This window comes from Cryobacterium suzukii (assembly GCF_004403185.1).
Lineage (GTDB): Bacteria > Actinomycetota > Actinomycetes > Actinomycetales > Microbacteriaceae > Cryobacterium > Cryobacterium suzukii.
The window spans coordinates 113,749-170,474 of the sequence record NZ_SOHJ01000011.1; the positions used below are offsets into that span (position 1 = coordinate 113,749).

General features: G+C 65.3%; 55 protein-coding genes (1 of these 55 running past the window's edge). 12 read left to right on the forward strand and 43 right to left on the reverse strand.

Features of this window, described 5'->3' with window-relative positions:
- Positions 1-304, forward strand: the 3' portion of a protein-coding gene (locus tag E3T39_RS10300; RefSeq protein WP_134515002.1) for a pyridoxamine 5'-phosphate oxidase family protein. Its footprint begins 140 nt before the window's first position; only the last 304 of its 444 coding nucleotides appear in the window; its start codon lies off the left edge, out of view; the stop codon is at positions 302-304.
- A gap of 81 nt (positions 305-385) precedes the next feature.
- On the opposite strand, the gene E3T39_RS10305 is transcribed toward E3T39_RS10300, so the two are convergent.
- From E3T39_RS10305 to E3T39_RS10315, 3 genes are all read right to left on the reverse strand, one after another.
- Positions 386-757 (reverse strand): FKBP-type peptidyl-prolyl cis-trans isomerase, encoded by a 372-nt coding sequence (locus E3T39_RS10305; RefSeq protein ID WP_134515004.1) that lies wholly within the window; start codon positions 755-757, stop codon positions 386-388.
- 214 nt (positions 758-971) lie between these two features.
- The gene (locus E3T39_RS10310; protein WP_134515006.1) at positions 972-2,183 is read right to left on the reverse strand and encodes a PrsW family intramembrane metalloprotease; all 1,212 of its coding nucleotides are present in this window, start codon (positions 2,181-2,183) and stop codon (positions 972-974) included.
- A 37-nt stretch (positions 2,184-2,220) separates the two neighbouring features.
- The gene (locus E3T39_RS10315; protein ID WP_134515008.1) at positions 2,221-3,612 is read right to left on the reverse strand and encodes an FAD-binding oxidoreductase; all 1,392 of its coding nucleotides are present in this window, start codon (positions 3,610-3,612) and stop codon (positions 2,221-2,223) included.
- A gap of 74 nt (positions 3,613-3,686) precedes the next feature.
- Between E3T39_RS10315 and E3T39_RS10320 the strand changes: the two genes are divergently transcribed.
- Together E3T39_RS10320 and E3T39_RS10325 are read left to right on the forward strand one after the other, a co-directional pair.
- Positions 3,687-5,201 (forward strand): AlkA N-terminal domain-containing protein, encoded by a 1,515-nt coding sequence (locus tag E3T39_RS10320; RefSeq protein ID WP_255455925.1) that lies wholly within the window; start codon positions 3,687-3,689, stop codon positions 5,199-5,201.
- A gap of 53 nt (positions 5,202-5,254) precedes the next feature.
- Positions 5,255-6,130 carry a fumarylacetoacetate hydrolase family protein gene (locus E3T39_RS10325; protein WP_166784101.1) on the forward strand — a complete coding sequence of 292 codons (876 nt, stop codon included), beginning with the start codon at positions 5,255-5,257 and terminating at the stop codon, positions 6,128-6,130.
- 261 nt (positions 6,131-6,391) lie between these two features.
- On the opposite strand, the gene E3T39_RS10330 is transcribed toward E3T39_RS10325, so the two are convergent.
- From E3T39_RS10330 to E3T39_RS10380, 11 genes are read right to left on the reverse strand one after another with little or no spacing between them, the layout of a single operon-like run.
- Entirely contained in the window at positions 6,392-7,540 is a 1,149-nt protein-coding gene (locus tag E3T39_RS10330) for an acyl-CoA dehydrogenase family protein (protein ID WP_134515010.1), read from the reverse strand.
- The gene (locus tag E3T39_RS10335; RefSeq protein WP_241979649.1) at positions 7,537-8,775 is read right to left on the reverse strand and encodes an acyl-CoA dehydrogenase family protein; all 1,239 of its coding nucleotides are present in this window, start codon (positions 8,773-8,775) and stop codon (positions 7,537-7,539) included. The genes E3T39_RS10330 and E3T39_RS10335 overlap by 4 nt, the downstream gene beginning before the upstream one ends.
- Entirely contained in the window at positions 8,757-10,004 is a 1,248-nt protein-coding gene (locus E3T39_RS10340; RefSeq protein WP_134515012.1) for an acyl-CoA dehydrogenase family protein, read from the reverse strand. Before E3T39_RS10340 ends, E3T39_RS10335 begins: the two co-directional genes overlap by 19 nt.
- Complete coding sequence (locus E3T39_RS10345; protein ID WP_241979650.1) at positions 10,004-11,074, reverse strand: phosphotransferase family protein; 1,071 nt, start codon at positions 11,072-11,074, stop codon at positions 10,004-10,006. Before E3T39_RS10345 ends, E3T39_RS10340 begins: the two co-directional genes overlap by 1 nt.
- Before the next feature lies 1 nt (position 11,075).
- Positions 11,076-11,528, reverse strand: a complete 453-nt coding sequence (locus E3T39_RS10350) for a MaoC family dehydratase (protein ID WP_134515014.1) — start codon at positions 11,526-11,528, stop codon at positions 11,076-11,078.
- 27 nt (positions 11,529-11,555) lie between these two features.
- The gene (fabG, locus tag E3T39_RS10355; RefSeq protein ID WP_134515016.1) at positions 11,556-12,332 is read right to left on the reverse strand and encodes a 3-oxoacyl-ACP reductase FabG; all 777 of its coding nucleotides are present in this window, start codon (positions 12,330-12,332) and stop codon (positions 11,556-11,558) included.
- Complete coding sequence (locus tag E3T39_RS10360; protein ID WP_198416117.1) at positions 12,329-13,057, reverse strand: HAD family hydrolase; 729 nt, start codon at positions 13,055-13,057, stop codon at positions 12,329-12,331. Before E3T39_RS10360 ends, fabG begins: the two co-directional genes overlap by 4 nt.
- A complete protein-coding gene (locus tag E3T39_RS10365) occupies positions 13,047-14,030 on the reverse strand; it encodes an NADPH:quinone oxidoreductase family protein (RefSeq protein ID WP_134515018.1) in 984 nt (327 codons plus the stop codon). The genes E3T39_RS10360 and E3T39_RS10365 overlap by 11 nt, the downstream gene beginning before the upstream one ends.
- On the reverse strand, positions 14,027-14,809 hold the full coding sequence (locus E3T39_RS10370) for an SDR family oxidoreductase (RefSeq protein WP_134515020.1): 783 nt from the start codon (positions 14,807-14,809) through the stop codon (positions 14,027-14,029). The genes E3T39_RS10365 and E3T39_RS10370 overlap by 4 nt, the downstream gene beginning before the upstream one ends.
- 1 nt (position 14,810) lies before the next feature.
- Positions 14,811-15,566: an SDR family oxidoreductase gene (locus tag E3T39_RS10375; protein WP_134515021.1), complete on the reverse strand. Its 756-nt coding sequence runs from the start codon at positions 15,564-15,566 to the stop codon at positions 14,811-14,813.
- Positions 15,566-16,792, reverse strand: coding sequence for an acetyl-CoA C-acetyltransferase (locus tag E3T39_RS10380; protein WP_134515023.1), 1,227 nt, complete (start codon positions 16,790-16,792; stop codon positions 15,566-15,568). The genes E3T39_RS10375 and E3T39_RS10380 overlap by 1 nt, the downstream gene beginning before the upstream one ends.
- Positions 16,793-16,953: 161 nt before the next feature.
- Between E3T39_RS10380 and E3T39_RS10385 the strand changes: the two genes are divergently transcribed.
- The 3 genes from E3T39_RS10385 (at position 16,954) to E3T39_RS10395 (ending at position 19,510) form a co-directional block, all read left to right on the forward strand.
- Positions 16,954-17,643: a TetR/AcrR family transcriptional regulator gene (locus tag E3T39_RS10385; protein WP_134515025.1), complete on the forward strand. Its 690-nt coding sequence runs from the start codon at positions 16,954-16,956 to the stop codon at positions 17,641-17,643.
- Positions 17,644-17,750: 107 nt separating this feature from the next.
- On the forward strand, positions 17,751-18,527 hold the full coding sequence (locus E3T39_RS10390) for an electron transfer flavoprotein subunit beta/FixA family protein (RefSeq protein ID WP_134515027.1): 777 nt from the start codon (positions 17,751-17,753) through the stop codon (positions 18,525-18,527).
- Between the two features lie 14 nt (positions 18,528-18,541).
- Complete coding sequence (locus E3T39_RS10395; protein WP_134515029.1) at positions 18,542-19,510, forward strand: electron transfer flavoprotein subunit alpha/FixB family protein; 969 nt, start codon at positions 18,542-18,544, stop codon at positions 19,508-19,510.
- 216 nt (positions 19,511-19,726) lie between these two features.
- Here the strand turns inward: E3T39_RS10395 and E3T39_RS10400 are convergent, their stop codons facing one another.
- The 7 genes from E3T39_RS10400 to E3T39_RS10430 are packed head-to-tail and all read right to left on the reverse strand — an operon-like array spanning position 19,727 to position 27,355.
- Positions 19,727-20,896 carry an acyl-CoA dehydrogenase family protein gene (locus E3T39_RS10400; RefSeq protein WP_134515031.1) on the reverse strand — a complete coding sequence of 390 codons (1,170 nt, stop codon included), beginning with the start codon at positions 20,894-20,896 and terminating at the stop codon, positions 19,727-19,729.
- Positions 20,897-20,900: 4 nt separating this feature from the next.
- Positions 20,901-22,409, reverse strand: a complete 1,509-nt coding sequence (locus E3T39_RS10405; RefSeq protein ID WP_134515033.1) for a long-chain-fatty-acid--CoA ligase — start codon at positions 22,407-22,409, stop codon at positions 20,901-20,903.
- A gap of 59 nt (positions 22,410-22,468) precedes the next feature.
- Positions 22,469-23,806 (reverse strand): ABC transporter substrate-binding protein, encoded by a 1,338-nt coding sequence (locus E3T39_RS10410; protein ID WP_134515035.1) that lies wholly within the window; start codon positions 23,804-23,806, stop codon positions 22,469-22,471.
- Positions 23,803-24,909, reverse strand: a complete 1,107-nt coding sequence (locus E3T39_RS10415; RefSeq protein WP_134515037.1) for a branched-chain amino acid ABC transporter permease — start codon at positions 24,907-24,909, stop codon at positions 23,803-23,805. The genes E3T39_RS10410 and E3T39_RS10415 overlap by 4 nt, the downstream gene beginning before the upstream one ends.
- A gap of 1 nt (position 24,910) precedes the next feature.
- Positions 24,911-25,789 carry a branched-chain amino acid ABC transporter permease gene (locus tag E3T39_RS10420; RefSeq protein WP_134515039.1) on the reverse strand — a complete coding sequence of 293 codons (879 nt, stop codon included), beginning with the start codon at positions 25,787-25,789 and terminating at the stop codon, positions 24,911-24,913.
- A 22-nt stretch (positions 25,790-25,811) separates the two neighbouring features.
- Entirely contained in the window at positions 25,812-26,516 is a 705-nt protein-coding gene (locus E3T39_RS10425; RefSeq protein WP_134515041.1) for an ABC transporter ATP-binding protein, read from the reverse strand.
- Between the two features lie 2 nt (positions 26,517-26,518).
- On the reverse strand, positions 26,519-27,355 hold the full coding sequence (locus E3T39_RS10430; protein ID WP_241979651.1) for an ABC transporter ATP-binding protein: 837 nt from the start codon (positions 27,353-27,355) through the stop codon (positions 26,519-26,521).
- 161 nt (positions 27,356-27,516) lie between these two features.
- On the opposite strand from E3T39_RS10430, the gene E3T39_RS10435 reads away from it, so the two are divergent.
- Positions 27,517-28,764 carry a PucR family transcriptional regulator gene (locus tag E3T39_RS10435; RefSeq protein WP_166784102.1) on the forward strand — a complete coding sequence of 416 codons (1,248 nt, stop codon included), beginning with the start codon at positions 27,517-27,519 and terminating at the stop codon, positions 28,762-28,764.
- An 86-nt stretch (positions 28,765-28,850) separates the two neighbouring features.
- On the opposite strand, the gene E3T39_RS10440 is transcribed toward E3T39_RS10435, so the two are convergent.
- Positions 28,851-30,278: an NCS2 family permease gene (locus tag E3T39_RS10440; protein WP_420898159.1), complete on the reverse strand. Its 1,428-nt coding sequence runs from the start codon at positions 30,276-30,278 to the stop codon at positions 28,851-28,853.
- A gap of 123 nt (positions 30,279-30,401) precedes the next feature.
- Complete coding sequence (locus tag E3T39_RS10445) at positions 30,402-31,985, reverse strand: carboxylesterase/lipase family protein (RefSeq protein WP_134515045.1); 1,584 nt, start codon at positions 31,983-31,985, stop codon at positions 30,402-30,404.
- 81 nt (positions 31,986-32,066) lie between these two features.
- Between E3T39_RS10445 and E3T39_RS10450 the strand changes: the two genes are divergently transcribed.
- Positions 32,067-33,344: a uracil-xanthine permease family protein gene (locus E3T39_RS10450; protein WP_134515047.1), complete on the forward strand. Its 1,278-nt coding sequence runs from the start codon at positions 32,067-32,069 to the stop codon at positions 33,342-33,344.
- 121 nt (positions 33,345-33,465) lie between these two features.
- On the opposite strand, the gene E3T39_RS10455 is transcribed toward E3T39_RS10450, so the two are convergent.
- Genes E3T39_RS10455 through E3T39_RS10465 form a run of 3 tightly spaced genes read right to left on the reverse strand, consistent with a single transcriptional unit; the run spans position 33,466 to position 35,466 of the window.
- Positions 33,466-33,798: a peptidase gene (locus tag E3T39_RS10455; RefSeq protein ID WP_134515049.1), complete on the reverse strand. Its 333-nt coding sequence runs from the start codon at positions 33,796-33,798 to the stop codon at positions 33,466-33,468.
- Positions 33,795-35,000: an inorganic phosphate transporter gene (locus E3T39_RS10460; protein ID WP_241979652.1), complete on the reverse strand. Its 1,206-nt coding sequence runs from the start codon at positions 34,998-35,000 to the stop codon at positions 33,795-33,797. Before E3T39_RS10460 ends, E3T39_RS10455 begins: the two co-directional genes overlap by 4 nt.
- A complete protein-coding gene (locus E3T39_RS10465; RefSeq protein ID WP_134515053.1) occupies positions 34,993-35,466 on the reverse strand; it encodes an 8-oxo-dGTP diphosphatase in 474 nt (157 codons plus the stop codon). Before E3T39_RS10465 ends, E3T39_RS10460 begins: the two co-directional genes overlap by 8 nt.
- Before the next feature lie 73 nt (positions 35,467-35,539).
- Here E3T39_RS10465 and E3T39_RS10470 point away from each other — a divergent pair, with 73 nt between their 5' ends.
- Positions 35,540-35,794, forward strand: a complete 255-nt coding sequence (locus E3T39_RS10470; RefSeq protein ID WP_134515055.1) for a mycoredoxin — start codon at positions 35,540-35,542, stop codon at positions 35,792-35,794.
- A gap of 24 nt (positions 35,795-35,818) precedes the next feature.
- Here E3T39_RS10470 and E3T39_RS10475 read toward each other — a convergent pair whose 3' ends face one another.
- The 10 genes from E3T39_RS10475 to E3T39_RS10520 form a co-directional block, all read right to left on the reverse strand.
- Positions 35,819-36,847 (reverse strand): 6-phosphofructokinase, encoded by a 1,029-nt coding sequence (locus E3T39_RS10475; RefSeq protein ID WP_134515057.1) that lies wholly within the window; start codon positions 36,845-36,847, stop codon positions 35,819-35,821.
- A 5-nt stretch (positions 36,848-36,852) separates the two neighbouring features.
- Positions 36,853-39,039 (reverse strand): DEAD/DEAH box helicase, encoded by a 2,187-nt coding sequence (locus E3T39_RS10480; RefSeq protein WP_134515059.1) that lies wholly within the window; start codon positions 39,037-39,039, stop codon positions 36,853-36,855.
- A 320-nt stretch (positions 39,040-39,359) separates the two neighbouring features.
- Positions 39,360-39,695, reverse strand: a complete 336-nt coding sequence (locus E3T39_RS10485; protein WP_241979653.1) for a DUF6804 family protein — start codon at positions 39,693-39,695, stop codon at positions 39,360-39,362.
- Entirely contained in the window at positions 39,695-41,617 is a 1,923-nt protein-coding gene (locus tag E3T39_RS10490) for a DUF2207 family protein (protein ID WP_134515061.1), read from the reverse strand. Before E3T39_RS10490 ends, E3T39_RS10485 begins: the two co-directional genes overlap by 1 nt.
- A 45-nt stretch (positions 41,618-41,662) precedes the next feature.
- Complete coding sequence (locus tag E3T39_RS10495) at positions 41,663-42,223, reverse strand: GDSL-type esterase/lipase family protein (protein WP_241979654.1); 561 nt, start codon at positions 42,221-42,223, stop codon at positions 41,663-41,665.
- 86 nt (positions 42,224-42,309) lie between these two features.
- The gene (locus E3T39_RS10500; protein ID WP_134515063.1) at positions 42,310-43,830 is read right to left on the reverse strand and encodes an SDR family oxidoreductase; all 1,521 of its coding nucleotides are present in this window, start codon (positions 43,828-43,830) and stop codon (positions 42,310-42,312) included.
- Between the two features lie 57 nt (positions 43,831-43,887).
- On the reverse strand, positions 43,888-44,751 hold the full coding sequence (locus E3T39_RS10505; protein ID WP_134515065.1) for an aldehyde dehydrogenase family protein: 864 nt from the start codon (positions 44,749-44,751) through the stop codon (positions 43,888-43,890).
- Positions 44,748-46,298 (reverse strand): aldehyde dehydrogenase family protein, encoded by a 1,551-nt coding sequence (locus tag E3T39_RS10510; RefSeq protein WP_134515067.1) that lies wholly within the window; start codon positions 46,296-46,298, stop codon positions 44,748-44,750. Before E3T39_RS10510 ends, E3T39_RS10505 begins: the two co-directional genes overlap by 4 nt.
- A gap of 9 nt (positions 46,299-46,307) precedes the next feature.
- Complete coding sequence (gene deoC, locus E3T39_RS10515) at positions 46,308-47,321, reverse strand: deoxyribose-phosphate aldolase (protein ID WP_134515068.1); 1,014 nt, start codon at positions 47,319-47,321, stop codon at positions 46,308-46,310.
- Entirely contained in the window at positions 47,318-48,274 is a 957-nt protein-coding gene (locus E3T39_RS10520; RefSeq protein ID WP_134515070.1) for a sugar-binding transcriptional regulator, read from the reverse strand. Before E3T39_RS10520 ends, deoC begins: the two co-directional genes overlap by 4 nt.
- Positions 48,275-48,411: 137 nt before the next feature.
- Between E3T39_RS10520 and E3T39_RS10525 the strand changes: the two genes are divergently transcribed.
- Entirely contained in the window at positions 48,412-49,356 is a 945-nt protein-coding gene (locus E3T39_RS10525) for an ROK family protein (RefSeq protein ID WP_134515072.1), read from the forward strand.
- Between the two features lie 6 nt (positions 49,357-49,362).
- Here the strand turns inward: E3T39_RS10525 and E3T39_RS10530 are convergent, their stop codons facing one another.
- The 6 genes from E3T39_RS10530 to truB all read right to left on the reverse strand — a co-directional run bounded on the left by E3T39_RS10530 (position 49,363) and on the right by truB (position 54,097).
- Positions 49,363-50,583 carry an MFS transporter gene (locus tag E3T39_RS10530; protein ID WP_134515074.1) on the reverse strand — a complete coding sequence of 407 codons (1,221 nt, stop codon included), beginning with the start codon at positions 50,581-50,583 and terminating at the stop codon, positions 49,363-49,365.
- A gap of 9 nt (positions 50,584-50,592) precedes the next feature.
- The gene (locus E3T39_RS10535; RefSeq protein ID WP_134515076.1) at positions 50,593-51,246 is read right to left on the reverse strand and encodes a ScbR family autoregulator-binding transcription factor; all 654 of its coding nucleotides are present in this window, start codon (positions 51,244-51,246) and stop codon (positions 50,593-50,595) included.
- 96 nt (positions 51,247-51,342) lie between these two features.
- On the reverse strand, positions 51,343-52,290 hold the full coding sequence (locus E3T39_RS10540) for a bifunctional riboflavin kinase/FAD synthetase (protein WP_134515077.1): 948 nt from the start codon (positions 52,288-52,290) through the stop codon (positions 51,343-51,345).
- Complete coding sequence (locus tag E3T39_RS10545) at positions 52,287-52,742, reverse strand: hypothetical protein (RefSeq protein ID WP_134515079.1); 456 nt, start codon at positions 52,740-52,742, stop codon at positions 52,287-52,289. The genes E3T39_RS10540 and E3T39_RS10545 overlap by 4 nt, the downstream gene beginning before the upstream one ends.
- A 60-nt stretch (positions 52,743-52,802) precedes the next feature.
- Complete coding sequence (locus tag E3T39_RS10550) at positions 52,803-53,171, reverse strand: hypothetical protein (RefSeq protein ID WP_134515081.1); 369 nt, start codon at positions 53,169-53,171, stop codon at positions 52,803-52,805.
- A complete protein-coding gene (truB, locus tag E3T39_RS10555; protein ID WP_134515083.1) occupies positions 53,168-54,097 on the reverse strand; it encodes a tRNA pseudouridine(55) synthase TruB in 930 nt (309 codons plus the stop codon). The genes E3T39_RS10550 and truB overlap by 4 nt, the downstream gene beginning before the upstream one ends.
- Before the next feature lie 76 nt (positions 54,098-54,173).
- On the opposite strand from truB, the gene E3T39_RS10560 reads away from it, so the two are divergent.
- Positions 54,174-55,166 carry a ketopantoate reductase family protein gene (locus E3T39_RS10560; protein ID WP_134515085.1) on the forward strand — a complete coding sequence of 331 codons (993 nt, stop codon included), beginning with the start codon at positions 54,174-54,176 and terminating at the stop codon, positions 55,164-55,166.
- 18 nt (positions 55,167-55,184) lie between these two features.
- Here E3T39_RS10560 and E3T39_RS10565 read toward each other — a convergent pair whose 3' ends face one another.
- Positions 55,185-55,787 (reverse strand): nucleoside/nucleotide kinase family protein, encoded by a 603-nt coding sequence (locus tag E3T39_RS10565; RefSeq protein WP_134515087.1) that lies wholly within the window; start codon positions 55,785-55,787, stop codon positions 55,185-55,187.
- Between the two features lie 23 nt (positions 55,788-55,810).
- On the opposite strand from E3T39_RS10565, the gene E3T39_RS10570 reads away from it, so the two are divergent.
- Positions 55,811-56,707 (forward strand): HhH-GPD family protein, encoded by an 897-nt coding sequence (locus tag E3T39_RS10570; protein WP_134515089.1) that lies wholly within the window; start codon positions 55,811-55,813, stop codon positions 56,705-56,707.
- The last annotated feature ends 19 nt before the right edge of the window (positions 56,708-56,726 follow it).

Here is a 56,726-nt window from a genome sequence, read left to right on the forward strand (position 1 = left end):
TTTTGTGGCCGCCGACCGGCGCCTGCTGTTCCGCACCGCATCGGGCACCAAACTGATCGAACTCACGGTCAACAACCGGGTCGCTTTTGAAACGGATGGCGTGGGTCGCGATGACGCGTGGAGTGTCGTCGTGCATGGAACGGCCCGGGCACTCGATACCCAGCGTGAGATCGATGACGCCGCAGAGTTGCCGTTGCATCCGTTGATTCCCACGGTCAAGCCGGTCTTCGTTGAGATCGTGCCGGAGTCGATCACCGGGCGGCGGTTCACACTCGGCCCGGAACCAACGGCGACCCTGATCTAATCGTCGCTGATCAGGTCCGCGTGCAGACAAAACGGGATACAGCTGCAGCCGTATCCCGTTCAGTGTATTTCTGCGCCGGGGTTAGCTCACGCCGAGCAGGTCGATCACGAAAATCAGGGTCTGGCCGGAGAGTCGGTGGCCAGAGCCGGCCGGTCCGTAGGCGAGGTGCGGGGGCACAACGAGCTTACGACGGCCGCCGACCTTCATGCCGGGGATGCCTTCCTGCCAGCCCGCGATGAGTGAGCGCAGCGGAAAGTTAATCGACTGGCCGCGGTTCCAGGACGAGTCGAACTCGTCACCGGAATCGAACTCGACGCCGAGGTAGTGCACGTCGACGGTCGCTCCTGCGGTCGCCTCGTCGCCGTCGCCGACGACGACATCGGTGATCTCGAGCTGTTCGGGCGCAGCGCCCTCTGGAAAGTCAATTTCGGGCTTGGAATTCAAATCAGTCATAGTCCCATCAAACCGGATTCCGTGCCGGAATGCACGCCGAGCGTGCCTCAGAAAATAATGCTTGCGTCCGGCCGCGAGTGGGTGCACTCTAGGTACACACCAACTCGTCGCATCGGGAGAGTCGTCGGCACTGCCACACCACCGAGGCGGCGAGTTTCTGTTGCCGCTGCCCGGTCGCGCAGCCCCGGCGCTCGTGCTGTGCCGCTGGCGCCGATCACGGCAGCGCCTGCCCGAGCACATCGGCCCGATGGCGCATCAGCCGGTTTAGCAGTTCCGCCTCACGGTCGTTCACTGCCGGGGACCTCTGGCCGCGCACGAGCTGATCGCGCACGAAGGCGAGGCGCGTTGCATCCGCTATGAAAAGTCGCATGGCGAGCTGCTTCGAACGCGGTTGACGCGCGCCCCAGGCCAGGGCCTGCCGGCGTCCGGAATCGGTACCGAGCATGGAGACCTCGGCCGCGGTGAACCAGCCGGCCATGGAGTATTCGTGCAGCCGCCGCAGGGTCATTCGGGCCTCCTGGCGGCGCAGGAACACGACTACGAGAATCGCGACGATGAACAGCGGCACCTGCACGACGACGTAGTAAAAGAGAACGGACGCGTCCCCGGCCAGCAGAAAAGTGGCGCCGTTCCACAGCGCGTGCAGTCCGATCGCCGGCACGAGGCCGAGCAGGAAGAAGGCGACCGCGCCGCTCCTGGTAACGCTGCGCCGGGCGGCCAGGCCGAGGGCGAGTCCGGTGCAGATCGTGAAGGTCACGTGCGCGAACGGTGAGAAGACCCCGCGCAGGAGAAAGGTGATGCCGAGGGTCTGGGCGTTGCCCTCGGTCATGGCCAGGCCGAAATACTGAATGTTCTCGGAGAACGCGAATCCGGCCGCGATCGTTGCGGCGTAGACGACGCCGTCGAGTGGGCCGTGGAAGTGCCGGCGTACCGCCCAGAACAGCACCAGCACGCCGAAGCCCTTGGCGACTTCTTCGACGATGGGGGCCTGGACGACAGCGGACGCGAAATCGCTTCCGGCCAGCGCGCCCGAGCTGGCCGCAATCGTGATCTGTACCCCGAGGTCGACGATGAGGGCGCTGACGATGGAGATCCCGGCACCCCAGAGCAATGCGAAGATGAGCGCCGGGCGCGGCTCCGGATCCCAGCGATCGATCCAGCGCACCGACAGCAGTACGACCGCGAGCGGCAACAGGGCCAGGAGCAGCCCGACCAGCAATGCCCCCGTGCCGAGAAAAGTCGCCAGGTAGACAAACACGGCGAGCAAGGCCAGCCCGGCGAGCACGATTCCGACAATACCGAGCATGATCGGGCCGGTGCGGGAGGGGCGCACCTGGCCGCTCCAGACCGGTTCCACTGCGGTGGGGCTCGCCTGCACGGGCAACTGCTGATGCGGCGGCTGGCCTGACGGCTGGTCGAGACTCATTCCTCGAGAATACCGGCCGGTACCGGGAGCGTTTGTCTCAGGCAGCGAACATGATGCCCGGGTTCAGGATGCCCAGCGGATCGAACACCGCCTTGAGTTGGCGTTGCAGGTCGAGGCTGGTGTCGCCGATCTCATCCCGCAACCAGCGGCGCTTGAGCACGCCGACGCCGTGCTCGCCGGTGAGGGTGCCACCGAGAGCAAGGGCTGCCCGGAACATTTCGTCCGCCGCCGCCCAGATGTTGTCTGGTACCGGCGCATCCGCTGCCTCACCGCGCCGGCGGGCGATCACGAAGTTGGGATGCAGGTTGCCGTCGCCGGCGTGGGCGACGGTGGGAATGGGAATTCCGGTTCGCGCACTGATCTCGGCGATCGCTGCGAACATCTCGGCCATGCGCGAGCGCGGCACCGACACGTCTTCGATGAGCACCTGGCCCAGCTGCTCGAGGGCCGGGTGCATGGCCCGGCGGATGGCCAGCAGACGGTCGCCGGAGGCGGCATCCGTCGAGAGGGTGGCTTCACCGCCCGCCGCACGCAGCACGATGAGGGCGGCCTCGGCCTCGGCGAGGGCGGCCGGACCGTCGGTCTGCACGAGCAGGAACGCGCCGCCGCGAAGGGGCAGCCCGGCCGACCCCTCAGGGCCGAGGTAGGTCGCAACATGGCCAAGGGCGATCGGGTCGATCAGTTCCATGACGGCGGGACGGATGCGGGCGGCCGTGATGGCAGCGCTGGCTCGGGCCGCTGCCGTGACCGTGTCAAAAACCGCACCAATCGTGGCGACCGTACCGGGGGTCAGTGCGCGGACCCGCACCGTGGCCTCGACAATGACGCCGAGCGTGCCCTCTGACCCGGTCAGCAGGGCGGTGAGGTCGTACCCGGTGACCCCCTTGACCGTGCGATGGCCGGTGCGCAGCAGGCTGCCGTCGGCGAGAACGACGCTCAGACCGAGGACGGCCTCACGGGTGACACCGTACTTGGCACAGAGCAGACCGCCAGCGTTAGTGGCAATATTGCCGCCGATCGTCGAGATGGCTTTGCTTGCCGGATCGGGCGCAAACCACAGGTTGTGGTCGACGAGCGCGTCATTGAGGTGTTGGTTGATCACTCCGGCTTCGACGACGGCGAGTTCGTCGTCGGGGTTGATTTCGATAATGCGGGACAGTCCAGCCACGCTCAGCACGATGGATCCGTCGGTGCCGCAGGCTCCGCCCGACAGGCCGGTTCCCGCGCCACGCGTGACCACCGGTACCCGAAATTCGGTGGCAATGCGCAGCGTCGCTTGAACGTGATCTACCGTCGTAGCGCGCACGATGGCCAGCGGCGTGCCGCCTGCTACCCAGCCGGATTTGTCAGTGCGGTTGGCCGCAAGGTCGAGGGGGTCGACGGTGACGATTGCGCCGAGCTCGGACTGGAGGCGCAGCAGTGCGTTCATCGACCCAGCCTATCGAGCCGCTCCAGGTCTGATTTCCGCTACCGGCTCGTTGCGAGCCGTGACAGGCTGAAGGGGTGACCACTTCGCAATCCACCGACCCGGATTTCGCCGAGCGCTATCGCATCATGTGCTCGCGGGACACCCGCTTCGACGGGCAGTTCATCACCGGCGTGCACACCACCGGCATTTACTGCCGTCCGAGCTGTCCGGCTACAACCCCCCGGCCAGGCAACGTCTCGTTCTATCTTACCGCCGCAGCCGCGCACGAGGCCGGGCTGCGTGCGTGCAAACGCTGCCTGCCCGATGCTGTGCCAGGCTCTCCCGCCTGGAACATGCGTGACGACCTCGCCGCCCGGGCCATGCGCCTGATCGGTGACGGCGTCGTCGAACGCGACGGCGTGCAGGGGCTGGCCGCCAGACTCGGCTACACCCCGCGCCACCTGTCCCGTGTGCTCGTCGCCGAGCTCGGCGCCGGGCCGCTCGCCCTGGCGCGGGCACACCGCGCGCAGACGGCCCGCCTGCTGCTGTTGAACACCGAGCTGCCGATCACCGATGTGGCCTTCGCTGCGGGCTTTGGAAGCGTGCGGCAGTTCAACGACACCGTGGCGGCCGTCTACGAGCGCACCCCCTCGGAGGTGCGCAGCGCCCGGCGCACACCGCCAGCGCACCCACACCCGAGCCTCGATCTCGCCGAGACCAGGATCACTCTGCAGCTGCCGGCGCGGGCGCCGTTCGACGGCATCGGAGTGCTGCGCTTTCTCGGCACCAGGGCGCTGCCCGGCGTCGAAACGGCCACCGATACGAGCTACGAGCGCACCGTGCGACTGCCGCACGGCACGGCGACGGTGCTGGTGACCCTGTCGGGGACGGATGCTGCCCCGTCCCTGGCCTGCAGCATTCGTCTCGCGCAGCTCACAGACCTGGCACCGCTGGTCGGCCGAATCCGTCGATTATTTGATCTCGATGCGGATGCCCAGGCCATCGACCGCCACCTGGCCGCGGACCCGGCGCTGGCCGCCTCGGTCGCGCAGACCCCCGGCATCCGCGTACCGGGCAGCATGGACGCCGAAGAAACGCTGTTTCGGGCCCTGATCGGGCAGCAGATCTCGGTCGCCGCAGCCCGCACCGCGCTGACCAGGCTGGCCGACGCGCTCGGCGACCGCCTGCCGGGCCGCGAGCTGCGGCTGCTCTTTCCCACCCCGGCGCAGATTGCTGCGGGCGGTCGCGCAGTCTTGCGGGGGCCGGGCGCGCGCATCGAGACCATTCTGCGGGTGGCGCAGGCGCTGGCATCGGGCGATCTGGCGCCGTCTTTCGGGCAGACGCGGGCCGAGCTGGAGGCGAGCCTGGTGGCGCTGCCGGGAATCGGGCCGTGGACGGCCGGGTACGTGGCCATGCGGGTGCTCGGCAGCCCGGACATTTTACTCACGAGCGACTTAGCTCTTCGGCAGGGTGCCGGCCGCCTTGGGCTTTCGGTCGAACCCCGCGCACTCGCTGCCCGCGGAGCTGACTGGGCTCCGTGGCGCAGCTACGCCGGAATGCATCTGTGGCGAGCTGCTGCTTGCCCGGTATCCTCCAAGCGGACAGCTTGAGGGTTGGAGTACCCCACAGGGCCACCCAAGCCACGGCCAGCTAGCCTAGAAGAGTGAAATTTGCGCATCTGAGAGTTGACGGCTCCTCCGTTCCCCGATTGGCCGTGGTCTTCGACGATGCGGCGTTGTTCCTGGACGACGTCATGGATGACGCCCCCCGCGACCTGCAAGACCTGCTCGAACAGGGCGACTCCGGGTACGAACGCATCCGCGCGATCAGTCTCGACGCCGTCTCCAACGGCGCCGTACTGACCCCGGTCGACGAACTGCGGCACTCGTCCGCGGTGCTCCGACCGCCGCAGATCATCGCGATCGGCGCCAATTACGCGGCCCATTCCTCCGAGCTGAGCCTGCGCCTCGAAACCTCGGCGACCGTGTTCTCCCTCTGGCCAAACTCGCTCACCGGGCACGGCTCCACCATCACCTGGCCGCGTGACCTCACCACACAGGTCGACTACGAGGCGGAACTCGGCGTCATCATCGGCCGCCCGGCCCGCAACGTGTCGGTCGCCAACGCCCTGGACTATGTCTTCGGTTACACGGTCGTCAACGACATCACCGCTCGCGACCTGCAGTTCTCCGAGGCCCAGTGGTCTCGCTGCAAGTCCTTTGACGGTTTCACTCCGACCGGCCCCCTTGTGGTCACCGCCGATGAGATTGGCGACCCACAGGACCTGTGGCTGACCACCCACGTTGACGGTCGCATTCTGCAGGATGCTTCGAGCGGCGACATGGTGCGCACGGTGGCCGAGATCATCTCCTACCTGTCGAAGACGTCGACGCTGCTACCCGGCACCCTCATTTCCACTGGGAGCCCGGGCGGCGCCGGCTACAGCCGCAAGCCTCCGATCTTTCTGGGCGACGGGTCGACCGTGACCATTTCGATCGACAAGATCGGCATGCTCACCACGCACTGCCGCGAAATCTAGCTGGTAGATTCATTCAGGTAGGAGCACTCATGACCGACGGTGCACAACGGACGTCTGCGCAGGGCGTCCCCTCCTGGATCGACACGGTATAGCCCGATCCCGTCGCGGTCAGCTAGTTCTACGGTGCACTCTCGGCTGGACCTTTGCGAACGCGGTACCGGCTCAAGACCGTGGACTCCCCCGTGCCGCGATGGCGCGCATCCGCGACCCCGGGGCGCCGAGTTCACCGGGAGCGAGTTCCGGCCGCCGGCCTATCCCTGGCTAGTCGTGCCGCAGGCCGATCTGCGTTGCCGGGTTCAGAGCTACCAGCTCCCCCAATCGCTGCCGGTGCGCTCCCGCGGTGCCGAAGGCGATCTGGTCAGCCTTGGCGCGCTTCAGATAGAGATGTGCCGGGTATTCCCAGGTCATCCCGATGCCGCCGTGCAGCTGCACGCACTCCTCGGCGGCCTTCACCGCGACCTCTGAGCAGAAGGCCTGCGCCAGCGACGCCGCCACCTCCCGATCCGGGTCGCCGTCGGCCGCCGTCGCCGCGGCATAGCGCGCCGCCGCACGCGCCGACTCGACCAGGACGTACAGGTCGGCCAATCGGTGCTTTATCGCCTGGAGCCCGCCAACCGGGCGTCCGAACTGCTTGCGGTCAACCAGATACGAAACGAGGCGGTCCAGGCACCACTGCGCGACGCCCAACTGCTCAGAGGCCAGCAGCGCAGCCCCAACCTCGAGGGCCTCGCGAACCGCCGCGTCACCGGCATCCGCACCCACCACGAGGGTCGAGTCGGCCCCGGTGAAAACAATGTCGGCGAGCTGTCTGGTCATGTCCAGGGACGTGACCGTCTCGACAGTGACCCCCACCCCATCGACGTCAACCAGATGCAGCTCGACGCCCGCGCCGCTTCGAACCGGCACCACGAGCACGTCGGCGTCCAAGGCGCCAGCCACGCTTGTCACCGCACCGTGGAGCCTCCCCTCGCCGTCCATCCGAACGGCAGCCCGAAAGCCGAATGCGCTGAGGTGGAGCGGCACCGTCAGCGCTGCGGTGCGCTGCCCCGCGCCAAGGCCGTCCAGAATCTCGTGGTTGGTGCCGCGGAGCGCGGTCGTTGCGACCACGGCGCTGGTCAGGAACGAGACTGGCGCGACAAATCGGCCCAGCTCCTCCATGACGACCGCGGCCTCTCGGGCGGAAGCGCCGGCTCCACCGCGCTCCTCGGGCACCAGCAGCCCGGCCAGGCCGAGGTCCACGGAGAGCTCGCGCCACAGACTGGGCTGGAGGTCCCCCTCGCCGTCATACATGGCGATGACTCTGGCGGGGGTACATCGCACGGTGAGCAGATCGCGGAGATTCTGCCGCAGCGAGTCCTCGACCTCGCTATACAGCAGGTTGACACCCGTGCTGGTTGATGGAGGGGTCATCGGGGCAGGTCCTTCCAGGCGAGGTGCTTGTCGGTTCTCGGTTCGCTCGGCAGCCCGAGTACGCGCTCGGCCACAATGTTGCGCAGGATCTCCGACGTCCCGCCCTCGATCGAGTTACCTTTGGCCCGCAGGTAGCGGTAGCCGGCGTCACGGCCGGTGAACTCGACGATGTCCGGTCTGACCATCGTCCAACTGCTGTAACGCAGACCGTCCTCACCGAGCAGCTCGATCTCGAGACCGCTGAGCTGCTGGGCGAGCCGTGCAAAGCTCAGCTTCATCGCCGAGCCCTCCGGTCCTGGCTGACCGTGTATGACCTTCTGGCTAAGCCGCTGACCGGTGAGCCTGGCGACCTCAGCTTCCACCCACAAGGTCATCAGTCGGTCGTGAAGTTCCGGCGTGCGCAGCTCGGGTCGATTGCGCCAGGTCTCGGCCACGACGCCGACCATGCCGCTCTCGCGGGGTGCCGCCTGACCGCCGATGGCGACACGCTCGTTCATCAAGGTCGCGTTGGCGACCTGCCAGCCCGCGCCTTCGTCGCCGAGCCGGTAGGAGTCGGGGATGCGTACCTCGGAGAGGAAGACTTCATTAAACTCTGCCTCCCCGGTCAGCTGGCGAAGCGGCCGCACGTCGACCCCTGGATCGGTCATGTCACACAAGAAATAGCTCAGGCCGGCGTGTTTGGGGACATCCGGATCGGTGCGAGCCAGCAGGATCGCGAACCTGGCCGTATGCGCACTCGACGTCCACACCTTCTGCCCGTTGACCACCCAGGTGTCACCGTCCCGCACCGCGCGAGTGGCGACCGCGGCGAGGTCTGAGCCGGCGCCGGGTTCGCTGAACAACTGGCACCACACCTCCTCGCCGGTCCACAACGGTTTGAGGAAGCGCCGCTTCTGTTCCTCGGTCCCGAACGCGAGGATGGTGGGTGCGGCCATTCCAAGGCCGATCCCGTTGCGACGTGGGTCGTTGTCCGGCGCTCCGGCGGCCTCGAGAAGATCGTCGACGAACGGCTGAAAGTCGCGGGGCAGGTCCCTTCCGCCGAGCCCTTCGGGAAAGTGCACCCACGCCAGACCAGCATCGAAGCGGGCACGCAGGAAGTCGAGCCGGTCCGTGGTTGCCGGGTCGTGTGCGTCGAGCAGCCTCTCGACTCGTCGGCTCAGCTTCGCGAGCGCGGTCTCGTCGGCAGTCAGGACGTCACCGTCGAGGACGTCTTCGGTCATGATGACAGCACCCATGATGCTCTCCGTACTGCTGCCCGACGCTTGAGCTCGTTGCGGGCGAGCGCGTTCTTGTGCACCTCGTCTGGACCGTCGGCGAACCGCAGCGTGCGGATTCCGGCGAACGCGGATGCCAGCGGGAAGTCCTGGCTGAGACCTCCGGCGCCGTGCACCTGGATCGCCTTGTCCAGAATCCACTCGACGGCCTTGGGCGTGGCGATTTTGATAGCCTGAATCTCGGTGTGGGCACCCTCGTTGCCGACGGTGTCCATCAACCAGGCGGTCTTAAGGACCAGCAGCCGCAGCTGCTCGACGCGCACCCGCGACTCGGCGATCCAGTCGCGGACCACTCCCTGTTCGGCGATTGGCTTACCGAACGCGACCCGGTCGGAGGCACGGTCGCACATCAGCTCGATCGCGCGCTCAGCAACCCCAATCGACCGCATGCAGTGGTGGATGCGGCCAGGGCCGAGGCGGGCCTGGGCGATCGCGAACCCGTCCCCTTCGCCGCCGATCAGGTTGGTGGCCGGCACCCGCACGTCGGTGAACTCCAGTTCGGCGTGGCCACCGTGGTCGCGGTCGTCGTAACCAAACACCTGCATGTGGCGTTTGATGACCACGCCGGGGGTGTCACGGGGCACGAGAATCTGGCTCTGCTGGCGATGCCGGTCGGCGGACGGGTCGGTCTTGCCCATCACGATGAGAATCTTCGCGTCGGGGTTCATGGCACCGGTGATCCACCACTTGCGACCATTGATGACGTAATCGTCGCCGTCACGTTCGATGCGCGTACTGATATTTGTCGCGTCGGAGGAAGCGACATCCGGCTCCGTCATCGCAAAGGATGACCGGATTTCACCGGCGAGCAACGGCTCAAGCCACCGCAGCTTCTGCTCCTCCGTGCCGAACATCGCCAGCACCTCCATGTTTCCGGTGTCGGGAGCAGAGCAGTTCAGCGCCGCAGGGGCGAGGTGCCCGCTGCGTCCGGTGATCTCCGCCAGCGGCGCGTACTGGAGGTTCGTAAAGCCCGCGCCGTGCTCGCCGGGAAGGAAGAGGTTCCACAGACCACGCGCCCTGGCCTCGACCTTGAGTTCCTCGAGCACCGGTACCCGAGTCCAGGCCCACGGGTTCTTCAGGGCCTGGAATTGTTCTTCAAAGATGGCTTCGGCGGGGTAGATCTTCTCGTCCATGAAGGTCTGCAGCTTCTCGCGCAGCTCCTGGGTCGTTGTGTCGTAGGCAAAGTCCATCAGTTTTGCTCCTTCATCGATGTGAGACCAGCGGCAATCAAGGGTTCGACCATCGCGCCGACGGTGTCGAACCCGGCCCCCACCGTCTGGCCATGGATGTAGCGGTAGTGGATGCCCTCGAGGATCACGGCGAGCTTGAAGTGGGCCAGTCCGAGGTAGAACCCGATCGCCGACAGGTCGCGCGCGCTCTTGTCGGCATACCGGTTGAGCATCTCCGCATCGGTGAGGAATCCCGGCGCCGTGGAGGCATTCGTGACGGCGGAAGCCGTGCCGGGAACCGCCATCCGCTGGTAGACCAGCAACAAGGCCACGTCGGTGAGGGGGTCGCCGACGGTGGCCATCTCCCAGTCGATCACCGCGGCCACCTCATTGCCTTCGACCAGCAAGTTGTCGAGGCGGAAGTCCCCGTGCACCACGGCCGGCACGCCCTCGACCGGCAGCCTGGCCGCCAGGCTCTCGTGCAGCTCGTCGGCCCCCGCAAGTTCTCTGCTGCGTGAGGCGTCGAGCTGTTTCTGCCACCGCCGCACCTGGCGCGCCAGGAACCCCTCGGGTCGGCCGTACTCACTCAGCCCGACCGCCACGGGGTCGACCCGATGCAGGGTGGCCAGGGTGTCCACCATCCGCGCGGAGATCGCGGCCGTCTGCTCCGGCCCAAGCCGTTCCAGCTCGGCGGCATGACGGTACGCTGTGCCTTCCACCCGCTCCATCACGTAGAACGGGGCCCCGATCACGTCAGGGTCGTCGCACAGGGCATACGTTGCCGGCACCGGGACATCCGTGGCATGCAGCGCGGCCATCACGCGGTGTTCGCGCGACATGTCATGGGCGGTCGCCAGCACGTGTCCGAGTGGCGGTCGCCGTACGATCCAGCTGTTCTGGCTGTCGGCGACCTCGTACGTCAGGTTTGACTTGCCGCCCTCGATCAAGCGCGCACGAAGCGGTCCGTCGACGACCCCAGGACATGCTCGCTCAAAGAAGTCGCGGAACCGGTCCAGATCCAACCCGGGTACGTCGGTGTGGCCGATCCGATCGGCCGGTGAGTCGACGTCGTGTTTGTCCGGCCCCGACACGTCAGGCCACCAACAGGGAGAGGGTCTCGGTGACACAGGCTGGCTTGTCTCCGCCCTCGCGTTCGATCGTGACCCGGACCGTGGCCTGCGCGCCCTGCGGCCCCCGGCTGAGTTCGAGCAGCTCAGCACCGGCCCGGAGCTTTGACCCCACCGGAACCGGAGCAGGAAAACGCACCCTATTGGATCCGTAGTTCACGCCCATGCGTACGCCCGCAACAGTGTAGATCTGCCAGACCAGCTTGGGGACCAGCGACAGGGTCAGGTACCCGTGGGCGACCGTCGTACCGTACGGCCCGATGGCCGCCTTCTCCGGATCCACATGGATCCATTGGTGGTCGCCGGTTGCTTCCGCAAAGAGGTCGATCTGTGCCTGGGTGATCGTGTGCCACTCGCTGTAGCCGAGGTGCGTGCCGACCGCTTGCTCAAACTCGTCGAGCCCATTAAACGTCTTCACTGCTATCTCCTTTGCTGTCGACGGCCGCTATGCGCGCGGGCCGCCGGCGACGTAAATAACCTGCCCCGACACGAATGAGGCGTCCTCACGGGCGAAGAACGAAACCGTGGCGGCGATGTCCTCTGGTTGGCCCACGCGAGCCACCGGGATCTCCTTCGCGGCGGCGGTTTTGAAATCCTCGAATGACACGCCCATCCGCCTGGCCGTGTTGGCGGTCATCTCGGTCGCGATGAATCCGGGCGCGATGGCGTTCACCGTGACGCCGAACTTGCCGAGCTCGATCGCCAGGGTCTTGGTGAAACCTTGGAGGCCGGCCTTGGCGGCCGCGTAGTTGGCCTGCCCGCGATTGCCGAGCGCGGACACGCTGGAGAGGTTGACGATCCGGCCCCAGCCAGCCTGGGTCATGTGCTTCTGCGTGGCCTTGCTCATCAAGAACGCGCCACGCAGATGCACGCCCATCACGGCATCCCAATCGTCTGCGGTCATCTTGAACAAGAGGTTGTCACGCGTGATGCCGGCGTTGTTCACCAACACCGTAGGGGCGCCGAGTTCGCTCGCTACCCGGGCCACCGCGGTCTCCACCGCCTGCTCGTCTGCCACGTCAACGCCGACGGCCAGCGCCGTGCCCCCGCCGGCCTCGATTTCCGCCACGACCGGTGTGCAGGCATTCTGATCGAGGTCGAGGATGGCGACGGCGAAGCCGTCCTGACTCAACCGTTTGGCGACGGATGCCCCGATGCCGCGGGCCCCGCCGGTGACAATGGCGGTGCGGGGGCCTTGACTGGTGCTGTGCTGAGTGGTCATGAGTTCTCCTCCAGGTGTTCGTCGGTACTCAACGCCGGGATGAGCCGGGTGAGCTCTGTGCGGGTGGATTCGGAATGGGTGTGCAGGATCGTCTGTAGGCCGAGCCGGCTCGCGCCATCCGTGTTCGCCACGGCGTCGTCAATGAAGACGACACGTCGGGCTGGCACGTTTAACAGATCGAGAGTGTGCGAGAAGATCTCGGGGTTCGGTTTGCGCATGCCGATCTCGCCGGAGATCACGACCGGGTCGAACAGGGCATCGATCCGCTCGCGCGGGTATGTGTTGCCCCAACTATTTGACAGCAGCGCCACCCGAACACCGGCGCTCTTCAGATCCTGCACGAGTGCGAACATCACCGGGTCGGGTTGCATGTCCGCGAACAATCCCCTGAGCAATTCCAACGGCGGCAGGGCCTGACCGTTGACACCGACCAGCTCGGCTGCGAGCAGCACGTCGAACTCCACCATGCTCAGCTCGCCGGTCTCCAAGCGGTGAATCGGGCTTCCCGCGGGGGCCGAGCGGGACAACCAGGCCTTGAGCGTTCTGCAGAACGACGCCGGGTCGATCCCGTCCCGCTCGAGCCAGGCCGTGATCGAGTCGGATACCGACGTCGTGAGCACACCGCCGTAGTCGAACACGACGGCGTCGACGGAGGTTGACCCGAACGAAAGTTGCCCGTCGTACCCGTCTGCGGAGGGGGCCCCGACGATCCAGTCAGGAGACAAAGGTCACCCGGCCGACCGTGGCTCCGTTGGCGAGCCGCTGCAAGCCGTCCGCGACGTCATCGATGGCGAGCCGCTCACTGATCAGGGGCTTGGCCGCCCCGGCCGTGGCGAGTCTGGACAGCTCGTCGTGGCAGTGCCGCACCATCCGCGGGTCTTTCTTGGCGTAAAGGCCCCAGTGCAGTCCAACGATCGAATAGTTCTTGACCAGCGCGTGGTTGAGTGCGGCCGACTGGATTTGACCGCCGGCAAAGCCGACCACGAGGATCCGGCCCTCGAACGCGACACACTTGGTGGAGCGCTGGTAGGCGTCTCCGCCGACCGGGTCGTACACCACGTTGGCGCCGCGGCCACCGGTGACCTGTTTCACGACCTCAACGAAGTCCTCACTGTGCCGGTCCACGACGACATCCGCGCCGAGACTCCGCGCCACCTTGACCTTCTCTGGCCCACCGACGACGCCGATCACGACGGCACCGGCGGCCTTGCCGAGCTGCACGGCCGCACTGCCAACACCCCCCGCCGCTGCGTGCACGAGCAACGTCTCGCCCATCTGGAGCTGCGCCCTGCGGTGCAGCGCGAACCAGCCGGTCTGGTACCCGATGTAGAAGGCTGCCGCCTCGGCGTCGTCAAGCGCTCCCGGAGCGGGGAACGCTGTATCGGTGTCCATCAGCGCGAACTCGGCAAACCCACCGGAGGGAAGAACCGACAAGCCGATCACCCGTTCCCCCGCGGCGAACCCGGTGACGTTGTCGCCCAGCTCCACGATCTCACCGCAGAGCTCGACCCCAGGGGTAAACGGCAGCGGTGGCTTTACCTGGTACAGCCCCCGGCACATGAGAACGTCGGGGAAGTTGGCCGCGGCACCGAGCACACGAACCAGCAGCTGGCCGGGACCCGGCTGTGGGACTGGAACATCGGCCAGACCCATGACCTGGAGCGGCTCCCCCAGCTCGTGCACGCGCCACGCCTTCACGACCGGCTCCCCCGCAGGTCGAGACGACCCTGCAGCTTACGCATCCCGGCCAGCCAGTGGTCGGTCTTTGTGGCCCGGTGTTCGTAATAACCCTGAACCTCCGGATGCGGAAGAATCAGAAAACGGTCGTCCTGGAGCGCCTGCCACATCGTCTCGGCGACTTGCTCGGGCTCGAGCGCGGTGTCGCGACTCAGCAGCTCCTGGAGTGGACCGGCGTTGTCAAGCATCCGCGTCTTCACGCCTTGCGGGCAGATCACTTGTACGGTGACGCCACGATGGCCGTACGTGGCCGAAAGCCACTCGGCGAACGCGACGGCCGCATGCTTTGTCACCGAGTACGGAGCGCTGCCCAGCATGGTCAGCAGACCAGCCGCCGAGGCGGTGACCACGAGCCTGCCGCTACCGCTCTCGAGCCAGGTGGGTACGAGCCGCTGCGCAGCTCGAACATGCGCCATCAGATTTACCTCGAAGGCCTTGGCCCAATCTTCGGCGGGTGTGTCCAGGCCGGTTCCGAGGTCGATTCCGGCGTTCGCGAAGTAGATGTCGATCGCACCAAGATGCTCGCGGGCCGTGTCGATCAGGGCACTCACACCGGCCTCGGTGGCAGCGTCTCCGGGAATCGGGTGACCGCCGATCTCGTCGGCGACCGCGCGTGCGGCGTCGGCATCAAGGTCATTGACCACGACTCGGGCGCCGTGTGCTGCCATCGTGGTTGCGATCGCGCGGCCAATCCCGTGACCGGCGCCGGTGACGACCACACCCATGTCGAGCACATCCACGTCAGACACCTCCCGTGAGCGTCACTCCACCATCGACGACGAGAACCTGGCCGGTGATCCAGGCCGCATCCTCGGAGAGCAGGAAAGCCACGGCACTGCTGACATCCCGAGGCACGCCGAGCCGTTTGAGCGGGTACGCGGCGGCGACTTCGTCTTCACGGCCTTCGTAGAGCGCACTGGCGAACTTCGTTTTCACAACGGCGGGTGCGACCGCATTGACCCTGATGCTGGGGCCGAGTTCGACCGCGAGCTCGGTGGTGATGTGGGAGAGCATGGCTTTGCTCGCACCGTAGAAACCGATGCCGGGCGCGGGTTTCAGACCGGCCACCGAGGACACATTGACGATTGCTCCGCCGTGCTCGCCCATCCAGGCGCGGTGCGCCTGCTGCACCCAGGAAAGGGCCGCGAGGCAATTGACCTCGAAGATCTTGCGGGCCGCGTCGAGGTCGTGTTCCACCAACGGACCGTAGACTGGGTTGATCCCGGTGTTGTTCACCAGCAGGTCCAGGCGGCCGAACCGCTCGATGGTGCGCTTGACGGTGTCCGCCTGATGCTCGAGGTCGTCACTCTTGCCCGCGACCGCGATCGCGTGGTCGGGGCCACCGAGCGCCGTGACGGCCGCGTCCAGGGCATCCTGTTTGCGGGCGGTAATGGCGACCTTGGCACCACCGGCAACCAGCCGCTCGGCAATGTCAAACCCGATGCCGCGGCTCGCCCCGGTCACAACCGCGACCTTGCCGCTAAACCGGTCGCTCATCAGGAGAGCCTCTCGAGAACCATCGCCATGCCCATGCCGCCGCCGACGCACATGGTTTCAACGCCCCACTGTTTGTCGAGGGTTTGCAGTCCATTGATCAGCGTGCCGGTAATGCGGGCCCCGGTGGATCCGAATGGGTGGCCAAGGGCGATTGCGCCGCCGTGCACGTTGAGCTTGTCGATGTCGATGCCCAGTTCCTGGTACGACGGGATGACCTGAGCCGCGAAGGCCTCGTTGATCTCGAACAGGTCGATGTCGTCGATGCTCATCCCGGCACGCCTCAGGGCAAGGCGGGTAGCCTCGACCGGTCCGAAGCCCATGATCTCCGGTGAGAGGGCGGTGACCGCGGTCGAAACGACGCGGGCGAGTGGGGTCAGGCCCAGCTCCCTTGCCTTGGTGTCGCTCATGATGATGACGGCGGCGGCGCCGTCGTTGAGTGGGCAGGCGTTTCCTGCCGTGATGAGACCGTCTGGACGAAAAACCGGCTTCAAGCCGGCCATGCCCTCAGCCGTCACGCCGGCGCGGGGGCCGTCGTCGGCAGAGACGACGATTCCACCCGGCGTGGTGATCGGGGTGATCTCGCGGGCGAAGAATCCGTTGGCAATCGCCTGCTCGGCGAGGTTCTGCGACCGGGCTGCGAACTCGTCCATCTCCCGGCGCGAGACGCCCTTCATCCGGGCGAGGTTCTCGGCGGTCTGACCCATCGAGATGTACACGTCGGGGATCTGACCGTTCTCGCGCGGGTCCGCCCAACTGTCGGCGCCACCGTCCGTGAGCGCGGCGGTGCGGGCCTGGGCATCGGCATAGATCGGGTTGGTGAGGTCCTGCCCCGCGATCGTATCGCTGTTGCCCTTGACGAATCGGCTGACCGCCTCGACGCCGGCGGAGATGAAGACATCGCCCTCGCCGGCCTTGATAGCGTGCAGCGCCATGCGGGTGGTCTGCAAGGAGGAGGAGCAGTAGCGGGTAATCGTGGTGCCCGGCAAGAAGTCGTAGCCAAGATTTACCGCGACCACGCGGCCCATATTCATCCCCTGCTCACCGCCGGGCAAGCCACAGCCAAGCATGAGGTCGCTGATGTCGCGAGGGTCGAGCCCCGGCACCTTGTCGAGTGCCGCTCGCACAATCGTGGTGGCGAGCTCATCCGGTCTCACGTCGACGAGCGATCCCTTAAAGGCGCGACCTATGGGAGAGCGTGCGGTGGAGACGATGACTGCTTCAGTCATAGGATGTTTCCTTTCGATGCGTCGATGCGTCGTTGCGCGGTTTCGCTGATTCAGCGATAAGTAGCGAATACTTGTGACTAAGCGCTTGCTTATTTCTAAGCGTTTGCTTAGTCTTCCCCATAGCGGGCATCCTCGTCAATACCCGATTACTAAGGACAGACATGATTCCTATCGGAAACGCCACCGACGCGCGCAGCAGGCTACTCGCGGCCGCGGTGGAGTCGTTCGCCGCCAGGGGCTTCCACGGCACGACGACCAGAGACATCGCCTCAGCGGCGGGAATGAGCCCGGCGGCTCTTTACGTGCACTACAAGTCAAAAGAAGATTTGCTCTACTTGATCTCGCGGAACGGCCACGCGCAAACTCTGCAGCTTGTCCGGGAAGCAGTCGGCAGCTCGAACGACCCGGTCGAACAACTTCTGGCCGTCGTTCGGGCTTTCACGATCCACCATGCACGCGGCCACACCAGCGCACGAATCGTGAACTACGAACTCGCGGCGTTGAGCCCGGACCACCTGAAAGAGATCGCCGCAATCCGGCGCGGGATCGAGAAGGAGATGCGCGGCGTCGTCGAGGCAGGGGCCGCCGTCGGCGCCTTCCGCACGTCCAGCCCTCAGATGACGGCGCTGGCTCTCTTATCGCTCGGTATCGACGTCGCCCGGTGGTACCGGGATGAGGGCGAGTGGGGCCCAGAGAAGATCGCCGACTATTACTGTGAGCTGGCGTTGCGCCTCGTCGGTGCGCAGCGCGAGCCGCCCACGATGGAAACGGCGACGACACTTTCAAGCGGTACAACTGCACCCCAAACGAGAGCTGTTTTACCTGATCAAACTCGTATTTCATCCACCTAACGACGTCAGATCACCAATCCGTCCGATCGATGTCACGAAAACGCTGCCAGCGTCTCTCGCACGGGATCATCCCTGTCCGACCGGCAGGTAGCAGAAGGAGTAATGAAGTGAAAATCATTGTGCTTGTGAAGCAGGTGCCGGATACCGAGGAAGAGCGCAAACTTGACCTCGGGTCGGGAGTTCTTGATCGCGGGGCGAGCGAGAGGATTATCGACGAGGTCAACGAGCGTGCGCTGGAGGTTGCGCTGTTATACAAAGACTCGAACAAGGGGACTGAGGTTGTAGCGCTGTCGATGGGCCCAGAGTCCGTGATCCAGTCCCTGCGCAAGGCGTTGTCCATGGGCGCGGATTCCGCGATGCACGTGCGCGATAATGCACTGGCCGGGTCAGATGTAAGTCGGACCGCTGCGGTATTGGCCGCTGCGCTGAGGAACACACGTTTTGACCTCGTCGTCGCCGGCAACGAGTCGACGGATGGCCGTGGCGGGGTGGTTCCGGCGATGATCGCCGAACATCTGGGCCTGCCGCATCTCACCTATCTCAACTCGACCGAGATCTCCGACACTGGTGTGAGCGGAGTGCGTGCGGGCGAAGACGGGACGCTGAGTGTGCATGCCGCGTTGCCCGCGGTTATTTCGGTCACGGAACGGGTGGCCGAGGCACGTTTTCCAAACTTCAAGGGCATCATGACGGCCAAGAAGAAACTACTCGAAGTGATATCACTGAGCCAGTTGGGCTTCGACCCGGCATTGGCGCGAATGAGTAGTTCCGTCGTGGTGTCCACGAGTGAGCGACCGGCGCGCACAGCCGGTAAAACGATCGTCGATGAGGGTACCGCGGGCGTGGAGCTTGCTGAGTACCTCGCGGCCGGACACCTGATCTAACGGAGGAATCGATAATGTCTAACATTCTGGTACTGATTGAGCTGTCCAACACGGGTGAAACAAGGAACACGGCACCCGAGTTGCTTGCCGTCGCACGCAGGCTTGGCACCCCCGTAGCCGTCGTTGCGACGTCGCCCGTTGGCAGCGCCGGGCTCGCGGCCAAACTTGGCTCCTATGGCGCCGCGCAGGTGTACCTGGTCGAGAGTGCCGGGGTCGGCACGTTGCTCGTTGCCCCACAGCTCGAAGCGCTCGCCGCCGCGGTCGAGGCGCTCGACCCCGCCGCGGTTCTGGTGGCCAATTCCGTCGAGGGGCGGGATGTCGCCGCGCGACTTTCCGTGCGCACCGGGGCGGGACTCATAATTGATGCTGTCGATCTGCGATCGGAAGGCGGACGGGTTCTGGCGACGCACTCGGTGTTCGGTGGGGCTTACACGGTCGAGTCCACGGTCGTGGGCGTCCTGCCGATCGTCACCGTTCGGCAGGGAGCCATCCAAGACCGGGCGGAAGCCGTCACGCCGAGCGTTACGGAGACATCCGTCAGTGTTCAGGCCGCGAATGCGGCCGTGATTGATGCCGTCATTCCCGCTGTAGCCTCTGGACGGCCGGCGTTGCGGGGAGCGGCCACGGTGGTGTCCGGCGGTCGCGGCCTCGGGTCCAAGGCGGACTTCATACTGGTCGAGCAGCTCGCCGACGTGCTGGGCGCGGCTGTCGGTGCGTCGCGCGCCGCGGTTGATGCCGGCTTCGTGCCCCAGTCTTCGCAGGTTGGCCAGACCGGAACCACCGTGTCGCCACAACTATATGTCGCACTTGGAATATCAGGTGCGATCCAGCACCGAGCGGGAATGCAGACCGCAAAGACGATCGTCGCGATCAATAAGGATGCCGATGCGCCGATCTTCGACGTCGCGGACTTTGGCGTTGTTGGTGACGTGTTCACCGTTGTGCCCCAACTTATCGAAGCCATCCAAGCTCTCCGGCAGTGATCTGCGGCTCTGTCGGAGCGAGTTCCGACAGAGCCGCACTACCCAACCTGAACCTCCTGTATGCCGCGACCGGAGCTGGCTCGGCTTGTGGATCTTAGCCGGATGACTCGTCGTCAAAGTCATCGCCCGGGTCGCCGCGCGGCCGCCGTTTCTCCGACCAGTCGCATCCCCGACCGGAAATCACCCGCTAAACCGGTCGGCGACCGCCCGACGGCGTTAACCCAGGAAGCCGCGGATCGAGGAGTGTCCCTTCAACAGGTTTCGGGCGATGGTGCGGCGCTGAATTTCGTCGGTGCCCTCGTAGATGCGCAGCAGACGGAGCTCCCGATACCATCTCTCAATCGGTAGCTCACGCGTGTAGCCCATACCGCCGTGTATCTGTAGTACCCGGTCGACGATCTCGTTGGCCTTAACCCCACCGTATAACTTAGCCATCGACTGGGCCTGGCGTGAGTCGATCCCGGCGTCGACCTGCCACGCCGCTGACAGCACGAGCCAGCGCAGCGCCTCGATCTCCACTGCGGAGTCGGCGACCATCCATTGGATCGCCTGGCGCTCAGCGACCGGCTGACCGAAGGTGACCCGGTTGCGGGCGTGCTCCATGCCCATCTCGACCAGACGCTCGCTGGCGCCCAGTGCGCGGGCTGGCAGCAGGTAACGACCCTTGCCGATCCACTTCATGGCAAGCTCGAAGCCCCTGCCCTCCTCGCCGAGAATGGCCGAGTGCGGCACGCGTACGTTGTCGAAGATCAGAGACGCCGGGCCCCACTCCCCCATGGTGTCAATGTACTCCGACGTCCAGCCCTGGTCGCGGTCGACGAGAAAACAGGTGATCCCGCCATCGGCCCCCTTCTCTTTGTCGGTGACGGCGAAGACCATCGTGAAGTCGGCCTCGTTGCCCCCGGTGATGAAGGTCTTCTCGCCGTTGATCACCCACTCATCACCCTCACGTTTGGCGGAGGTGCGGATGGCGCTAGCGTCTGAGCCAGCCCCCGGCTCGGTGATCGCGAAGCAGCTCCTGCGTTCGCCACTGATCGTGGGGAGGAGATACCTCTGCTTCTGCTCCTCGTTGGCGCGGTACAGGATGTTGTCCGCCTCACCACCGAACTTGAACTGCACGAACGAGCGTCCCAGCTCAACTTCGACGAGGGCGTTCATCACCGCGCCGAGCCCCATGCCGCCGTACTCCTCGGGTGTTGGCACCCCAAAGAACCCGGCGCTCTTCGCCTTGTCCCGAAGGGCGTCCAGCTCTTTTTGCTTCAGGCCCGGCTCATTCCGGCGCTCACGGCTGAGTACCTCCGGCTCAAGCGGGATGATCTCCTTGCGCACAAAGGTGCGCACCCACTCGCGGATCTCACGTTCTTCTGCGGACAAATTCAGGTCCATGACCTCACGCCTCCCTGTTATTGGCGAACTGCGCACGCAGCACGCGCTTGAGTACCTTGTGGCTCGGCCCCATCGGCAGGGCTTCCACTACTTCGATGCGTCGCGGATATTTATGCCCGCCCAGCCGTTCCCGTGACCATTCGACGAGTGCCGCACCATCAAGGTTTTCCCCCTTGTTCGGGATCACGACGGCGCAGACCTCCTCGCCGCGTTGCTCATCGGGGATACCGATCACCGCCACCTGCGCAATCGCCGGGTGCCTCATCAGTACCTCTTCCACCTCACGCGGGTAGACGTTGAATCCACTGCGGATGATCAGGTCCTTCTTGCGGTCCATGATCGTGATGAACCCGTCAGCGTCTTTCTGCCCGATATCGCCGGTACGGAACCAGCCGTCGACAATCGCGTCCGCGGTTGCCTCCGGGTTGTCGAGGTAACCGGCAAACACATTGTGGCCCCGGATCACAATCTCGCCGAGCTGACCATCGGGATACAGTTCGATCCGGTCGTCCAGGGTGTCGTTGGCGATCTCGACCTCCACGCCCCAGATCGCGTGGCCCACTGTGCCGGCCTTACTCCCGAACCAATGCTGATTCACCGAGGCCGTCGGCGATGTCTCCGACAGGCCGTAGCCCTCGTAGATTGTGGTGTCAAATGTTGCCTCGAACCGCTCCAGGACTGCCACGGGCAGTGAGGCACCCCCTGAGATGCAGTCGCGCAGCTTCGGTAGCGCGCTGGCCTCGGCGGCAGCCCCGAGCAGCTGCACGTACATCGTCGGCACACCGAAAAAAAGCGTCGCACCCTCGTCGTGCATGAACTCGATGGCCTTCGCGGCGTCGAAACGCGGCTGGAGTAGCAGCGTCGCGCCGACCCGGAACGTGGAGTTCATCGAGACGGTCTGACCGAAGGTGTGGAACAACGGAAGGGAGCCCATCACGACGTCGTCGCGCGTGAACTGGTTGGCGTCGAAGGCATTTGTCATCGCGTTCATCACGAGGTTCAGGTGAGTCAACAGTGCGCCCTTGGGACGGCCCGTCGTACCACTGGTGTACAGGACCACCGCCGGGTCCTCGGCCTGCCTGGTGGCGAACGTCCGCAGTGGCTGGGTGTTGGTAGCGAAGCCCTCCAGCGCCCACGCTGACACCCCGACAGACCTGGCCGCTGTGGTTGCGATGTCGGCGAAGCTGGCTTCGTACAGCACGGCGCGCGCGCCGGAATTGCCGACGATGTACGCAGCCTCCTCGGCATTGAGCAGAGTCGGCACCGGCACGACGACCCCGCCGCTGGCAAGAATGCCGTAGTAGCCACGGACGAAGTCGGCCACGTTCGGGGCGAGCAGGGCGATCCGGTCGCCGGGACCGATGCCGTTGGCGACCAGCGCTGCACCATATCGCCGGGCATCCTCCCAGAGCTGCGCGTAGCTCAGCCGAAGGTCACCTTGAACGATCGCAATTTTGTCGGGCCCCCGGCGAGCGGACTCGGCCAGGATTGTTGCCAAGGAAAGAGTGGTCATGATTCTCCTCATTTGTGGGAAATGCGTTGTCGGGCCTGGGCCGGTGGTCGGGTGAGCTATCAGCCGGCGGACTCGGGGATACCGCTGGCCGGTGGCCCATCGTCGGCAGCCGAGCCGTCCTCCTCGATCGGTGAGTCGCCGAGATCGGTCACGAGCACCGGCGTCAACGGATCGCTCGCGCCGTCGTTAATCTCGACGATCCGCATTCCGGAGATGCCAAGGTGGCTGTCGACCGAGTAGCGGTACGGAGCCAGCGACGGGTTTGCGGCGGCGCCGCCCATCTTCTCAAGAGCGTCGACGATGCCCTCACGAGTCGGGTTCTCACCCGCGGCCTGCAACGCCTGCACGAATGTATACGCCGCTGACATGCCGAAGATACGGTAGTTGGTCAGTTCGCCAGCCTCGCCGTGTTCGTCCCACACTTTCTGCCACAGTTTGACCCACGCGTTGTCGGTGGCGTCGACACCCGGCATGTACTCGGTGGTGAGCGCGCCGTCCAACGGGTTCGTCGCAGCGACCGCGCCCTTGGAGAAGTTGGACAGCAGGGAGCCGATGAGTGCGGGGTCGGAGCCGATGTTGGCGTAGAACCACTGCGGATCGTAGTTCAGTTTCATGGCCGCCAGCTGGCTCAGCGCGGTGTACGACGGCACGTTGAAACCGAGCACGAGATCGGCCCCGGCCGCCTCGAGGGCGGTGATCTGCGGGGCAACGTCGGTATTGCCACTGGTGTAGCGCTGCACCTCGACGATCTGGTCTTCAATATAGGGACGTAGTCCCCTTTCGCTGTCTTCGCCCAGATCGTCGTCCTGAAGGAACAGGCCGACCTTGGCGTCTGGCATGTTCTCGGCCACCCACTGTCCGATGATCTTGCCCTCGATTTCGTAGTCCGGCTGCCAGCCGAAGGTGTACGGTTTGGCCTCCGGATCGTCACCCCACTGCCGAGATCCGGAGGCGACCAACAGATCAGGAACCTTCTCGCCGTTGAGGAAGTCGACGACCGCGCGGTGCGTTGGAGTCCCAAGGGCACTCAGCATCGCGAAGACACCGTCCTTGAACACGAACTCGTTGGTGACCTGACTGGTGGTGGTCGGGTTGTAGCCGTCATCTCGCACGATGTAGTCAATCTGGCGGCCGTGCACGCCCCCAGCGGCATTGACGTAGTCGAAGTAGGCCTGGGTACCGGTCGGGATCTCGCTGTATCCCGGCGCCGCAACTCCGGTGAGGGGGAAGGTGGCACCGATGGTCACTGAGGTTTCGGTGATGCCCGTTTCGGGCGCTGATACAGCGGCAGCATCGCCGCCACCGGACGGTCGACCGCCCGCGCCACAGGCGGTGACGAGCGCCCCTACCGTGACTAGCCCGACGATGGGGGTCATCCGTTTGGTCCATGATTTCATTGCATTGTCTCCTGTTTAGGGTGGAGTTCGTGGTGGATTGCCGGCGCGTCAGGGCTCCGGCGCCGGTGCCAGGCGTCACGGATCGTGCCGACCAGTCCGGCCGGTGCGAGCAGGATGACGAGCACGAGGGTGAGCCCATACGCGAACGGAGCGAGCTGCGCGGACTGCAGGTCGCTGAGGCCGACGCTGAGGCCGAGTCCGGTGATCGTCTGGGGCAGGAAAGTCAAGAGTGCGGCGCCGATGAGGGCGCCCACCAGGCTTCCGAGCCCGCCGAGAACGACCGCGGTCAGGAGCGAAAGCGACAACGTGAGCGTGAAGCCACTCGGTGCTGCAAGCCGCACGACCATTACCATGACGCTGCCAGCGAGGCCGGCGCACGCCGCGCTGACCACGAATGCTGTGACCCTGGCACGGCCCACGTTGATGCCGGCGATCTCCGCCGCGACCGCGTCGTCGCGCACGGCGCGCCACGTGCGGCCCATTCTGCTGGCGGACAGGTTCCCGAGCAGCACGAAGGTGACGATGAGGCCGAACCATCCGAGGTATGCCAAGTACTTACTGCTGGAGACGTCGTGCGCGGTGAGGAAGTACACCGCGTCAGCGAACCAGGCAGGGACCGTTGGCTGGGCGACGGATAGGCCCTGTTCGCCGCCGAACGTGTCACCGAAGAAGGAGGCGATACCGGGCACGGCAACGGCCAGGGCCAGGGTCGCTCCCGCGATGTACGGGCCGTGAAGTCTCGCCGCGGCGAGTCCGACCACGGCACCGACCACCACGGTCGCCAACATGGACAGGAGCATGACCACGGGCAGCGGCAGTAGTTTCGGTGCGTCGTGCACAATTAGCGCCGTCGTATAGGCGCCAACGGCCATGAACGCGCCATGACCCAGCGATAGCTGACCGTTCAAACCTGTCAGCACGGTGAGGCCGCCGACGGCGATGCCGAGGTACGCCATCGTGGCGAACTGCCCCTGTCGAAACGGGCCGACCGACTCCAGGACCGCTATCACGATCACCAGTCCGATCAATGCGCCAAGAATATTGCGTCTCAATGGGGTCCGGAGCAGGCGTGCTTTCAGCGAGTCCGATGAAATACGTGACATGTCAAACCCTCCGTGCCGTCGCGTGCGAGAACAGGCCAGAGGGTCGGACCAGAAGCACCACGATCAAAATGGACAGTGCCGCGAGCGGGACGAGTTCGGATCCGACGTACCCACTCACGACGCTGAGGCCCAGGCCGAGCAGTAGCCCGCCAATCACCGCACCGACGGGGCTGTCCAACCCACCGAGCACCGCCGCGACGAAACCGTAGACGACGACCGAGTCCATGTACGAGGGGTAAACCAGGTCTCCGCCAGCGATCAAGAGCCCCGACAGCGAACCGACCACGGCGGCCAAGGCCCAGCCGAGGGTGAGCATCCCGGTCACCTTCACGCCGAGCATGCGGGACACCTCCTGGTTGAACGCGGACGCGCGCATCTTGAGGCCGACGTCGGTGTAGCGGAAAAGCGCAAGCAGCAGCATCATCACGACAACCACCGAGCAGATCGAGAAGACGTCGAACCCGGTCAGAGCAACGGTCACGTCGCCCACCTCGAAGCCACGCAGCCCGAAAGGCACCGGGAAGGACCGGTAGTGTGACCCGAAGACAATTGCGGCCACGGCGTTGATGACCACGAACAGTCCCAGGGTGAGAATGATCGCGTTCATTTCGGGCTTGCCCTCGACCGGTCGAATGAACACCCGCTCGATGATGGCGCCCAGGACCAGTCCGGAGAGAAGTGCCGCGACGAAGCCGATCCAGTATGGTATGCCCGCATCCACGATCAGCAGCGCGATGTAGGTCGTGATCATGGCCATCGGCGCCTGGGCGAAGTTCACGATCCGCGTCGAGCGCCAGATGAGCACCAGCGCCAGCGCGAAGGCGGCGTAGACCATGCCAAGGGTCAGGCCCGCGAGCGAGGTCGTCAAGAGCTGTTGCACAAGTTCTCCAGTGGTCTGAGTGTCAAAATCCGAGATAGGCGTGGCGCAGCTTCTCGTCCGCGGCGAGGGCGGCTGCCTCGTCATGGGCGACCAGCCGTCCGAGGTCGAGCACGACGCCGATGTCCGCGATGGACAGGGCACTGCGGGCGTTCTGTTCGACGAGCAGGACGGTCAGACCCTCCGATTCCACGAGGCCCCTAATCAGCTCGAAGATCTGCACAACGATCCGGGGAGCGAGCCCCAGCGACGGCTCATCGAGCAGCAGCACCTTCGGTTCCGCCATCAACGCGCGTGCGATCACGAGCATCTGCTGTTCACCACCGGAGAGGATATGAGCGACCGCGCTTCGCCGAGACTCCAGCACCGGGAACAGGGAGTACACCCTGTCGATGTCTGCGGGGCGTGACCGATCGGCGCGCCCCAGCGCGCCGAGCCGCAGGTTCTCCTCGACGGTGAGCTCGGTGATCACCCCGCGTCCCTCTGGAACGTGGGCAAGGCCGAGGCCCGGCATCTTCTCCGCCGGCATCCGCGCGAGGTCCAGCCCGTCGAGGTAGGTGTTCCCCCGATCGGCGCGGATCAGTCCCGACACGGTGCGCAGCAGGGTCGTCTTGCCAGCCCCGTTGGCGCCCAGGACCGCCGTGATCTTGCCCCTGGCGGCCGTGAAGGTCACGCCGTCGAGCGCCTTCACCGGACCGTAGCTCGTGGTCAGGTCACGAATCTCGAGCATGCTCAACTCCCCGTCCGGGCGAGCCGGGCGGATTCGTCGTCGACTTCATTACCGAGGTAGGCCGCCAGTACGGCAGGATTCTCACGGATCTCGTTGGGGCCACCGCTAGCGATCACTCGCCCGAAGTCGAGCACGACAATGTGGTCGCACACGCTCATCACCAGGTCCATATGGTGCTCGACGAGCATGACCGCCATTCGGTCGACGAGCCCACGGATGAGCTCGCCGAGTTCGCTCATCTCATCGCTGGACAGCCCACTGGCCGGTTCGTCGAGCAGCAGCAGCTCCGGCTCGGAAGCCAGCGCCCTGGCCAGAGCGACCCGCTTGCGAATGGGGTAGGGCAGGCTGGCCGGGAACCGCGCGGCATACTGCTCGATGTGCAGCTCGTTCAGCACTGCGGTGGCCCGTCCGCGCAGGGCAGCCTCTTCCTTGCTGCTCTGAGGCAGCCCCAGCAAGCCGGAGAAGAATCCGGCGCCAGCGTGTCGATCGGCGCCGACCATCACGTTCTCGAGAACGGTCATCCGGTCGAAGAGACCGAGCCCCTGCAGCGTCCGTGAAATACCAAGCCCCGCAAGCTGATGTGGCTGGAGGCGGGTGAGGAGCGCGCCGCTCCTGTGCAGGGTTCCCGTGTTCGGCTGCACGAAACCACAGGCCACGTTGAACAGCGTGGTCTTCCCGGCGCCGTTGGGGCCGATGACGCCGAGCACGTGGTTCGGGGCCACCGCCAGGGAAACGTCGGAGAGTGCGTGAATGCCGCCGAAGCTCACCGCGACATCCGACATCTCGAAGACCGGCCCGGCATGATTACTCCGAGCGGGCGGCGTCATTCGTTGACTCACGTTTCTCCCTGCGTTGCGAAAAAGTGCGGTGGTGCTTTGCCTCACTTTGGTCGATGCGCACAGAAAGAGATATGGGCGGAGCGCCTAAGAGGCGTCGTGCAGGTCGATCAAATTTGCCGTTTGGGGTGGCTCAATTGTGCGCTGAGTGGGAACCTATCCAGATGAGACCCGCACCGGAGACCACATCGCCGAAGACCCCGCGCATCCGCGATGCGTTCATCGACGACGATCTTCGGGCTCGGATCGCCCAGGCGTGGGCGTCGCTGCTGGATCGTGGCACGGCCATCGCCGACGACATCACGCTCACGCTGATGGAGAATGACCACGACTACTACGATGGCGCTGGACCGAAGTTACGCGCTGATGTTCGCGCCAACACCCGGGAACACGTTCGGCGCGGCATTCTTACCATGGCGCGACTGGCCGAACCCGAGGACGAGGCGATACATCTGTGGCGGGAGACCGGCCGCCGCCGGGCCCGTCAGGGTGTGCCAATGGAGCTGATCCTCAATGCCTACAGTCTGGGTACCCGCGTGCTGTGGGAGGCGCTCCTCGAGCAGAGAAACAACCCGGATCTCCGGATCGATGATCATGTGCTCCTGATCGCCGGGCAACGGATCTGGTCCGCGCTCGACGTTCAGAACGCTACCATGGTCGAGTTCTACCGCCGTGAGAGTACGCGGCTGCAGCGACGCGACCTTCAGCGTCAGCAGAGCTTTCTCGACGGTCTGGTCGAGGGCCGAGGCGCGGACCCGCTGTTCGCCAGCGAAGCGCACGACGTTCTCGGCATCAGCGCTGACGACCCCGTGGCCTGCGTGGTAGCGCACTTCGACGGGTCCCTCGACGAGCCGCTACGGGCTCCAGAGGATCGCCTCGAACCCGCGGGCGTGTACTCGTATTGGCATATTCGTGGCGGTGCCTTTTTCGGCCTGATTCCGACCAACGACCTGACCCTGCCGAAGCTGATCGACCTGCTCCAACCGTCCGTGGCTGGCCGCGTCGGGGTCGCCCTGTCAATCGACGGTGTCTCCGGTTTCGCCACGGCCTATCAACTGGCTGGCCGGGTGGCCGAGACCCTGCCCCGTGGGTCGCAACAGATAGTGTCGGTGGCAGACCGGCTGCCCGAGGTGCTTCTCGGCGCGAGTCCCGAGGTCACCTCTCTCCTGGTCAGCGAGACCCTCGGGGCAATCCTCGCGCAGCCACCGCAACAGGCCGAAATACTACTCGAGACGCTGCAAGCCCTGTTCGCCAACGACGCCTCACCCACGCATGCCGCCAAACAGCTGTACTGCCACCGCAACACGATCATCTACCGAATGAGGCAGATCGAGTCGTTGACCGGCCGCAGCCTGCAGGATCCGCGTGACAAGCTCATTCTCTCGCTCGGTCTGATGGCCACCGGCCGGTAGTGCCTGTCACCCGGCGCGGGAATGGTGGGAGTGGGGCCGGCTGAACCGCTGTCCAGCATCCGTTCCCCGGGTGCTGGACAGCGGCATCAGCCGATGAGCGCCTCGACCGGGCCGCGCACGAAGTAGAGGATGAAGCCGAGGGCGACGACCCAGAGCAGCGGACTGATCTCGCGTCCCTTTCCGGAGAGGCTGCGCACGAGAACCCAACTGATGAACCCGGCGCCGATACCGTTGGCGATCGAGTAGGTCAGCGGCATCACGATGATGGTCAGAAAGATCGGCAGTGTGCTGGAGAACTCGGTGAAGTCCAGGTGACGGATCTGCGACACCATGAGCGCTCCGACGATCACGAGCGCTGCGGCCGCCACTTCGAGCGGCACGATCTGGGTCAGCGGGGTGAAGAACATGGCGGCCAAAAAGAGGATGCCGGTGATCACGTTGGCCGCGCCGGTGCGGGCGCCCTCTCCGATCCCGGCCCCCGATTCGATGAAGACGGTGTTCGAGGAGGCGCTGGTCGCGCCTCCGGCGACAGCGCCGATGCCCTCGACGATCAGTGCGGATTTCAACCGCGGAAACTTGCCGTCCTTGTCGGCCAGGCCGGCCTCGCTGGCCAGGCCGGTCATGGTCCCCATGGCGTCGAAGAAGTTCGTGAAAACGAGCGTGAAGACGAGCATCACGGCGGCGAGCATGCCGATGCGCTCGAACGCACCGAAGGAGACCTGGCCGATCAAACCGAGGTCGGGCAGGGCAACGACGCTCGTCGGCAGCACGGGGGCATTCAGATTCCAGCCGGCCGGGTTGGTGCCGAATGAGGGGCCAACCTTGAAGATGGCTTCCAGGATCACGGCGATGATCGTGGTCGCGACGATGCCGATCAGCAGCGCGGCCTTGACCTTGCGGGCCAACAGCACGCCCATGATGATGAGCCCGATCACAAAGACCGCTGTCGGCAGGGTGGCAATCGAGCCAGCATCCCCGAGCTGCACCGGCGGTGAATTCGCGCCGCTGGTTCGGACGAAACCGGAGTCGACCAGGCCGATGAACGCGATGAACAGGCCGATGCCTACCGTGATGGCGATTTTCAGTGGGCGCGGGATGGCGTTGAAGATAAGTTCACGCAGGCCGGTCGAGGCGAGCAGCACGATAATGAGGCCATTGATGACGACGAGGCCCATCGCTTCAGCCCAGGTGACCTGACCGACGACACTCACGGCGAGGAACGAGTTGATACCGAGCCCGGCGGCGAAGCCGTAGGGCAGACGGGCGATGACGCCGAAGAGAATAGTCATGACGCCGGCGGTCAGTGCTGTCACGGCGGCGACCTGCTCGTTGGGAAGCCAGCCGCCCTCGACGTCGACGGCGGCCTGGTCGGCACTGAACCCGCCGAGAATGAGCGGGTTCAAAATAACGATGTAGGCCATCGTTACGAAGGTGACGACTCCGCCTCGAAATTCGCGAGACCAGGTGGAGCCGCGCCTGGTGATCTCGAAGTATGCGTCGACGCGGGCTTTCAGGCCACGCGGCGCCGGCTGCGGCGAAGCCGCATTAGTGGGTGTTTCAGTGCTCGAAATGGTGTACTCCCGGTGCCGTGGCTCTTAACGCAAGGTTCCAGTCTACGACCAGGCCAGGCGCATGACTTAAACGTGTGGCACGAACCGTCCCCAAGCCAGGCGCCGTTCCCGGTGCGGGTCCATCTCGACCCGGTCATCCCGATCGATGATGAGCGTCGCGCGCGTGCTTTCGTCGTAGAGCGGCCACTCGGCCGATGGCGCCCCGCCGTGCACGAAGCCGAGCCACCAGCCCTGCATACGTGTCGCGATGCCCTGAAAGGTGCGGCGCCCGCCGAGGGCCGTCATACCGCGGCCGAACCAGCCGTCGAGGCGGTCGAACAACGGAAAGAGTTCGAGGCCGTGCGTTGCATCGAGGCCCATCAGCCGCAGGAGCCGTGGAGCGGCATCGAAACGGTAGAAATACACCGGTGCGTACCTGGAGTGTCGTTCGCCGACCTTTACGCTCGGATACCAGAACGAGTAATCACCGCCGAAATCCAGAGCAGCCCGCAGCGCCGGAATGCCCGGATACTGCGCTTTAAGTGCCTTCTTCGCCTTCTTCTTGGTCTTTTTAAAGATCGTACGGATGCGCGCGGGCGTCGTGGCGAGAATATCGATACGCCCGCTGAACAACGAGCCCTCCCGCGCGTTGGTGCCAATGATCAGCGGAATGCGAGCGGCCCGGCCGTCCCGAAAGGCGTCGAGTGGCCGCTCCGGCAGAAAATCACCGTCGATGACCGGGCAGAGCGGAATGGTGCCCGGGTCCTGATCGGGCGTGCGCACGGTCAGTGCGGTCGTGGCGGCCACGAGGAGTGCCGGGTCGGCGGCGAGCAACAGGCGGGTCGCGTCGGCGGTGCTATGGGGTCGAGGGGCTTCGATCAGGCTGTCCACGAACTCGCCAGCCCAGCGGGCGGTGAGCTCACTCGGGTAGACCGCGTTTGGCGGCGCACTCTGCGCGATCGCCCGGTGGAACAGGCCGGCCGCGCTCGGCACGGTCATCAGTGTGGTGACTGCGTTGCCGCCGGCCGACTCACCGAACAGGGTGACCGCATCCGGATCACCGCCGAAGGCCTGAATGTTGTCCCGAACCCACTGCAGGGCAGCGACCTGGTCCCGCAGGCCCAGGTTGCTCTCAAACGGACGCTCCGGCGAACCAAATCGAGAAAAGTCCAGGTACCCGAGGGCCCCCAGCCGATAGTTCAGGCTGACGTAGACGATGCCGCCACGCCGCACTAGCCCCTCCCCCTGCCGCGGCACCTCACGGCTGGAGCCGACGCTGTAGGCGCCGCCGTGGATGAACACCATCACCGGGCGGAGGGCCCCGCGCTGTTGACCGGCACCGTGTAACTGCGCACCGGGGGCAATCCGTTCGTCGGTTGCGATCACGTTGAGATTGAGGCAATCCTCCCCCTGCGGGATGCGGGGGTGGGCGCCGCGAAACTGACCCTTGTGGCTCTGCGGGGCAATCAGTCCCCACACGCTCGCGTCACGTACGCCGTGCCAGGGCGGGGCCGGCTGCGGGGCACGAAAGCGCAGATCGCCCACCGGAGCGGCCGCATAGGGGATGCCGCGCCAGGCCACTACGCCGCGTTCTCGAACTCCGCGGAGCAAACCGCCGGACACCCGCACTTCGAGACCCTGCACGGTGGTCGGATCAACGAGCTGGCTCATGGGCTCGAGTCTATTCCGCGGTGCTGACCGGCTGCGACTACGCTCGATACAGATACCGCACCAGACGAAACGAGAACGTAAATGGCACTGCCCTGGACCCTGCACGGTGACGGAAAAACCGTCGAGGCGCAGGCGGTCGTCGGCCCTGGCGAACGGCTGAGCTGGCCGTTGACCATAGGCATCGGCTCGCAGCACGTCGTTGCCATGTTCGGCGCGACCTTTCTGGTGCCCCTGCTCACCGACTTTCCGCCGAGCACGACCCTGCTATTCTCCGGCGTAGGCACCCTGCTGTTTCTGCTGATCACCGGCAACAAACTGCCCAGTTACCTCGGGTCGTCGTTTGCGTTCATCGCGCCGATCACCGCGGCAACGGCTTCGGCCGGCATGGGCAGCGCCCTGTTCGGCATCATGGCCGTCGGGGCGCTGCTCGCCCTCGTCGGCGTCATCGTGCAGCTCACCGGCACCGGCTGGATCGACCGGCTGATGCCGCCGATCGTGTCGGGCGCGATAGTCGCCCTGATCGGCTTCAACCTGGCCCCGGTCGCCAAGGCCAATTTCGACAAGGCACCCCTGACCGCGCTCATCACGCTCGTCGCGGTGATTCTCTGCACCGTGCTGTTTCGGGGCATCCTCGGCCGGCTCTCGATCTTTATCGGCGTGCTCGTCGGCTACGTCGCTGGGGTGTTCTTCGGAGAGGTGGACTTCAGCCGCGTTGCAGACGCTGCCTGGATCGGCCTGCCCCCGTTCACCGCGCCGGCCAACCCCTTCGAGAACCCGGCGGCCGTGCTCGGGGTGCTGCCAGCCTTTCTCCCCGTCGTACTCGTGCTCATTGCCGAGAACGTCGGCCATATTAAAGGTGTGGCCCAGATGACGGATGCGAAGGTGAACCGACTCACCGGGCGAGCCCTGCTCGCCGACGGTCTGGCCACCATGCTCGCCGGTTTTGGCGGCGGCAGCGGAACCACCACCTACGGCGAGAACATCGGCGTCATGGCGGCAACTCGCATCTACTCCACGGCGGCATACTGGGTCGCCGGAATCGTCGCTATTCTGCTCGGACTCTCCCCCAAGGTCGGTGCGATCATCTTCACGATCCCCGATGGCGTACTGGGCGGTGTCACCACAGCGCTCTACGGACTGATCGGCGTCATCGGCGTCAAGATCTGGTTGGACAATAAGGTCGACTTCTCCAAGCCGGTGAACCAGTTCACCGCCGCGACCGCGCTCATTATCGGTATCGCCGACTTCACGCTCAACGCCGGAACGCTCAGCTTCAACGGCATCGCGCTCGGAACGGTAGCGGCCATCGTTATCTACCATCTGATGACCTGGCTCGGCCGAGTGCGTCGGACGGCCTGACCCGCCTGACCCGCCTGACAAACGGATGACCGCGCCCGATTTGGATGCGCGCTACGCCGGTTACCGTAGCGCGCACCCAAACCAGGCGCGCGCAAGCAGAAACCGGGACGCCGAGCGGGGACTACCGGTGCAGGGCGGGCACGATCAGGTAGACACCGTAGAGCACGGCGATGGCGCACAGTACGAAGCAGGCGTAGCCCGCGAACAGAGCCAAGGACTTCAGCCCTGGTGTGAGGGGGTTGGCCGCGGCGGCCTTGCGGGCTCGTTTAAGCTGCTTCGCGGCCTTCTTCGGGCTCAGCACGGTGATCGCGCCGGTGAATTCGTGCGGCTCCACCATCGGAATGCGGCCGGCCGTGGTGAGCAGGCGCAGTCCAAGCGAGTACAGGCTCACAAGCACGGCCGCCGAGAACAACGACGCGGCCGTGACGATGAGGAATGCGCTCCAGTCGATCACAGCGACACCTTCCTGCGGTCGCCACGGCCAGGACGCGCGGGCCGACGCGGCGTCTTCTTAATTCTGACCACCCGTCCGGCATCGTCAATGTCATTGAGCAGCGTGTGGTGCGTAACTCGGTTGCGCCTCGACCAGCGAAACAGAGCCATGATCACGATGGTTCCGATTACCATGTCGAGCACGATGCCGATCGGTCCGAGCAACGCGAGTCCCGCGGCGAACGCGCCCATGATGGCCGAGGCCGGCAGTGTCATGACCCAGCCGAGGGCAATGCGTCCAGCCATTCCCCAACGGATGGTCGAGCCCCTGCGGCCGAGTCCGGAGCCGATCACCGAGCCCGAGGCAACCTGGGTGGTGGAGAGAGCGAATCCGAGATGGCTGGAGGCGAGGATCGTCGCGGCGGTGCTGGTTTCGGCAGCGAAACCCTGGGCCGGCTTGATCTCGGTCAGACCGGTGCCCATGGTGCGGATGATGCGCCAGCCCCCCGTGTAGGTGCCGATGGCGATGGCGAGGGCGCAGGCGGCGATGACCCAGAAAGTTGGCCCGCTACCGACGGCCTGAAACCCGCCGGCGATAAGGGTGAGGGTGATCACTCCCATCGTTTTCTGGGCATCGTTGGTGCCGTGGGCCAGGGCGACGAGCGAGGAGGAGAATATTTGTGCGTAGCGGAAGCCGCCGCGGCCGTCGGGCTTGCCCAAATCACGCCGCGTTATCCGGTAGGCCAGCCGAGTGGCGACCAGCGCCACTCCGCCGGCGATTAGCGGTGCGATCAGCGCGGGCAGAATGACCTTTGCGGCCACGACGTTGTAGTCAACAGCCTGGGTGCCGACGCCGATGACCGTGGCACCAATCAATCCACCGAACAATGCGTGGCTCGAGCTCGATGGCAGACCCATCAACCAGGTGACCAGGTTCCACACGATCGCGCCGATCAGGCCGGCGAAGATGAGTTCAGGGGTGATCAGCACCCCGCCGTCCCCCTCCTTGATAATGCCGCCCGACACGGTGCGCGCGACCTCCGTGGAAAGAAAAGCCCCGACCAGGTTGAGAATGGCGGCGACACCGACGGCGACCTTCGGCTTCATTGCGCCGGTTGCGATCGGGGTGGCCATGGCGTTGGCCGTGTCGTGAAAACCATTGGTGAAGTCAAAAATGAGTGCCAGTGCGATGACCAGCACGATGATGAGGCTGAATTCAGGCACGAGATACGACGCTTTCCAGATCAGCACCGAAGGTGAACGTGGCGCGCACCGGTACGCCGGCCAGCACTCCCGGCAGCCAATGCCGGGCATCGTCCCACATGTCATCCACTGGCAGACTCGCGATGTCAAACCAGACCGGGTTCAACTCGTTGGATTCCCGCGGAGTTCCCGACCACTCGTCGCAGACGAACACGGTCGACTCCTGGCTCCACTGTTCGCGGTGCGGGAACAGGTAGGTGAGAAACCCAAGTTCGGTCAGAGCGGATGCTGACACCACGAGTCCGGATTCCTCCTCGATTTCGCGCACGGCCGCATCCACTGCGCTCTCACCGATTTCGAGCTTGCCGCCGAGGCCCACTATGTTGCCCACTCCGAGGCCTTTCTTCTTACGCCCCAGCAGGACCTGCCGATCGCCTTCGGGAGATAGTCGAGTGAGATAGCACACGCATACCTGGGGCAAAGTCATTGCTTTATCTTAATGCTCGTTCACGTGCGGCCGTGCGGAGTGAATTCACGGGCAGCTCAGTTAGGCTCCGGTTATGGACTTTGTACCCGCTACCGGAACCATCACCATGTTCACGACCGACTGGTGCGGTTACTGCAAACGGTTGAAGAAGCAGCTCGACATCGCCGGCATCGGCTACACCGAGGTGAACATTGAGCGAGTTGACGGTACGCCGGAGCTCGTAATGAGCCTCAACAACGGCAACCAGACCGTGCCGACCATTCTGTACCCCGATGGATCGGCCGCGACCAACCCTTCGCTGGCCCAGGTGCAAGCCAAACTAGCCTGACCTGATCGACCCGCTTGACCCGGCCTAGCCGAACAGTACGGAGGCCTCGTCGTAACGGGCCGGTGAGACCCGCTTGAGGCCGATGGTGGCCGAGGCGATGCTCACGACATCGATCTCGGTGCCGCGCAGGGACACCATTGAACCCCAGCGCTCGTTGCGGATCGCGTCGACCGCTGCCATTCCGAGCCGCGTGGCGAGCACTCGGTCGTAGGCCGACGGGGCCCCGCCGCGCTGGGTGTGGCCCAGCACCGTCGCCCGGCTTTCGATGCCGGTACGTTCCTCGATGAGCGGGGCGATGACCTCGCTGATTCCACCGAGGCGGGGCCGGTGAAAAGCGTCGAGCCCCTTAGTGGAGTGCGCCTCCTCCATGCCGGCGAGCAAAAAGCCCTCCGAAACGACGATGACCGGGGCTCGGCCGCGGTCGCGCACATGCTCCACCCACTCACAGATTTGCTCGATCGACTTGGGCTGCTCGGGAATGAGAATGGCGTGGGCACCGCCGGCCATCCCGGAGTGTAGCGCGATCCAGCCGACGTGGCGTCCCATGACTTCGACAACCATGCAGCGGCCGTGGGACTCGGCGGTGGTGCGCAGACGGTCGATCGCCTCGGTGGCAATTTCAACCGCGGTGTTGAAACCGAAGGAATAATCGGTGGCCTCGAGGTCGTTGTCGATGGTTTTGGGCACCCCGACAATGTTGAGGCCAGCCTCGGTGAGGCGGTGCGCGGCGGTCAGCGTGCCTTCACCGCCGATGGCGATCACGGCGTCGATACCGCTGGCGTCGAGCGTGCGCTGGATATTCTCCGGGCCGCCGTTCTCGCCCTCAAACGGGTTGGTGCGGGAGCTGCCCAGGATGGTTCCACCCTGACGGGACAGCCCGCGCACGCTGTGGCGATCGAGGGGCATGAATTCGTTCTGCACGAGTCCGCGCCAACCATTGCGAATTCCGACGAACTCAAAGTCGTGCGTGCGCACGCCCTTGAGCACGGCGCCACGAATAACCGCGTTGAGTCCGGGGCAGTCGCCGCCGCTGGTGAGAATACCGATCTTCATGCGGTCTACAGCTTTCCGTCAAGGGCTTGGGTGAGCAGGCAGATAAGGGCACTCGCCTGCACCGAATCGGTGGCCGAGTACTCCGCTTGGGAACCATCGAGGGCGCGAGCGGCAAGACCCTCTTTGCTGCCGATCAGATCGGCAATGCGTGCGTCGATGGTGTGCGCTGCGATGATGCGCCAGGCGGTGACCGGCTCATCCTGACCGATGCGATGCACCCGGTCGATAGCCTGGGTCTGCTCCGCCGCGGTCCAGCTCAGTTCGGCCAGCACGACGTTCGACGCGGCCTGCAGGTTGACGCCGACTCCGGCCGCGGTCAGCGAGCACACCGCGATGGCGACATCGGGATCGTTGTTGAAGGAGTCGATCGCAGCCTGGCGGGCCACTGCACTTTGATCCCCGCGCAACGAGACCGTTTTCAGGTCGCGCTTGGCGAAGATCTCCTCCGCCGTGTCCATGACGTCGATGTGCTTGGCGAAGAACACCACCTTGCCCACCGAGCGCGCCAGTTGCGCGGCGTAATCCGCCGCAAGCCCCGCCTTGGCCTGGCCAATCTTGCGCACCATCGTGAACACGTTTTCACCGGTGGTCTGACCCTTGGAATCTTCGAGTTCCGCGTGGGCGACCGCGCGAACGTAAGCATCCCGCTGGTCTTCGTCGGGAACGGCCGGGCCGCCCGAGCCGACATGCCTGGCCGCCACGAGCGCGTGGTACCGGGTGACCAGTCGGGCACCCAGCTCGCGTTCGGCCTGGCGGATCGACCGGCCGAGGTCGTCGTCGAGTTCTACTGGAAGGTCGGCGATGCGCTTGGCTGGCAGATCGGCGGCTACGTCCACCTTGCGGCGACGCACGATGCCCATGTCGATGACGGCGGCCCGGGCTTCCTTATAGAAGCCCATGTCGGCCGGGGTCAGGCCGGTCTCCTCCAAGCGTTTCAGCAGCGCGGGGGCCGGTTTGTCGCCGTCGATCCAGCCGAGGAACTGCCAGATGGCGCGAAAATCATCAACGTCGTTGATGAGGGGGGTTCCGGTCAGCGCCATCAGCAGCGGGTTACCGCCCGGGGTTCGGCGACGAATCTGGTCGGCGAGCGAGAGCACGTGCTTGGACCGCTGGGACGACAGATTTTTGATGAAATGCGCCTCGTCGACGACCATGCCCTTGAACCCAAGCGTGCCGAGCCAGGCCAGGTGCCGGTCGAGAACGTCATAGTTCACGACAACCACATCGGCGAAAGCGTCGAGGCTGTCGCCGTCGCCGTGAATGACCGTTGCCCTCCGGTTCGGCGTCCACAGTTCAACTTCGCGCGCCCAGTTCATCTTCACCACGTTGGGCACGATGGCCAGCAGCGGGTAGGCGTTGGCCACGGATGCCGCCAGCAGGCTCTGCGCGGTCTTTCCGAGGCCCGGCTCGTCGGCGAGCAGGTAGCTGCGGTGCCCGAGCCGTGCGCTTTCGATGAATCGGGACTGGTGCCGCATGAGTTCCATGCCACCCGGCGAGAGCCGGTCTCGGCGAGGTTCCTCCGGCATGTCCATGCTGGCCGCCTGGCCGCCTGAACCGTACTCGAATGACTTGAACAACGGGCCGAGCAGTTCCCAATTGGCGAGCCGACGCGGGTGCACGACCGGCTGAGCTGCGGCGCTGAAGTCGGGGGCGAGGAACGGGTTGGCGAGCTGCCTGGATTTCACCGACTGGGGGATGACCTGGTTTTGCAGCACGACCGGTGCCGCCTCGGGCTCGCGGGTGATAATGAGTTCGTCGGGGCTGAGCTCGGCACCGGATTCGAGCAGCCAATCGCGCCGAAAGCGCTGGGCGACGGTGGAGACGCCGGCGTCGGGTTCGAGCAGCGTGATCAGGCTGGTGTCTCTGGCGGCAGTCTTGGCCAGAATTTGCGCGATCCCGTCGAGGCGTTTGAGCAACTCTGCTCGGTTCGCATCGGAGAGTTCCTTGTCACCTTTGACCCTGGCTCGTTCTTCACGCATTAACAGGGCGATGACCTGGTATTTCGTGCGATTGGTTGGCCCGAGCTTGGTGCCGGACTGCGCCTTGGCTTCGACCTCGCGCACCTTGCGCGCGAGAATCGGAATGATCGGGGCGTCGTCGTCGCGGGACCGCGGATGAGCCCGATTGCGGGTGACTCCGTTACGACCGAGGTTGTTCCGGCTGCCCGAGGCATCGGTGCGGGTATAAGCCATTGTTCTCCACTTCGAAGCAGCACGGTACGGGTACCGGCTGTACCTGTCCACGCGTTCCGGTCACGGTCATTTCGGTGTTACCGGAACGCTGCGTTTGCGCGAATCGTTATGTGGTGCGCGGAAATACACGATTCGCGAAACGCGGCACGGGTCGCGATCTGACGCCAGACCCAAGGTCAAGCGGATGCTGTCGCAGCGCTGGTGCCGTCAAATCAACGATGTCAATACATTGATTTTACGAAGAACTTCCACCGCATACGAGCGCACAGTAGAGACCTGACCCGAGTTCTCTCAACGCGGTAGTAGTCTACGCCCGACGTTCAGTCCTTGCGAACCGGCACTTTGGTGCGCAAACCGACCACGATGAAGATGATCGCTCCGATGAATTGTGCCGAAACCCAGCCCTGACCGCTGAGGTCAATAATTACGACCGGGTTCCACAGGACGGCCATCGGAACGAGACCGACCAGCCAGTACCAGGAACGCGCCTGAATCACGAAGACACAGATAATAAGGGCGAGGATACTGACCGCGTAACGGATGATGATGAAACTCTCACCGTCAAGAAGCGCGAGTCCGGCGAGCAGAACGATGGCTCCCAGCAGGCCCGGCGCGAGAGCCGAGCGGGTGAATGTCGGTGCGGCTGGAGTGCCCATCAGACGCCACCCCCGCCGCCGCCGCCGCCTCCGCCGCCCGAGAAACCGCCTCCGCCTCCGCCGCCGCTTCCGCCTGAACTCGAGGAGCTGGTGGCGCTCCCCGACCATGACGCCGTCGCGGCAGTCGAAAAGGAGCTGATGGCACCCGCGAAATAGGCCGCCTGAAACATTCCGGATCCGAAATACCAGTCGGGCTGGGTGTTAGCTTCGGCGTAGTACTGGCTGAGCACGCCTGACCATTCTTTTTCCTGCCCAAACACTACGGCCAGGGGCAGCACGCGCTCGTAGAGCTGCACGACCTGCTTGGAGCGGGCGCCCGCAGACCCGGAGCTGATGCTCGGGTCAGGTAGGCCGGACTCCGGCCGATATATGGAGCGCAGGGATCCCTCCGGACTTTGCAATACCCGCAGCCGGTCGGCTTCGGCGAGACCTATATACAACTTGACGCCCTTCAGATAATCACGCAGTTCCGCACCGCTCTCGGTGAGCGTTCTAAAATTAGCGACGAACCCGATCGTGGCAACTGCGGCCGCGATGCCTACCGCAATGATCGGCAGCGGCCAGAACCCGCCCACCACGGTTATGACGGCGCCAAGGCCCGCTACGACCGCTACACCGGAGCTGACCACGGCAAGTCCGATGAGACCACAGCGCAGAGCGACGCTTTTCTGTTCACGCAGCCCCAAACGCAGGGATTCAACGCGGCTCGCGGAACGTTCCTTCGCTAAGGCAGTGCTCAGCGACAGGCTCTTCCTCTTCAGGTCACGCTGGTCGCCGGGCTGCAGTGTGGGAAAGAGCTTACCGAGAATGCGACTCTCGGTCTCATCGACACCGTCGGCGTGTACGAATTCGAGCAAAAAATGACTCTTCTTGTCGCCCGCCTCAAGAATGCGCACATTTCCCCGCACCGCGAAACTAATAAATTGGGCCGCCATTGCCCTGCTGGCAGCACCGACGATATCTCCAGATGTGAGCAGGTTCACTCCTCGGGGCGGTAGATACTCGGCGATAATGGTGGATCGACCGCGCGCATCGCGCAACAGAGTGGCGCGCAGCAGTCCCCCCAGCAGGGCCGTCAGCAATGCCGCGATAGCACCGACCAGGCCGACACTGGGGAACGCGTTGGCGGTGAATGAATCGTCTCGCGGCACGAAAGTGCCCGGTTCAAACTCAACATCGATGGTCAGGTTGCCCCCGGGCCCGAGATCCATGGCGAGTGCCGAAACGGTCGTCTCAGCCGACGAACCGGTGGAACGGATGCTGTCACACGCCGCCGCCGCTCCCTCCGTACCCTGTGCGCACGAGGTCCGCCCGGTCAGGCTATCGACGAGGGCTGGATCGAAACTCACGGTGGCGCTAACCCGTCCAAAAGCCTGGTCCCAGCCGGTTCCGTTGACATCCCAGTAGAACTCCTCCTGGGCGGTGTCGTCGGGGTACAGGGTAACGTTCGATTGGGAATAGCCGATCACATAGGTCTGCACGCCGTGCACGTACTCGTCGGCAGCACTCGTCACGACGAGAAACTCCTGGTCACGGTCTTCGCTGGTGACTTCGGTGTCGAATGTGCGCGGCGTGCCGTTCTCGTCGGTGACGCTGTCGATCACGATATCGGTGGGGCGTCCCTCGTAGTGCGTGGGAATGGCACGCTGAATTCCGTGATTTTGGTCGAAACTCGGAAACCTCGCCACGATTGTCTCGACGGTCTTGAGCGTGGACCGTCCGTCAGCGTCACGCCCGAGGTCGTATTCCGCGTCGAAGGAGTCAAAGTTGAAGTCGCTAGCATCGGCGCCTACTGCGCGAACGGTGCCGGTGCTCGCCGGGACGATCGCGGCTTGCGTGGGCGCAGCCAGCACGAGCACGGCTCCCCCGACGATCAGTGCCCCGAGAGCCAAGACAAGCGCGGAGCGAACCGATTGGAGCATGAGTCCACTCTACCGAGCGTACGGCGCGGGCCAGCGCCGCCTCGGTCAGGCGTGTTGGATGGGAATCGACGTCGTCGACGGCGGGCGTTCAAACAACGTCTCCAGCCCCGGCTTCAACTCGGCCAGCCAGGCAGCGTAACCGGCTGGGTTTAGGTGCAGGCGGTCGATGCCCAGAGCGGGGTCGAGTTCGCCGTCAGGCAGGGCGAGGGCTGGCCAGAGGTCGAGGTACTGCACGTGCTGGGTGGGAGCGTACTGCCAGATATGACGATTGATGGAGCGGATTGTTGCGGCAAAAACCCGGTCACGCGGCAGAACGGATTGCACCATAATGCGGGTTTCCGGCAGCGCGCGCCGCAGCGTGTGCAGAATGGTCTCCAGGTTGCGTACAACGTATTCATCGGACCTGCGCCAGCCGAGATCATTGGTTCCTACCCCGATCACGATGGCATCGGGCCGCAATTCAATCACCTGGGGAAGTTGCAAAATCACCTCGTCGGTGGAGTTGCCGCTCGCGGCCAGATTGTGCACGTCGTGCTCGGGAAACCATTCGTCCCACTGACCGCCCGAAACGAGGCCGTCACCCAGAAAGGCGAGAGAAACTGACATAGTGACCTCCTACTCATAACCCATCATGCCCCGAACCGGGTCGAGTGACCAGAATTCTCAGACTATATGCACGTACTACCGCCGGGTCAGGCGTCGTCAGAGCGCGACACCGTCCCGAGCGGATGCTCCGCCTCGGCTTCGCGTTCCGCCGCGGCCGTCGCCGTGATGCGGGTGGCCATGCCCTCGAAGATGATGCCGTGGAACGGCAGGATCGCTGCCCAATACAGCCGACCGCCGAGGCCGCGGGGAAAGAACACCGCGCGCTGCCGGTAGAGCGAGCCACCGTCATCCGTCGGGGTGACGCTCATTTCAAGCCAGGCCCGCCCGGGAACCCGCATCTCGGCGCGCAACCTCAGGAAGCTGCCGTGGTCAATCTGCTCGACTCGCCAAAAGTCGAGTACTTCACCCGTGTGCAGGTGGTCGCGGTTGCGGCGGCCACGGCGCAGTCCTACACCGCCGACCGCCTTGTCCATCAGGCCGCGCACGGCCCAGGCCAACGGAAAGGAATACCATCCATTCTCGCCGCCGATGCTCTCGATCACCCGCCACAGTGCGGCGGGGTCGGCCGGGGTGGTCTTCTCACGCAGGTCGGTATAGACGGCGTGGCCGGCCCAGTCCGGGTCACTCGGCAGCGGGTTGCTCGACGCGCCCTCGATCGAGGAGTTGCGCCAGCTGGTCTCGACGTCACCGTTGCGCATACGGCCGAGCGCCAGGCGCACCGCCCGTCGGTAGCCGGTGAGCCCGCCCGCCGGCTGCGGAATGAACTGGTCGATGTCGTTCTCGTGCACGACGCAGTCGTACTGCAGGGACGCGATGATGGGGATGGCAAGATTGCGCGGAATCGGCGTGACCAGGTTCACCCACTGCGAGGCCAGCCAGGGGGTGAGCACGGGCAGGGCGGCGATGGCGCGCTGTTTGAGGCCGGCTTCGAGGGCGTACCCGTTCATCATCTGGCCGTAGCGCAGCACGTCGGGGCCGCCGATGTCAAAGGTGCGGTTCACCTCGTCGGGTAGATCGGCTGCGGCCTGCAGGTAGTACAGCACGTCGCGCACGGCGATCGGCTGGATCTTGTTGCGCACCCATTTTGGGGCGGGCATGTAGGGCAAAACGTCGGTGAGGTGGCGGATCATCTCGAACGAGGTGGAACCAGAGCCGATCACCACACCGGCTTGGAACGCGATGGTCGGCACGCCGCTGTCCAGCAGGATGCGGCCGACCTCCATGCGGGAACGCAGGTGGGTCGAGAGCGTGTCGGTATCGGGGTGCAGCCCGCCGAGGTAGACGATGCGCGCGACGTGGGCTGCGGAAGCGGCCTGGGCGACGTTCTCGGCGGCAACATGCTCGGTTTTCTCAAAGTCTCCGGCTGCCCCCATGGAGTGCACGAGATAATACAGCACGTCGATGTCGGCACAGGCGCCCTGCACTGACGCAAGGTCACCCAGATCACCCTGCACAACCTCAACCTGATCGGCCCAAGGCACATCCCGCAGCTTGGACGGGGTGCGCACGAGCACCCGCACAGTGAAACCGGCCTCCAGAAGTTTGGGAACGAGACGACCGCCGATGTAGCCGGTAGCGCCCGTGACAAGTGCTCTGCGTAAGGTCATGCGGCGGAGTTTATCCCGTTTCCGTAGCCCGGCACTGAGCGGATGCCCCGAACCGAATTAGAGGATGGCCTTGGTGTGCCACACCGTCTTCAGTTCGGTGAAGGCGAGAATGCGGGACAGGGCCGGTGCCGCAGCATCCGCGCCGACCTCTGGCGGGAGCACCCGCTTGAGCGTGTCGGCGGCGCTGATCTGCAGCTCCACCCAGTCGAGGTCGCCGGCACCGACGAGATCGAGGGCGTTGACGTCGGCGTGGGTGGCCAGCCACGGCGCGATCTCGGCCGGCGAACCGGTGACGATGTTGACGACGCCGCCGGGCACGTCGCTCGTGGCGAGCACCTCGCCGAGGCTGATCGCTGAGAGCGGAGCGTTCTCGTTGGCAACGACGACGACGGTGTTGCCGGCGACGAGGGCTGGCGCGATCGCGCTGACCAGGCCGAGCAGCGATTCGGCGCCTTGCGGTGCGATGATCGCGACGACACCCGTCGGTTCGGGCACGGAAAGGTTGAAAAACGGGCCGGATACCGGGTTGGCGTTGCCGGCGACCTGCACGTATTTGTCGGCCCAGCCGGCGTACCAGACCCAGCGATCGATGGCTTCGTCGACCTGGGCGCTCGCGCCGGCGGCGTTGACGCCCTCACAGCTCATGATTTCGTCGATGAACTGCGCCCGGCGGCCCTCGAGCAGTTCAGCGATGCGGTACAGCACCTGGCCGCGATTGTAAGCCGTGGCGCCGGCCCAGCCACCGAGCGCGCTTCGGGCAGCGACGACCGCGTCACGGGCATCCTTGCGGCTGCCCTTGGCTGCGTTGGCGAGAAAGTCACCTTTGTGCGAGAGCACCTCGTAGACGCGGCCGGATTCGCTGCGCGGAAATTTGCCGCCGATGTACAGCTTGTAGGTCTTGGGGATGGCGAGGCGATTCACTTGGCGGCCTTCTCTGCTGATGCGGACTTCTTGCCGGCGGACGTGGACTTCTTGCTAACGGGTGTCGTCGGGTGATCAGCGGCGGCTGTGATCGACCGGGATCCGGTGCGCACAGCGGGCTTGAGGTACGCGGCGAGGCCGTGACGGCCACCTTCGCGTCCGTAGCCGCTTTCCTTGTAGCCGCCGAACGGACTCGACGGGTCGAACTGATTGAAGGTGTTCGCCCAGATCACGCCGGCACGCAGCTTGTCGGCGACAGCGAGGATGCGGCTGCCCTTATCGCTCCAGATTCCGGCGGAGAGACCGTACGGCGTGTTGTTCGCCTTTGCGACGGCCTCAGCCGGGGTGCGGAAGGTGAGCACCGAGAGCACCGGGCCGAAGATCTCCTCGCGGGCGATACGGTGGCTCGTTGACACGTTGGTGAAGATGGTCGGCGCGAACCAGAAACCGTTCTCGGGGATGACACAGTCGGCGCTCCAGCGCTCTGCTCCCTCCTGCTCGCCCAGATCGGACAGCTCCCGAATGCGCGCGAGCTGTTCGGCGCTGTTGACGGCACCGATGTCGGTGTTCTTATCGAGCGGGTCGCCCAGGCGCAGCGTCTGCATGCGACGTTTGAGCCGGTCGATGACGTCGTCGTGGATGCTTTCCTGCACCAGCAGGCGGCTGCCGGCGCAGCAGACGTGGCCCTGGTTGAAGAAGATTCCGCGCACGATGCCCTCGACGGCCTGGTCGATCGGGGCGTCGTCGAAAACAATGTTGGCGCCTTTGCCGCCGAGTTCGAGGCTGAGCTTTTTGTCGGTTCCGGCGACCGAACGGGCGATAGCCCGACCGACCGAGGTCGAACCGGTGAACGCGACCTTGTTGACGCCCGGGTGGTTAACGAGGGTCGCTCCCGTGCTTCCGTCACCGGTGATGATATTCACGACACCGGCGGGCAGGTCGGCCTGCTGCAGGATTTCGGCGAACAGGAGCGCGGTGAGCGAGGTGGTTTCGGCGGGCTTGAGCACGACGGTGTTGCCAGCGGCAAGCGCCGGGGCGATCTTCCAGGCGAGCATCATGAGCGGGAAATTCCACGGGATGACCTGAGCGGCGACGCCGAGGGACGCCGGGTTGGGTCCGACTCCGGCGTGGTCGAGCTTGTCGGCCCAGCCGGCATAGTAGAAGAACCAGGCGGCGACGAGGGGAATGTCGACGTCGCGGGTTTCCTTGATCGGCTTGCCGTTGTCGAGGGTTTCCGCGACGGCCAATTCGCGGGCGCGTTCCTGCACCAGTCGGGCGATGCGAAACAGGTACTTGCCGCGGTCACTGCCAGACAGGCGGGACCAGACCCCGTCGTAGGCGTGGCGGGCGGCGGAAACGGCGGCGTCGACATCCGCTTCGTTGGCGGTGGCGATCATCGCGATCTGCTGCTCGGTGGCGGGGTTGATGGTCTGAAACGGAGTACCACGGCCGGGCGTGAAATCACCGTTGATGAACAGGCCGTAGTCGCTTTTGAGGCCCAGCAGTGCCCGCGACTCTGGGGCGGGGGCGTAGTCGAGGAATTTCATGGTCGTTCCCTAATCAATCGTCACGTAGTCGGGGCCGGAGTAGTGCCCGGTCGTCATCTTTTGGCGCTGCAGCAGCACGTCGTTCAGCAGGCTGGAGGCGCCGAACCGGAACAGGTGCGGCGTGAGCCACTCTTCCCCCACGGTTTCGGCTACTGTCACGAGATATTTGATGGCGTCCTTTGAGGTGCGGATACCGCCGGCTGGCTTCACGCCGATACGCACGCCGGTCAGACGGTGCCAGTCCCGCACGACCTCGAGCATCGACAGCGTCACCGGCAGCGTCGCGGCCGGGGCCACCTTGCCGGTCGACGTCTTGATGAAGTCACCCCCGGCGAGGATGGCGAGCCAGCTGGCCCGGCGCACGTTGTCGTAGGTGTTGAGCTCGCCGGTTTCGAGGATGACCTTGAGGTGAGCCATCGACCCGTCGGCGCGGCGGCAAGCGTCTTTTACAGCCACGATCTCGTCGTAGACCTGGCCGAACCGGCCGGCGAGGAATGCTCCACGGTCAATGACCATGTCGATCTCGTCTGCACCGGCCGCAACCGCGTCGTGCACGTCGGCGAGCTTGATGGCGAGTGAGGCACGGCCGCTCGGAAAGGCGGTCGCGACCGCCGCGACGTTGACCCCCGATGTACCACCGGCGGCGTGGGCTGAGCCGAGCGCCGTGACGGCCGAACCGACCATGTCGCCGTAGACGCAGACCGCTGCGACGCGGGGTGTGCCGGGGTCGCCAGGGTCTGGCAGGAGGGCCTTGGCCACGAGGGAGCGCACCTTGCCTGGGGTGTCGGCACCCTCGAGCGTGGTGAGGTCGATCAGGCCGATGATGGTGTCGATCGCCCAGCGTTTGGAGCTGGTCTTGATCGAACGGGTGCCGAGGTCGGCGGCGCGGGCTTCGAGGCCGACGGCGTCGATTCCGGGGATGCCGTGCAGGTACCGGCGCAGGTTGGCGTCGGTGGCCTCCCCGCCGATCAACGCGAGGGCACGCTGGGCAGGCTGGTAGGTGGCCAGAGGGCTTTGGGTCATGGGGTGTCCTTTTCCTGGAGCAGAGCGTTCGCGGTGTCTTCGTCGGTCACCAGCACGGTGCACAGCCCGTTGCGCACGACGGCGCGGGCGATGGCATGCTTATTGTTTCCGGAGATGACCGCGATTGTGAGCGGGGCGCGGCGCAACTGGTCGATCTGAATACCGACCGTTCGTTCATTGAGTTCGGCGTCGACGATGCGGCCGTTCGCATCGATATAGCGGCCGACTACGTCGCCGACGGCACCGCGCGAGACCAGGTCGTCGATCTGTTCCACTGTCAGGTAGCCGCTGTCGACGAGGGCGGAATTCGCATCCGCCTGGCCGGCGCTGAAGAGGTAGGCCTGCGCGTTGCGGCCCAGGGCGAGTACCCCGGCGACGGTGCGGTCAGCTTCCATCGCCTGCTTGGTTTCGAGGCGTTCAAAGATGGCGGGGCTCGGCAACAGGGTGGCCGCGCCGTCGCCCTTGTGGGCGATGGTCACGGCAGTGGATGCCGCGGTGCCGGTGCGTTGGTTCAGGCTGACGCCACCGTTGATCTGAACCACGTTGACCCCCGGCGCCCAGCCCTGCTTCAGGTGCACGGACACGTCGTGCAGGGTACGACCCCAGCTGATACCCAGCGTGCGCGGGATCGGGCGGAGGCCGGCCAGAAAGTCCGCGGCGGCCTGCGCGGTGCGCGACTGCAGTTCGGCTTCGCTCGACACCCCAGCGGAGGAAACGACGATCGCATCGGTGAGGCCGGTCGATTCGCGCAGGCGCCGTTCGATCGGCAGCCGGCGGGCGCGCGGGTGCACGATCTCGATGCGGATGAACCCGTTTGCCTTCGCGCTTGCCAGCAACCGGCCGACCTTCCAGCGGGTCAGGCGCAAAATCACACCGATCTCGTCCTGGGTCTGGTTCTCTTCGTAGTAGAGCTCGGCAGCGCGGATAGAGAGGAGTTCGTCGGTATCGCTCATGTCGGGGTCGCGGTCCAATCGGTTGAAGCCAGCTTAGGGCGGTCCGCCGAGCGAATCAACACTCGTGGGTGTTGTTGCTCATCTGAGCACAATCCGGCCCTGGCTGCGGCTGCGATCGCCCCCAGTACGATCAATACATGAGCAGCAGTGCAGCGCCCCGGTTCGTTCTCGCCGTCGATGTCGGGGGTACCAAGGTCGAATCCGCCCTCGTCGACGACCGCGGCCTGGTGCTCGCTTCCAGCCGGCATCGCGCTGCGACCGGGTCGCGCGCTTCGAGCGAACAACTCGCCGTCGCGCTCACGAGTGCGGTAACTCAGACCCGCTTGAGCCTGCCCACCGGTGCGGCCCTGGTTGGGGTTGGTATCGGCTGTGCCGGGCCGATTCACCTGCAGCAGGGGGCGGTGTCACCGCTAAACCTTCCGGTCTGGCGCGGGTATCCCCTCAAAGACCTCGTCGCCGCCCTCGTTCCCGATTTGCCGGTGCGCCTGCGCATGGACGGGCTCTGCATCACACTGGCCGAACACTGGGTGGGAGCAGGAAAGGGTGTCGACAACCTGATGGGCATGATCGTTTCGACCGGCATCGGCGGCGGCCTGATTCTCGGTGGCGTCACCGTGTCGGGGCCAACCGGAAATGCTGGCCATATCGGCCACATCGAGGTCGGCGGCTTTGACGATCCGTGCGCCTGCGGCGGCGTCGGCTGCATCGAAGCAATCGCGTCAGGGCCGAAAACCGTCGCCTGGGCACGGACGCAGGGGTTCAAGGGCGAGTCGGGAGAAGATCTCGCGGCAGCCTACTCGACCGCAGATCCGATTGCGATCGCCGCCGTAACGCGCAGCGGCCGAGCGCTCGGTCAGGCCATTGCCTCCGCAGCGACGCTGCTCGATCTCGACGTAGTCACTATCGGTGGCGGCTTCGCCAATGTCACGCCCGACCTGCTCGATTTCGCACGGGAAACGATCGCCCGGCGGGTGCAGTTCGACTATGCGACCCGGGTGCGAGTGGTACCGTCAGCGCTGTCGGGCGACGGCCCGCTGATCGGCGCCGCGGCGCTCATCCACCGTGCCGACCTCGTGCCATGATGACAGTCAGCGAGCGGGCGCCAAGGTGTCCTCCAACATGTGCGGACGCCCGATCACCGCGCCGGCGATGACGATGACCAGCGCGGTGGCCAGTAGAAAAATGAGCGGCCAGGTCCACCCGCCGCTGAGTTCATGCAGCAGGCCAAAGACCAGCGGCCCGAGCGCTCCCAGGGTGTAGCCGATGCTCTGCACGAAGCTGCTGAGGGCCACTGCACCGTCGTGAGTACGAGTGCGCAGGTTGATGAGCACGAGTGCGAGCGGAAAGAACAACGGCCCGAGCCCAGCGAGGCTGACCCAGAGCCAGGTCAGAGTTTCCGGTGCGAACAACAGCCCGAGGTCACCGGCTATAAACGCGAACACACCGACGTAGACGAGGGGCCCGACGTTGGTCATGCGAGCGGTGAGGGCCGGAATGATCAGTGCGCACGGAATGCCCATGCCGGCATAGACCGCCAGAAGCGTTCCTGCCTGGGCGGGACTAACGCCGGCGGTGTCAACGAGCAGCTGCGGCAGCCAGGCGAACATGGCATAGGCGTTAAGCGACGAGGTCGCGAACACGCCCGCGATAGCCCAGGCAATTGGCGTTTTCCAGAGGCGCCCGAGGATGGTGGCGTCGGCCTCGTCGACGATCGGGCTGGGCGTTCGGGCGCGGTGGCGCACCAGCATGGTGATCCAGGGCACCAGGGCGAGCAGGGCGAGAAGCATCCACATGCCGAGCGAGATGCGCCAACCGGCGGCATCCGCTACTGGAACCGCAATCAGTGGCGGTACCAGGGTACTCAGGGACACCACGGTGACGTAGAGGCTCGTCACGAGCCCGACCCGGTCTGGAAAGTACTTCTTGACCAGCGGAGGCAGCAGCACGTTGCCAATGCCGAGTCCGGCGAAAGCGATGACGCTGCCGATGATGAGCATGGTGATCGAGCCGGACAGGCCACGGGTGACGTGACCGAGCAGGATCGCCACGAGGGCCAGCACGAGCGGTGCTTCGAGGCCGTGACGGCGGGTGATCATGGGGGTGAAGATGCCGAACACGGCGAAGCACACCGGTGGGAGCATACCGAGCACCCCGAGCGACGCCGAGCCGAGGGGAACGTCGACGCTGATTTCGGTCACGATCGGCGAGAGGGCGGCGACGGCGGTGCGCAGGTTTGCCGCGACCAGGATTATGCCCAGGAGGGCGAGGCCGCGTCCCGACCACAATCGGCGGGACACGGCGGTATTCACTTAGATAGTCTACGGCCGAGCCGCGGCACGTTCCCGCTGCACGTCGGCGGCCAGATCTTTCAGGTCGTCCCAGCGCCCGGCGGCAACGAGGCCGGGCAGTATCAACGCCCACATTTCGGTCAGTCGCTGGTCGATGTCACCGCGCCCGGTCAGCACGTCAGAGACCACCTGAACCCCCGTGAAACCGGCGGTGAAAAACCGTGCAGCGGCCGGCACATCGACCGTTGGCGCTACATCTCCGTCGGCGATCCCCCGACGCAAAAATTCCTCGCAGGCGGCCATCCAGTCCCGGTAGGGCGCGGAAACCGGCGTCGAGAAGTTCACGGCCTCGATGGTCAGGCGCACACCGGCGCTGACGACCTGATCATCGCGCAGTTGGCGAGCCAGCTCGTAGGACATGGAAACGAGGGCACGCAGGCCCGGCATGTTGTCGTCGAGCAGCTGACGACCGGCATTGACCGATTTCTCGTGCTGAACTCCGATTATGGCTACCGCGAGGGCTTCCTTGGAGTCGAAGTGAAAGTACAGTGCTCCCTTGGTCACCCCGGCAGCAGCACTCACCTGCGCGAGCGACGTGCTCCCGTACCCGCGCTGCTCAAAGGCTTCCGCGGCGCCCCGAATAATCGCCGCCCGCGTTTCTATCGCTCGTGCTTGTTGTGACATGGAACCCCCGAGAAAATATTGGTGTGCCCAGCGTACCCGGGCAACCTGCCCCCGATGGGATGCCCCCCGAAACCGCTACCGCCCGTGCGGTGGCGACTAGCGCGAGCTTTCGCGGCCCAGAATTACCCGAACCCGTGCAACGTCATCGCGGATCTGCTCGATCAGCGGATCGATCCCCGAGTAAGCGACCATGCCGCGGATCCGTTCTACGAACGCTACATCCACGGCGTGATCGTAGAGATCTAGATCGACCTCGTCGAGCACGTACGCTTCGACCTGCTTCTGGGCCACGCCGTCGAAGGTGGGATTATTGCCCACCGAAATTGCTGCCGGGTAGCGCGATCCGGCATCGCTCAACCAGCCGGCATAGACGCCGTCGGCGGGGATCAGGCCGTCGGAGTCTGCCGACAGGTTGGCGGTGGGAAACCCCAGCTCGCGGCCACGCGCGGCACCGTGCACGACGACGCCGCGCACGGTTGGCAGGTGGCCGAGCAACCGGCCGGCCTCGGCCACCGCGCCGTTACCGAGCAGCTCGCGGATCCAGGTAGATGACACCCGGCGTTGCCCGTCTGGCTTCACATCGTCAATCAGGCTCACCTCGTAGCCGAACTCGGCGCCGAGGTCACGGAGCAGGGCGACATCGCCGGCGCCCCCCGCCCCGAAGCGAAAGTCACGACCGACCAGCACAAACCGGGCGTGTAGCGCGGTGACCAAAATGCGTTCGATGAATTCACGCGGCGGCAGGCTGGAGAGAGCGTGGTTGAACTCGAGCAGCAACGTTGCATCGACGCCGGTCTCGGCGATCAGGTTGAGTTTCTGCTGGGCGCTGACCAGCGTGCTCGGGCAGTTGGCCGGAGAGAGCAGGGCGAGCGGATGCCGGTCAAACGTGACAACGACGGCCGCGAGTTGTTCTCGCTCGGCGATGGCCTTGAGCTCGGCGATCACTGCCCGGTGCCCGGCGTGCACGCCGTCGAACTTTCCGATACTGACGGCCGAGGCGGGCCAGGCGCTCGGTACCGAGTCGATGCCGTACAGGGTTTTCATGCGCGGCCCTCTGGCAGCTCGGGGCCGGCGGCCACCGACACCGGGTGGCGTGCGAGCCACCACATGCCAAGAAGCGGCAGCACGAGGGGAACGAAACCGTAGCCCTGGCCGAAGACCGACCAGACCGTTTTATGTTGGAACAGCGCAGGGTCGACCAGGCTCAACGTTCCGACAACGAGCACGCCGAGCAGTTCGAAGCTGATCGTGATCCAGGCAATGCGATACCAGCGTGGGCTGCGCTTGATCAGTGCAACCGTTGCGACGATGTAGACGACAGCGGCGAGGGCCGACAGTGAGTATGCGAGCGGGGCGTCCACAAACTCGGACGCAATCTGAACGAATGAACGCCCGGTGGCCGCGAGGGCCAGCACCCCGTAGACAACAATGAGGAGTCGGCCAATGCCACTCACCCGGCGGGAGGGGGCGGGCTTTTCGGTCTTGGATTTTGTCATTGCTCGGCATTCATCTGGTTCAGTAATTATTGCAGCATCCGCAACGAGCCCGGAACCGCGTCAGCTGCCCTGCACGTTCCAGATCTGGTTCATGCGGTAGAGCATGACGGCGACCGAAAGGCTGCTCACCCCGAGAATGACCGTGCTCCAGCGGCTACGTTCCACCAGCGCCCAGAATCCGGCCACGACCGGTAGCGCAATGGCGCTGACCAGGTAGGTGTAGAACTCGAGCAGGCTGCCGGTGGCATCGTTGCCGGCCAGCGGCGCCGCGATCGCGGCCGCGAGCTGCACGATCAGCAGCAACTCCACGAGTGCGGTCGCGCCCATGGTGAGGTCGGTGGGTTTGCGCCCGGCGAGGCCCAGAATAACGCAGAGCACTCCGCCGGGCACGGCGATGGCCAGTTGCAGCCAGGTGAACCATTCGATCATGGGGTGGGTGTCGATTCGCTGGCGTCTACTGTGTCGGGTTCATCTGGCGCGAAGTTCAGCAGCGACTTGGCCTGGTCGCCGCGATATTCGACCAGTCCGACCAGTCGACCGTCGGGAGCGATCGCGGCGACCGGTCCGGTGCGGGTGGGGTCTCTGTCGATGGTGATGCGCTTGCCGTGGCCGAGGTCAATGGCCTCTTCTCTCGACAGATCGAGGCGTGGGAGCAGGCGGGTGGCGGCATCCGCCGGCGAAATGAGCTGGGCGACGACGTCGATTTGCTCGAGGGTGGCGGCGTTTTCGATGCGGAACGGGCCGATGCGGGTGCGGCGAAGCGCCGTGAGGTGTCCGCCGACGCCGAGCGCTCTGCCCAGGTCGCGTGCCAGGGCGCGAATGTAGGTGCCGGAGGTGCACTCGACGCGTACCTCGAGGTCGAGAAAACCGTCTCCGTGCGTGCTTGAGCGCAGTTCGAACTCGCTCACGGTCACCGGGCGATACGGTAATTGCACATCTTCGCCCGCGCGCACTCGGGCGTAGGCGCGTTTGCCGTCGACCTTGATGGCGCTGACCGCGCTCGGCTGTTGGCTGATCTCGCCGGTGAGGTCCATGATGCCGGCTGCAACGGCCGCGGCACTGAGAGCGGTGACCTGCTCGGCGGTCGCGCGGGTGAGTTCGTCGCCCTCCGCATCATCCGTTGTGGTGGACTGGCCTAGTCGGATGGTCGCGAGGTATTCCTTGTCGAGCCCGACGACGTAGGTGAGCAGCCGGGTCGAACTGTCGATACCGAGTACGAGCAGCCCGGTGGCCATGGGGTCGAGAGTGCCGGCGTGGCCGACCTTGCGGGTGCCGGCCAGACGCCGGGTTCGGGCGACAGCGTCATGGCTGGTCCAGCCCTGCGCCTTGTCGATGAGTAAAAGGCCGCTGGTCACTAGCTGAGGCTATCAGCGTGAGGCTGGGGGCACGGTGCGAATCGCACGGCCGGCCCCGGCCCGTAGTATGTGAGCCGTGAGAATCGCGGTGATTGGCGCTGGCGCCCTGGGCAGCACGTTCGCCTGCCTGCTCGCTGAGCAGGGGCACGATCTGGTGGTGACCATGCGCGGGGCCGCGCTGCCGGCAGTGCTGGCCGATGGTATCCGTTTGGCGGGTGGCTACGGTGATTTGTTCGCGCGGCCGCAGGCCGTTGAACGATTGGTCGAACCGTGCGACCTGGCGCTGATCTGCACCAAGGCACAGGATGCTTCGGCGGCGATTGCCGAGAATGCCGCTGTGCTCGACGGCACCCCCGTAATCGTCGTGCAGAACGGGCTCGACGGGGTCACTACGGCCGAGCATCTGCTGCCGCAGTCAGAATGTTTCGGACTAATCACGATCATTGCCGCCCACTATGAAGGGCCGGGCCGGGTACGCGTGACGACGGCGGCGCCCAGCTATCTCGGCCGCCGCGACGGCCCGGTCGATGCGGCGACCCGGCGATGGCAGGGGGTTCTTGACGCCGCAGTCCCCACGCGCGTCCTCGATAACTTCATCGGCGCCCAGTGGACCAAACTCGTCGTCAATATGCTCAACGCCTTGCCCGCCATCACCGGGCTCAGCGTGCAGGAGGTGATCGGGCGGGCGGACCTTCGCCGGTTGATGACCCGGAGCATGCGCGAAACCGTGCGGGTCGGCCTCGCCAGCGGGGTTCGGTTTGGCACGTTGCAGGGCCTGTCGCACCGGCGGCTGCGTGCGTTTGCGGTCGCGCCGCTCTGGGCCGGCCAGGTATTGCCACTATCGATGCGTGCACGTATGGGAACGGTGCCGAACCAGGGTTCGACCCTGCAAAGCCTCGCGCGCGGTCAACGGACCGAGATTGATTTTCTCAACGGAGCGGTGGTGCGCGCCGCAGCCGAAGCGGGCGTGACCGCGCCGGTCAACGCGCTGCTGACCGAACTCGTGCACGAGGCCGAGCAGAGCTGTCGGTTTCTGACCCCGGCTGAGGTCCTGGCCCGATTCCGGTAAACGCCCGGCAGCATCCGGTCAGCAGCGATCCGTCAACACGCGGCGCGGAGCCGCCGGGTCGGTCGTGTCGACCACAGCCGACACGACGTCCCGCGGATGCACTTCGGCGAGGTACCGCAGATCAGAATCGTTCACCGGAGCGCCTTCCAGCAGCACGCTGTACAGCCAGAGTCCGTGCAGTTCGGGCCGGTTGATGTAGTCGCCGTCGATGATCAGGATGGCGTCGGCGGGAGCGGTCTGCCAGGTGGGTTCAATCCAGGTATCCCGATCGGGATCGAACTGTTCGGTGACGAAGCCGGTGCTGCCGCCCATGCGGAAGGGCTCGACGAGTACCCGGCGAAGCGCCGAGTAGTCGTAGCCAACCCGGTAGCGATGATCCGGTGTGTCGGGCGCTAATCGGTGCCGTTCGGCTCGGGAGTGCTGAAAATAGCGCAGGCTGGCCCGGAATACGTGCAGTTCACCTTCCCGGAACACCGCGGCCAGGTCGTCGCTGAAGGCGGCGCGACCACCGGCATCCGGTCCGTCGATGGCAATGATGGTGCGGCCTCGGGCGTAGTTGTGCAGGATCTCGGCGGCGAGGGTGCGCAGAAATTCGATGCGCGGTGTGGAAACCAGCTTCATGAATCGAGCCTAGGTTAGAACGGATGAACGTCACACCCTTGATTCCCGCCAGGAGCGGCATCAGCGCCGCGCTCAATGCCTGGTTCGTCGCAAATGCCCGCGACCTGCCATGGCGGCGCGACGGATTCGGAGCCTGGGGCATTCTGGTGAGTGAGTTCATGTTGCAGCAGACTCCGGTGAACCGCGTCATTCCCCGGCTTGAGGAGTGGCTGGCGCGCTGGCCCACGCCGGCTGCTCTGGCCGCGGTACCGCCGAGCGAGGCGGTGCGGGCCTGGTCCAGCCTCGGCTACCCGAGGCGCGCGCTCTGGCTGCATGCCGCGGCCGTGCAGATCACCGAGCTGCACGGGGGTGTCGTTCCCTCCGACATTGACGAGCTGCTGGCCCTGACCGGCATCGGGGATTACACCGCGCGGGCGGTGGCCGCGTTTGCGTACGGCCATCGGCATCCGGTCGTCGACACGAACACGCGACGGGTGATCGCCCGTGCGATCGCCGGAGCCGGCCAGCCTTCGCCGCCCAGTCGTGGCCGCGACCTTGATGCGATGAGCGCGTTACTGCCGCAGAGCGTGCAGGAAGCGGCACTGTTCAACGCCGCGATCATGGAGCTCGGCGCGGTGGTCTGCACCAGCCGCAGCCCCCACTGCGAGGTATGCCCAATCCGAAATGAATGCGCCTGGCGAGCCGCCGACTACCCCGAGTACACCGGTGCCCGCAAGACGGTGCAGAAGAAATTTGAGGGTAGCGACCGGCAGGTGCGCGGCCTGATCATGGCGGAGCTGCGCTCCACTCACCGTTCGGTGACGAATGCCGAGATCACCACACTATGGCCGGATCCGGCCCAATTGCGGCGCGCGCTGGCCAGTCTCGTGGCCGACGGTCTGGCGATCCCGGTGCAGGATGGCTACACCCTGGCGGACTAGCCGCCCCGGCTGCGCCGCG

Excerpts from the sequence above, each read along its gene's own strand:
- E3T39_RS10305 (WP_134515004.1), bottom strand. The coding sequence starts at position 757 with ATGACTGATTTGAATTCCAAGCCCGAAATTGACTTTCCAGAGGGCGCT.
- E3T39_RS10310 (WP_134515006.1), bottom strand. The coding sequence starts at position 2,183 with ATGAGTCTCGACCAGCCGTCAGGCCAGCCGCCGCATCAGCAGTTGCCC.
- E3T39_RS10315 (WP_134515008.1), bottom strand. The coding sequence starts at position 3,612 with ATGAACGCACTGCTGCGCCTCCAGTCCGAGCTCGGCGCAATCGTCACC.
- E3T39_RS10330 (WP_134515010.1), bottom strand. The coding sequence starts at position 7,540 with ATGACCCCTCCATCAACCAGCACGGGTGTCAACCTGCTGTATAGCGAG.
- E3T39_RS10335 (WP_241979649.1), bottom strand. The coding sequence starts at position 8,775 with ATGGGTGCTGTCATCATGACCGAAGACGTCCTCGACGGTGACGTCCTG.
- E3T39_RS10340 (WP_134515012.1), bottom strand. The coding sequence starts at position 10,004 with ATGGACTTTGCCTACGACACAACGACCCAGGAGCTGCGCGAGAAGCTG.
- fabG (WP_134515016.1), bottom strand. The coding sequence starts at position 12,332 with ATGACCACTCAGCACAGCACCAGTCAAGGCCCCCGCACCGCCATTGTC.
- E3T39_RS10375 (WP_134515021.1), bottom strand. The coding sequence starts at position 15,566 with ATGAGCGACCGGTTTAGCGGCAAGGTCGCGGTTGTGACCGGGGCGAGC.
- E3T39_RS10380 (WP_134515023.1), bottom strand. The coding sequence starts at position 16,792 with ATGACTGAAGCAGTCATCGTCTCCACCGCACGCTCTCCCATAGGTCGC.
- E3T39_RS10385 (WP_134515025.1), top strand. The coding sequence starts at position 16,954 with ATGATTCCTATCGGAAACGCCACCGACGCGCGCAGCAGGCTACTCGCG.
- E3T39_RS10395 (WP_134515029.1), top strand. The coding sequence starts at position 18,542 with ATGTCTAACATTCTGGTACTGATTGAGCTGTCCAACACGGGTGAAACA.
- E3T39_RS10400 (WP_134515031.1), bottom strand. The coding sequence starts at position 20,896 with ATGGACCTGAATTTGTCCGCAGAAGAACGTGAGATCCGCGAGTGGGTG.
- E3T39_RS10405 (WP_134515033.1), bottom strand. The coding sequence starts at position 22,409 with ATGACCACTCTTTCCTTGGCAACAATCCTGGCCGAGTCCGCTCGCCGG.
- E3T39_RS10410 (WP_134515035.1), bottom strand. The coding sequence starts at position 23,806 with ATGAAATCATGGACCAAACGGATGACCCCCATCGTCGGGCTAGTCACG.
- E3T39_RS10415 (WP_134515037.1), bottom strand. The coding sequence starts at position 24,909 with ATGTCACGTATTTCATCGGACTCGCTGAAAGCACGCCTGCTCCGGACC.
- E3T39_RS10425 (WP_134515041.1), bottom strand. The coding sequence starts at position 26,516 with ATGCTCGAGATTCGTGACCTGACCACGAGCTACGGTCCGGTGAAGGCG.
- E3T39_RS10435 (WP_166784102.1), top strand. The coding sequence starts at position 27,517 with ATGAGACCCGCACCGGAGACCACATCGCCGAAGACCCCGCGCATCCGC.
- E3T39_RS10445 (WP_134515045.1), bottom strand. The coding sequence starts at position 31,985 with ATGAGCCAGCTCGTTGATCCGACCACCGTGCAGGGTCTCGAAGTGCGG.
- E3T39_RS10450 (WP_134515047.1), top strand. The coding sequence starts at position 32,067 with ATGGCACTGCCCTGGACCCTGCACGGTGACGGAAAAACCGTCGAGGCG.
- E3T39_RS10465 (WP_134515053.1), bottom strand. The coding sequence starts at position 35,466 with ATGACTTTGCCCCAGGTATGCGTGTGCTATCTCACTCGACTATCTCCC.
- E3T39_RS10470 (WP_134515055.1), top strand. The coding sequence starts at position 35,540 with ATGGACTTTGTACCCGCTACCGGAACCATCACCATGTTCACGACCGAC.
- E3T39_RS10475 (WP_134515057.1), bottom strand. The coding sequence starts at position 36,847 with ATGAAGATCGGTATTCTCACCAGCGGCGGCGACTGCCCCGGACTCAAC.
- E3T39_RS10480 (WP_134515059.1), bottom strand. The coding sequence starts at position 39,039 with ATGGCTTATACCCGCACCGATGCCTCGGGCAGCCGGAACAACCTCGGT.
- E3T39_RS10485 (WP_241979653.1), bottom strand. The coding sequence starts at position 39,695 with ATGGGCACTCCAGCCGCACCGACATTCACCCGCTCGGCTCTCGCGCCG.
- E3T39_RS10490 (WP_134515061.1), bottom strand. The coding sequence starts at position 41,617 with ATGCTCCAATCGGTTCGCTCCGCGCTTGTCTTGGCTCTCGGGGCACTG.
- E3T39_RS10495 (WP_241979654.1), bottom strand. The coding sequence starts at position 42,223 with ATGTCAGTTTCTCTCGCCTTTCTGGGTGACGGCCTCGTTTCGGGCGGT.
- E3T39_RS10500 (WP_134515063.1), bottom strand. The coding sequence starts at position 43,830 with ATGACCTTACGCAGAGCACTTGTCACGGGCGCTACCGGCTACATCGGC.
- E3T39_RS10510 (WP_134515067.1), bottom strand. The coding sequence starts at position 46,298 with ATGAAATTCCTCGACTACGCCCCCGCCCCAGAGTCGCGGGCACTGCTG.
- deoC (WP_134515068.1), bottom strand. The coding sequence starts at position 47,321 with ATGACCCAAAGCCCTCTGGCCACCTACCAGCCTGCCCAGCGTGCCCTC.
- E3T39_RS10520 (WP_134515070.1), bottom strand. The coding sequence starts at position 48,274 with ATGAGCGATACCGACGAACTCCTCTCTATCCGCGCTGCCGAGCTCTAC.
- E3T39_RS10525 (WP_134515072.1), top strand. The coding sequence starts at position 48,412 with ATGAGCAGCAGTGCAGCGCCCCGGTTCGTTCTCGCCGTCGATGTCGGG.
- E3T39_RS10535 (WP_134515076.1), bottom strand. The coding sequence starts at position 51,246 with ATGTCACAACAAGCACGAGCGATAGAAACGCGGGCGGCGATTATTCGG.
- E3T39_RS10540 (WP_134515077.1), bottom strand. The coding sequence starts at position 52,290 with ATGAAAACCCTGTACGGCATCGACTCGGTACCGAGCGCCTGGCCCGCC.
- E3T39_RS10545 (WP_134515079.1), bottom strand. The coding sequence starts at position 52,742 with ATGACAAAATCCAAGACCGAAAAGCCCGCCCCCTCCCGCCGGGTGAGT.
- E3T39_RS10550 (WP_134515081.1), bottom strand. The coding sequence starts at position 53,171 with ATGATCGAATGGTTCACCTGGCTGCAACTGGCCATCGCCGTGCCCGGC.
- E3T39_RS10565 (WP_134515087.1), bottom strand. The coding sequence starts at position 55,787 with ATGAAGCTGGTTTCCACACCGCGCATCGAATTTCTGCGCACCCTCGCC.
- E3T39_RS10570 (WP_134515089.1), top strand. The coding sequence starts at position 55,811 with ATGAACGTCACACCCTTGATTCCCGCCAGGAGCGGCATCAGCGCCGCG.